Source organism: Bordetella petrii, assembly GCF_017356245.1.
GTDB classification, from domain to species: Bacteria; Pseudomonadota; Gammaproteobacteria; order Burkholderiales; family Burkholderiaceae_B; genus Bordetella_A; species Bordetella_A petrii_D.
On sequence record NZ_JAFMZZ010000001.1, the window covers coordinates 2,959,985 to 3,015,383 of the forward strand.

Below are 55,399 nucleotides of genomic sequence, written 5' to 3' on the forward strand. Positions count from 1 at the left end.
AGGCCCACCACGCCGCGCCGCACGGCCATGCGGGCGTAGACGCCGGCCGCGCCGAAATGATGCGAGTTGCGCACCGCCACGGCGCCCACGCCGTGCTCCAGGGCCTTGTCCACCGCCAGCTGCATGGCCTGCGCCGCCACCGGATAGCCCAGCCCGGCCATGCCGTCGAGCAGCGCGGTCGAGGCCGCGTCGCGCACCACGCGCGGGCGGGCGTCGATGCGCAGCGTGCCCGCGCGCAGCTTGGCCTCGTACGACGGCAGCATGGAAATGCCGTGCGAATCGATGCCCAGCAGGTCGGTCTCGGCCATCAGGCCGGCGGTCGTGGCGGCCAGATCGTCCGCCATGCCCCAGGCCGTCAATACCCGCAGAATCTGTTCGCGTACCTGCCCGGCGGCCGCTCTTGCCGCTTGCACACTACTGCTGCCCTGCACTGCCTGTCTCCTTGGGGCTTGTGCCCGTTTGTTTTCATGATGCGCCCGGCCCGGGCGCCTGCTCAATCCCTTTCGCGGTCGACCAGGCGATGGCGGGCCTGCCCCAGGTGGAACTGCATCGCCACCCGGGCCCGTTCGCCGTCTTGTTCGCGGATCGCGCCCAGGATCGCCGCATGCTCGTCGGCCACGCGCTGCGCGCGCTGGCGCGAACCGGTGCGCGTCAGGCTCAGCGTCAGGCGCATGAAGCCGCTGATGGATTCGTGGATGGATTCCAGCACGCCCAGGTAGTAGTCGTTGCCGGTGGCCTGCGCGATGCTGGCATGGAACGCCAGGTCGGCCTCGGGCGAGACGTGGCCGCGCTCGAGCCCGTCGATGAAGGCGGCATGCGCGTCGGCGATGCTCTGCAGTTCTTCATCGGTGCGCCGCAGCGCCGCCAGGCGGGCCGCATCGCCTTCCAGCGCCATGCGGATTTCCTGCGCCCGCAGATAGGCGCCCACGTTCTGCACGTCGCTGAAGGTTTTAAGGCGCGGCGCCGGCTGCTGGCTGACGAAGGTGCCCAGGCCCTGGTGGGCGGTGACCAGGCCGTCGGCGCGCAGGCGCAGCAGCGCTTCGCGCACCACCGGCCTGGACACGCCGAACCGTTCGCAGATTTCGTGTTCCGAGGGCAGTTTGTCGCCCACGTTCAGGCTGCCGCCGGCGATCTGTTCGAAGATCTGGCCATACAGCTGGTCGGCCAGCCGCACCCGCTGGCCGCGTTCCAGCACCAGCGTGCCGGTGCCGGCTTCCGCCGCCGCGGCGGCCGGCGCTGGCGCGCCAGCCGATTTCTTGCGTTTCAACTCGCTCCCCTTTCCACGTTGCGGGCTGCCGTCGCGTATCGCCGGCCGTTCGCAGATGTCCGGCGCCGCGCCGGCGCCAGACACTTATATACCACTGTCGGGCGCCGGTCGCTCACCCGCCCGCCACCCCCTGGGTGTTGACGTACAGCGCGTAGATGGAATGCGACGAGGCCATGAACAGCCGGTTGCGCTGCGGACCGCCGAAGCACAAGTTGGCGCAGCGTTCGGGCAAATGGATGTGGCCCAGGCGCTTGCCTTGCGGCGACACCACCATCACGCCGTCCTTGCCTTCGCCCATGCCCCAACCGCACCACAGGTTGCCGTCGATATCGCAGCGCATGCCGTCGATGGTGCCGCCCTGCGCATCCAGGAATACCCGGCGGTTGGACAGGCGGGCCCCGCCGTCGGCCACGTCGTAGGCGTGGATCAGGCGGTTCGGCGCGGCACGGCCCTCGACCACATACAGCAGCGAGCGGTCCGGCGAAAAGCACAGCCCGTTGGCGCCTTTCAGGTCGGTGATCATGGCCTCGCCCTTGCCCGTGGCCGCGTCGATGCGGTAGACCGTGTGCGGCAGTTCGGCCCGGGCCTTGCGGCCTTCATAGTTGCCCCCGATGCCGAACGGCGGGTCCGAGAACCAGATCGATCCATCGGTATGGCACACCACGTCATTGGGCGAATTCAGCGGCTTGCCCTGGTAGTTGTCCATCAACACTGTGACCGAGCCGTCGTATTCGGTGCGCGTGACCCGGCGCGTCAGGTGCTCGCAGGTAACCAGCCGGCCCTGGCGGTCGCGCGTATTGCCGTTGGCGTAGTTCGAGGGCTTGCGGAATTCGCTGACGGCGCCGGTTTCCTCTTCCCACTTCATGATGCGGTTGTTGGGAATATCGCTCCACAGCAGGAAGCGGCCGTCGCCGAACCACACCGGCCCCTCGGCCCAGCGCATGCCGGTGGCGATGCGCTCCACGCCGGCATTGAACAGGCGGTAAGGCTCAAAGGCCGGGTCCAGCACTTGCACGGCGGGATCCGGATAGGCCGGCGCGGGCTGCCAGGCCAGCGCCGCGCCCGGCAGCGCGGCCACCGCCGCCGCGCCGGCGCCGGCCAGCAGGCGGCGGCGCGCCGGGTCCGCCGGCGCGCCGCCGGAGGAAAGCATTCCCTGCGAGGCGGCTCGGGGCCGCCGCAAATCGGCATCGTGCATGCAAGTCTCCGTTGTGTGGTCGTGAGGAAAACCTGGCGGGCAATCGGCGCGCGCCGGGGCGCGCGCATCGCGGCGATCTACGCGGCGGCGGGCTCGCGGTCCCATTCGAGCAGGCTGCGAGCCACCGGCGCCACACGCTGGCGCTCGGATTCGGACAGGCCGGTCAAGAGCGGCAGCATCGGCCCCATGTCGGCCACGCCGGACAGCGTCACGGCATCGTGCAGTACGCGGATCGGGCTGATCTGGTCGCGGCAGTCTTCCAGGCCCAGATAGCGCGCGCGCACCTGCTCGGCTTCGTCGAAGCGGCCTTCGTGCAGCAGGCGCAGCAGGCGCATCGAGCCGCGCGGCGCCACGCAAACCGACCCCGACGTGAAGCTCTTCAGCCCGAACTGGCGGAAATGCGCGATGGCCGGGCGTTCGCCCACGCCGCTGACCAGCCAGCGCGAGTCCACCGCCTGCAGCAGCGCGGCCAGGTAGGGATCGTCGGCCGGATCGTCGCGCACCACGGCGTACTTCAGGGCCGCGATGCGCCCCTCGTCGACCAGGCCGGCCACCGTGGCGGGCGCCAGGTAGCCGGACGATTTCAGGTACACCACCACCGGCTTGCCCAGCGCGTCGCTGAAGCGGCGGATGCCGTCGGCCAGGCCGGCGTCGGTGTACGGAAACGACATCGGCAGCAGCATGGCGGTGGGAAACGCGCGCGTGCGCAAGATGGCGGCCTGGTCGATCAGCTTGCCGTAGTCGGGGCCCGCCGAGGGCAGCACCCAGGTGTCGTCGCCCGCGGCCTCTGCCAGGAAATCCACCAGGCGGGCGTATTCGCTGACGCCCACGTTATAGAAATTGGCATTGCCGCCATACATCACGCTGCGCACGCCGCCCTGCTCCAGATGGCGCAGCAGGGCCTGGTTGGCATTCGTGTCCAGCGACAGATCGGCCTTGCGCGCCAGCGGCGGAACGGCAATGACGGAACGCTGCAGGTCGGCGGCGGTGACCGGGGTGGTTTTCATGGCGGTAACTCCTGGAAGCCCTGTTGTCGAAAAGGAAGTCAAAAAAAGTATACTTGGTTGACAAGTAAAAGCTCAATACCTATATTTGTATTACAACAGTTCAGCACCGCGAGCCCACCGCTGCCGGCCCCACCTGGCCGCCGCGCGGGCGCCCCGAAAGAATGCGCGCCAGGCGCACCCCGAGGAGACACCGCAATGCTTGTCAATTTTTCGTTCCGCCCCCTGTTGGCCGGCATGTGCGCGGCGGCCGCGCTGGCGGCCCCGCCCGGCGCGTCCGCGGCCGATTCGTACCCGGACCGCCAGGTCACCATCCTGGTGCCTTTTCCGGCCGGCGGCACCACCGACATCGCGGCCCGCGTGGTGGCGGCCGAACTGGGCAAGGCCTGGAAGCAGCCCGTGGTGGTGGAAAACCGCGCCGGCGCCGGCGGCAACGTGGGCACCGCCGAGGCGGCCCGTGCCAAGCCCGACGGCTACACCCTGCTGATGGGCACGGTCAGCACCCACGCCATCAACCAGTCGGTGTACGCCAAGCTGCCCTACGATCCGGTGCGCGATTTCACGCCGGTGACCCTGGTGATCCCGGTGCCCAACATCCTGGAACTGAACCCCGCGTTCGCCGACCGGCACAAGATCCGCTCGGTGGCCGACCTGATCGCCTACCTGAAGGCCAATCCCGGCAAGGTCAACATGGCCTCTACCGGCAACGGCACCTCTACACACCTGTCCGGCGAACTGTTCCAGGCCATGACCGGCACCAAGATGACCCACGTGCCGTACAAGGGCAGCAGCCCGGCGCTGACCGACGTCATGAGCGGCTCGGCGGACCTCATCTTCGACAACCTGCCGTCGTCGATGGGCTTCCTGAAGGCCGGCAAGCTGCGCCCGCTGGCCGTCACCAGCGCCGAGCGCTCGCCCGCCCTGCCCGATGTGCCCACCATGGCGCAGGCCGGCGTGGCCGGCTACGACGCGTCCAGCTGGTTCGGCCTGCTGGCGCCGGCCGGCACGCCCCCGGCCATCGTCGAGCAGGTGCAGCGCGACGTCGCGAAAATCCTGCAGGATCCGGCCGTGCGCGCGCGCTTCGCCGCGCTGGGCGCGGTGCCGTCGGGCATGGCCCCGGCGCAGTTCAAGCAGTTCATGGCCGCCGAAGCCGCCAAATGGGCCAAGGTGGTCAAGCAATCGGGCGCTCGGGTCGACTGACCCCGCCCCGTTCCCAGGCTGCCGGGGCGCGTGGCCGGCGGCTCATCCAACAACACGCGCACCAGGAGACATTGTGAACAAACTGATCAGCGCTATTGCGACCGCCAGCCTGGCCCTGCTGGGCGGCACCGCCACCCACGCGGCCTCGTTTCCCGACAAACCGGTCACCATCATCGTGCCGTTCGTGCCCGGCGGTTCGTCCGACATCACGGCGCGCTCGGTCATGCCGAGCATGCAGACGCTGCTGGGCCAGAGCTTCGTGGCCGAGAACAAGCCCGGCGCCAACAGCGCCATCGGCGCCCAGGCGCTGGCGCGTTCGCCGGCCGACGGCTACACCATGATGGTGGGCTCGATCGGCACGTTCGCCATCAACGAGGCGCTTTACAAAGAACTGGCCTACAACCCCAGCAAAGACTTCGTGTATCTGACACAGGCCGTGCGCAACCCGAATATCCTGGTGGCGCCGCCCTCGTTCCCGCCCAACACCGTGGCGGAACTGGTTGAATACGCCAAGAAGCACCCCGGCGAAGTCACGTACGCCTCGTCGGGCACGGGCTCGTCGGACCACCTGTCGGCCATCCTGTTCCGCCAGCGCACCGGCACCACGGGCGTCGACGTGCCCTACCGCGGCGGCGCCGCGGCCATCGCCGACCTGCTCGGCGCGCAGGTCAATGTCTCGTTCCAGAACCTGGGCGCGGTGCAAAAGTACGTGCAGGCGGGCAAGCTGAAGGCCCTGGCCATCACCGGCGACGCGCGCGCCGCCGACCTGCCCAAGGTGCCCACCCTGACCGAAGCCGGCATCAAGGACATGGTGGTGTATTCATGGCAGGGCTTTGCGGTGCCCAAGGGCACGCCGGCCCCGGTGGTCAAGACCCTGTCCGACGCCCTGCGCAAGAGCCTGCGCGAGCCCGACGTCACCAAGACCCTGCAGGGGCTGGGTTTCGAAGTCGTGGCCAGTTCGCCGGAAGAGTTCGCCAAATTCCAGCAGGGCGAAGTCAAGCGCTGGAAGCAGGTGATCAAGGAAGGCGGCATCCAGCTGCAATAACCGACGGGCGCGGCGCGGGCAGCCAGTTGCCCGCCCGCGCCTCGAATCAAGTAGCATTTGCGTTTTCCCCTCCTTTACCCCGCGCATACGACATGACCAAGCAACGCATCCTCCAGGTCGGCTCCCTGTCCGGCTCGCCGTCGGCCAATCAGCGGCTGGCCGACGGCTACGACGTCTTCGAACTCTGGAAGCACGGCGACCGCAAGGCCGCGCTGGCCGAGTACGGCCCGGGCATCACGGCCATGGTGACTTCGGCCTCCATGGGCGCCGACGCCGACCTGATCGCCGCCCTGCCCGACCTGAAGGCGATCTGCAGCTGGGGGGTGGGCTATGAAACCATCGATGTGCAGGCCGCCCGCCAGCGCGGCGTGCTGGTCAGCAACACGCCCGACGTGCTCACCGACTGCGTGGCCGACCTGGCCTGGGGCCTGATGATCGCCGGCGCGCGCCGCATGAGCCTGGGCGACCGCTATGTGCGCGCCGGCCGCTGGGGGCAGGTGCACGGCGGCATCCCGCTGGGCACGCGCGTCAGCGGCAAGAAACTGGGCATCATCGGGCTGGGCCGCATCGGCCAGGCCATCGCCCGGCGCGGCGACGGCTTCGACATGGAAGTCCGCTACCACAACCGCCGCCCCCGCAGCGACGTGCCATACACCTACGAAGCATCGCTGGTCGAACTGGCCCGCTGGGCCGATTTCCTGGTCGTGGCCACCGTGGGCGGGCCGGAAACCCGGCACCTGGTCAATCGCGAGGTGCTCGAGGCGCTGGGCCCCAAGGGCGTCGTCGTCAATATCGCGCGCGGCCCCGTCATCGACGAGCAGGCCCTGGCCACGGCGCTGGAAAACGGCAAGCTGGGCTGCGCGGCGCTGGACGTGTTCGAACACGAGCCCAACGTGCCGGACGCTTTGAAAACCAGCGACAACACGGTGCTGCTGCCACATATCGGCAGCGCTTCTTACGAAACCCGCCTGGCCATGGAAGACCTGATGCTGGAAAACCTGCAGTCTTACTTCCAGACAGGCAAGCTGGTTACGCCGGTGCCCTGAACCCGCGCCCCGCCCCGCAAGGCCGGAAAGCCGCGCACGATGCGCGGCTTTTTCTTTGCCCGGCGGCGCCCCGCTTCAGATTTCGCGCTCTTCGGTCTTGAGCTTGTTGTCGTGGGCGAAATCGACCACGAATTTGTAGGCCAGCGGCTCGAGCTCGCGCAGGCGCTGGTCGACCACCACGCCGCGCACCCCGTCGACCATGACGGGCAGCACATAGGGGGAATACGTCAGGTGGCTGCCGGTGGAGCCGGGCGGACGGAACTGGGCCATGACGCCCGCCAGGCGTTCGGCCCAGTCGCTGGGGCGAAACCGGGCGCCGCTTTCGGTGACGCCGTGGATAACGAATTGTTTGACACGAGTTGCCATGAATTTTTCACCGCGGGCTGCGTATGCACGGTCCAGACTGGCCGAGCACCAAAGATGCGGCCCGCGCCGCGAATTGTATATGATTGGTCTTTTGGCTTCGCGTTTCCATCATGACTCCTCCCACGCACCAGACCGGCCCCTTGCGGCACTTCCTGCAGTTCCGGGATTTCTCTTCCGCTGAAATCGCTTATGTGCTCGAACGCGCACGCCTGATCAAAGACAAATTCAAGCGCTACGAGCCCCATATGCCCCTGCACGACCGCACCCTGGCCATGGTGTTCGAGAAAGCCAGCACCCGCACCCGGGTCTCGTTCGAGGCCGGCATGTATCAAATGGGGGGGTCGGTCATCAACCTGACCTCGAACGACTCGCAACTGGGCCGCTCCGAGCCCATCGAGGACACCGCGCGCGTCATCTCGCGCATGGTCGACATCGTCATGATCCGCACCTTCGAGCAAACCCGCATCGAGCGCTTTGCCTCGCATTCGCGCGTGCCGGTCATCAACGGTCTGACCAACGAATACCATCCGTGCCAGATCCTGGCCGATATCTTCACTTACATCGAGCACCGCGGCCCCATCGCCGGCAAGACGGTGGCCTGGATCGGCGACGCCAACAACATGTCGTACACCTGGCTGCAGGCGGCCGAAATGCTGGGCTTCTCGCTGCACGTGTCCACCCCGCGCGGCTACGAGCTCGACCCGGCCCGCGTGGGCGCTCCGCCGGCCGGCGTGCTGCGCCAGTTCGACGACCCCATCGAGGCCTGCCGCGGCGCCCACCTGGTCACCACCGATGTCTGGACCAGCATGGGCTACGAAGCCGAAAACGACGCCCGCCGCACCGCCTTCGCCGACTGGTGCGTCGACGCCGAAATGATGGCCGCCGCCGACGCCCAGGCGGTCTTCATGCACTGCCTGCCCGCCCACCGCGGCGAGGAAGTCACTGGCGAAGTCATCGACGGCCCGCAAAGCGTGGTCTGGGACGAAGCCGAAAACCGCCTGCACGTGCAAAAAGCCCTGATGGAATTCCTGCTGCTGGGCCGCATAGACTGACTGAACCCCACCCCCGCAGCGCTGCGCGCTTCCCCCTCAAGGGGGCGACGCTGGCGGACCGGCAAAGCCGGCTCCGCGCGTCCCCGATCTGGCCGCACCTGTTTTCATTCCGGGCGGCCCCCCAGGGGGCTGGGAATCTCCGGCCCGTACCCCTTGCCCAAACGCGTTAAAATCCCGGGTTCAAGCGCGGCACGCCGCCGCCCCGTAGGCGCTTTAGATCACACAATGACTACTATCCTCCCCAACCTTCCCGTCGGCCAGAAGGTCGGCATCGCCTTTTCGGGCGGCCTGGACACCAGCGCGGCGCTTCTGTGGATGCGCAACAAGGGCGCCATTCCGTACGCCTACACCGCCAACCTGGGCCAGCCCGACGAAGACGACTACGACGCCATTCCGCGCCGCGCCATGGAATACGGCGCCGAGAACGCCCGCCTGATCGACTGCCGGGCGCAGCTGGTGGCCGAAGGCATCGCGGCCCTGCAGGCCGGCGCCTTCCACGTGTCCACCGCCGGCATCACCTACTTCAACACCACGCCCATCGGCCGCGCCGTCACCGGCACCATGCTGGTGGCCGCCATGAAAGAAGACGGCGTCAACATCTGGGGCGACGGCAGCACGTACAAGGGCAACGATATCGAGCGTTTCTACCGCTACGGCCTGCTCACCAATCCCGACCTGAAAATCTACAAGCCCTGGCTCGACCAGCTGTTCATCGACGAACTGGGCGGCCGCGCCGAGATGTCCGAATACATGCGGCAAGCCGGTTTCGACTACAAGATGTCGGCCGAGAAAGCCTATTCCACCGATTCCAACATGCTGGGCGCCACCCACGAAGCCAAGGATCTCGAGCACCTGAACTCGGGCATCCGGATCGTCAAGCCCATCATGGGCGTGGCCTTCTGGCGCGACGACGTTGCGGTCAAGGCCGAAGAAGTCACCGTGCGCTTCGAAGAAGGCCAGCCGGTGGCCCTGAACGGCGTCGAATACGCCGACCCGGTCGAGCTGATGCTGGAAGCCAATCGCATCGGCGGCCGCCACGGCCTGGGCATGAGCGACCAGATCGAGAACCGCATCATCGAAGCCAAGAGCCGCGGCATCTACGAAGCCCCGGGGCTGGCCCTGCTGTTCATCGCCTACGAACGCCTGGTCACCGGCATCCACAACGAAGACACCATCGAGCAATACCGCGAAAGCGGCCGCAAGCTGGGCCGCCTGCTGTACCAGGGCCGCTGGTTCGACCCGCAGGCCATCATGCTGCGCGAAACCGCCCAGCGCTGGGTGGCGCGCGCCGTCACCGGCGAAGTCACGCTTGAACTGCGCCGCGGCAACGACTACTCGCTGCTGAACACCGAATCGCCCAACCTCACCTACGCGCCCGAGCGCCTGTCCATGGAAAAGGTGGAAAACGCCCCCTTCACTCCGGCAGACCGCATCGGCCAGCTGACCATGCGCAATCTCGACATCACCGATACGCGCGACAAGCTGTTCACCTACGTGAAGACGGGGTTGCTGGCTCCGTCGGCCGGGGCGGCACTCCCGCAGTTGAAGGATGCCGCCGGCAAGAAGTAGGTGGTCTTGCCGTTGTTGTTGTTGAGCTATTGAGGCGTCGGTCCGGGCGGCGGGAAAGGGCCCGGGCTTCACGAGACCAGCCTGGCGCCTTCGCGCCAGGCGCCGCGTCGTCAACCTCGTCGGCCTCGCGGCCTCCTACGGTTTCCCTCGCTTGGCCCCGAGGCGCCCGAGCCCTTTCCCGCCGCCCGGACCGACTCGCGATGGCCTCGCCTACCCGCATCGCCGGGACGGCTGGGGTTCTTCGGCTTCGTGGCATTTCCTGTGTAAAGAAAAAAATCGCACAGGGCCGCCCTCGGAAGCCGCCCTGCGCGGCTTCCAAAGGCATTCGGCTGAGCGCATGTGCAGCAATTGCCAGGCGTCGAGGTCCTGGATATAGGTGTCTGGCTCCCGCCAGGGTGCCAGACACCGCACGATTGAGACAGCGACTGCACACATAGCATCGAGGCCCGACACCACCCGAATGCCCTTGGAAGCCGCGCAGGGCGGCTTCCATGGGCGGCCCTGTACGATCTTTTTCTTTACACAGGAAATGCCACGAAGCTGAAGAACTCCAGCCGTGCCGGCGATGGATGAAGTGAACTCAGTGCGAGTCGGGGCGTGGCCGTGGGACGGTGGGGGCGCCTCGGAGGCAAGCGAGGGAAACCGTAGGAGGCCGCCAGGCCGACGAGGTTGACGACGCGGTGCCTGGCGCGAAGGCGCCAGGCTGCCTTCGTGAAGCTCCCACCGCCCCACGGCCACGCCCCGACGGCCAGAAGAACTCTCACATCCACCGCTAACAAAAGCCATCGCCAACAAACGGCGTTTACAACTCCACCTGCATTCCCATTTCCACCACCCGGTTGGGCGGGATCTTGAAGAACTTGGTGCTGCGGGTGCCGTTGCGGGCCATGAAGGCGAAGATGGTGCGGCGCCAGCGCTGCATGGCCGGCCGCTTGGCCGCCACCACCGTCTGGCGCGACAGGTAATACGACGTGCGCATCGGCTCCAGGTCGATCTCGGGATACGCCTCGGCCACCAGCCGGAGCACGGCCGGCACATCCGGGTCTTCCTTGAACCCGTAGTGCACCACCACCTGCCAGCATGACGGGCTGATCTGCTCCACGTCGAAGCGCTCGTCCTGCGACGCATACGGCACATCCGCCACGCGTATGGTCAGGAACAGCACGTGCTCATGCAGCACCTTGTTGTGCTTCAGGTTGTGCAGCAGGGCCGACGGCACCACGCCCGGGTTCATGGTCATGAAAATGGCCGTGCCCGGCACGCGCGCCGGCGGAAATGCTTCCAGCTGCGTCATGAAATCCTTCAGCGGCTGGTGGTCGCGGCGCTGCATCTCGGCCAGCAGGCTGCGGCCGCGGCGCCAGGTCATCATCAGCAGGAACACCACCGTGCCCACCAGCAGCGGCAGCCAGCCGCCCTCGTGGATCTTGAACACATTGGCGCTGAACAGCAGCAGGTCGACCACCAGCAGCACGCCCAGCACGGCCAGCCAGAGCAGCCGGCGCCCGCCGGTGGCGCCGCGCGGCAGCACCGAAAACGCCAGCACCGAGGTCACCAGCATGGTGCCGGTAACCGCGAAGCCGTAGGCGGCCGCCAGGCTTTCCGAATCCTGGAACAGCATCACCAGGATCAGCACGGCCACCAGCAGCAGCGCGTTGACCTGCGGCAGGTAGATCTGGCCCTTCTCGGCGGCCGAGGTGTGCAGGATCTGCATGCGCGGCCAGAAACCCAGCTGCACGGCCTGGCGCGTAACCGAATACGCCCCCGAAATGACCGCCTGCGAGGCCACCACGGTGGCGATGGTGGCCAGCACCACCAGCGGCACCAGCCCCCATTCGGGGGCCATCAGGAAAAAGGGATTGCGGATCGCCTGGGGGTCGCGCAGCAACAGCGCGCCCTGGCCGAAATAACACAGCACCAGCGCCGGCAGCACCATCGAGAACCAGGCGCGCCGGATCGCCGGCCGGCCGAAATGGCCCATGTCGGCGTACAGCGCCTCGGCGCCCGTCAGGGCGAGCACTACCGCGCCCAGCAACAGAAAGCTGCCCAGCGGGAAATCATCGATGAAGCGCACGGCCCATATCGGGTTCAGCGCCTCGAGCACCTGCGGCGCCTGCCAGATCTGCCAGCCGCCCAGCGCCGCCAGGGTGCCGAACCACAGCGCCATCACCGGCCCGAACAGCTTGCCCATGACGCCGGTGCCGCGCGACTGGATGGCGAACAGCAGGATCAGCACCAGCAGCGACATCGGCACGATCCACGAATCCAGCGTGTGCGACACCACGCCTATGCCTTCGATGGCCGACAGCACCGAGATGGCCGGCGTGATCATGCTGTCGCCATAGAACAGCGAGGCGCCGAAAATGCCCAGCACCACCAGCAGCCAGCGCACGCGCCCTTCCCGGCCGCGCACCGCCAGTTCCAGCAGCGCCAGCGTGCCGCCCTCGCCGCGGTTGTCGGCCCGCAGCACCAGGGTGACGTACTTGAACGACACCACCAGCATCAGCAGCCAGAACAGAATCGACAGTACGCCCAGGATGTGGGCGGGTTCGAGGTCGGCGAACCCGACCAGACAGGCGCGCAGCGTATACAGCGGGCTGGTGCCGATGTCGCCATAGACGACGCCCAGCGCGCCCATGATCAGCGCGGCTTTCGACGAGGGGGCCTGCCCATGCGGCGCCAGGGCGCCCGGATGTTGCAATGTCATGATGCGCGGTCGTGGCGGGTCAGTTGGGCGCCCTTGCGGGGGCCGGGAAATACGACGGACAGGCGGGTGCCGGGGTATTCGGGGCGGCTGCTCAGCTTCCACCAGGCGCCATGGGCATGGGCGATTTCGCGCACGATGGCCAGCCCCAGGCCCGAGCCGCCCACGGTGCTGCCCGGCGACCGGTAAAAGGCCTCGAACACCCGCTCATGCTCTTCGGCGGGAATGCCCGGCCCATCGTCCTCGACGGTCAGTGAAGGCGGATTCAGGCCCACGGTCAGCGTGATGCGGCCACCGCCCTTGCCATAGCGCAGGGCGTTGTCGATCAGGTTGCCCAGCAGTTCATCGAGCAGCAGCGGGTCGCCGTCGATCCATACAGACTGGTCCGGCGCCACCAGGTCGATCTCGAAATGCGCGGCGCGCGCGTGCGGAATCCATTCGGCGCCGCTGGCCCTGACCCATTCGCACAGGTCGATGCGCACGAAGCTGTCCTGCGGGCGCGCGTTCGGATCGGAACGCGCCAGCACCAGCAATTGCTGGCCCAGGCGGATCATGCGGTCGCTGACGGCCTTGATGCGCTCGGCGCGCACGCGCACGTCGTCGGGCAAGGGCCGCGCCAGCATCAGTTCGGATTCCATGCGCAGGCCGCTCAGGGGCGTGCGCAGCTGGTGCGCGGCATGGCCGATGAAGCGCCGCTGCGCCGCCAGCGAGGCGTCCAGCCGCAGCAGCAGATCGTTGGTGTGCGTGACCAGCGGCTCGATCTCGACCGGCACGCCCGCCACTTCAAGGGGCTGCATGTCGTCGATGGAGCGCTGCCGGATTTCGTCGGACAGGTGATTGACCGAGCGCAGCCCTGAACGCACCCCCTGCACGATGACGCCGGCGAACACCCCCACCAGAATGGCCTGCCCCAGCACCATCAGCCAGAAGAAGTCTTCCAGCATCCAGCCCGCCATGTCGAACTTGTGGCTGATCACCCAGGTGGCGAGCAGGTCCAGCGCCACCAGCACCAGCATGGGCGGCAGCAGCCGCTTTACCAGGTAGCGCGCCAGCGAACCGCGCGGCATTTGCCAGCGCGCGGCAGAAACAATAGAGGGGGAATCCGGCATGGTGGCGGGCGCCGGCCGGGCGACGGTGCGCGCGGGCCGGTTCGGCATGTTCACGCCGGCTCGGTATCCAGCATGTACCCGAAGCCGCGCACGGTCTGGATGCTGGCGCCCGTGCCTTCCAGGCGCTTGCGCAGGCGGTAGACATAGACTTCGACGGCGTTTTCGCTGAAGTCGGCGTCCCAGGCGGAAAGGGAATTGACGATCTGGCGCTTGGTGACCACCCGGCCGGCGCGGGCCATCAGCATTTCCAGCACCGACAGTTCGCGCACCGACAGCGACAGGCGCTGGCCGTTGGCGCGGACCTCGCGGCCCACGGTGTCGAATGTCAGGGTGCCGGCCTCGATCAGGGGCTGCGCCTGGCCGGCGCGGCGGCGCCCGAAGGCCCGCACCCGCGCGGCCAGCTCGGGCAGGTCGAAGGGCTTGGTGACGTAGTCGTCGGCGCCGGCGTCCAGGCCGGCCACCCGGTCGTCCAGGCCGTCGCGGGCCGTGACGATGAGCACCGGCACCTGGTTGCCGTCCTGGCGCAGCTGGCGCAGTACGTCCAGGCCGCTGCGGCCGGGCAGGTTGAGATCGAGCAACAGCAGGTCGTAGGACTGCCCGGCCAGGGCGCCCAGCACCTTGTCGCCATCGGTCAGCCAATCGACTGCATAGCCTTGGTCGGCCAGGAACTCCTGGAGCGCATGGCCCAGGGTCGTGTCATCTTCGATTACAAGAACTCGCATGCGGCGATTCTAGCGCGAAGATGGCACGGACGGGTAATGGCGCGCGAGCCTGGCGGGTCAATTCGCCGGGGCCGGCGCGGGCGCCGCAGCCGGGGCTGCGGTGGCGGGCGCGGGCGGATTGGCGGCCGCCGCGCCGGGCGCGGCCGGATCGGCCGGCGCCGCGCCATTGGGCTGGGGCGTGGTAATGAAACCGATGCGCGACAGGCCCGAACGCCGCGCCGCCGCCATCACCTTGGCCAGCGTTTCGTAGCGGGTGTTCATGTCGGCGCGGATGCGCAATTCCGGCTGGGGCTTGGTCTGCGCGATCGTCAGGAAACGGTTGGGCAGGTCTTCCATGGCCACCGGTTTTTCGTCCCAGAACAGCGCGCCGGCCGGATCGATGGCCAGATCGACGGTCTTGGGCTCTTCCTGTACCTGCTCGGCGCTGACCTGCGGCATGTTGATGCGGATCGAGTGCGCCATCAGCGGCGCCGTGATGATGAAGATCACCAGCAGCACCAGCATCACGTCGATCAGCGGCACCATGTTGATTTCCGACACGGTGTGGCTGCCCGAGCCTTTGCTGTCGAAGCTGCCGAAAGCCATTATTCGGCTCCCCGGGCGCCGGCGGCGCTGCCCTGGCGGCGCAGCGCGCGCACCTTGCCGTCGGACAACACCACTTGCTGGCCCGTGCTCAGGAAGGCGAACAGATCATGGGCGAAGGCATCCAGGCGCGACAGGAACACGCGGTTGCCGCGCACGAAGGCGTTGTAGGCCAGCACGGCGGGAATGGCGACCGCCAGGCCCAGCCCGGTCATGATCAGGGCCTCGCCCACCGGGCCGGCAATGCGGTTGATGGTGACCCCGTCGGCCAGTCCGATGCCGACCAGCGCGTGGTACACGCCCCACACCGTGCCGAACAGGCCGACGAACGGCGCCGTGGAGCCCACCGAGGCCAGCACGGTCAGGCCGTTTTCGAGCTTGGCCGTTTCTTCATCGATGACCTTGCGCATGGTGCGCGTAACGAACTCGCCATTGGCGCCAGTTTCCTCGAGCTTGGTGGCGCCGAACTTGGAATGATGGGTCTGCGCGTGCATGGCATGGCTGGTCAGGTGCGAGAAAGGATCGCGCGCGCCGTGCGTGACGATTTCGTTCTCGACCTGCTCCAGCGAGCTGGAATTCCAGAACTTGTTCAGGAAATCGGCCGAGCGGCGGCGCATGCGCACGTTGCTGATGAACTTCACCAGGATCAGGTACCAGGTGACCAGCGACATCAGGATCAGAATGGCGAACAGCGTCTTGCCGACGAAATCGCTCTGCGCAACGAAATGCAGGAAACCCATGTCGGGCGGCATGGGCAGCGGCGCCAGCGCCGACGGTGGTGCAGCCGCGGCCGCCTGGTGGACAGTATCGGCGGCTTGCGACAGCGCCGGGGCGGCCTGGTTCAGGGCGTCGGCGGCCTGCTGCGCAGCCGGCAACGCGCCGTTGGCCGCCGGGGCGGCGGCTGCGGCGGCCGGGGCAGCGGCCGCGCCGGGCGCGGCGGGCACGGTACTCGCCTGCGCCACCAGAATGGCGTTATGCATAGCGTTGGACATCTCAGTTCCTCATCACGAAATCGAACGGTAATTTGGCTTTGGCCGGATACGCCACGCCGTTGCGGGTCAGGGGCTTGAAGCGCGCCTTGCGCGCGGCGGTCAGCGCCGACTCGTCCAGCCGGGTATAGCCCGACGACTGGGCGATGGTGGCGCGCTCGACCAGCCCCTGCGTATTGATTTCCACCAGCACCACCACCCGGCCCTCTTCGCGCAGCCGCTTGGAAGTCATGGGATAGACCGGCATCGGGCGGCGTCCCATGTACTCGACGCTGGACACCATGATGGGCTCATCCGGCGGCGGCCCCTGCACCGGGGCCTGCGTCACCTGCGCGCCCTCGGTCGCGCCCGTGGGCGGCTTCTCGACCTTGGGCGGCTCGACCGGCTTCTCGACCTTGGGCTTGGGTTTCGGCTTGGGCTTGGGTTTCGGCTTTGGTTTCGGCTTGGGCGCCGGTTCCGGCACCTTTTCGATCACCGGCGGCTCGGGTTCGGGTTCCGGCTCGATGACGGGCTCGGGTTCGGGCTCGACCACCGGCTCGGGCTCCGGTTCCGGTTCCGGTTCGGGCTCGGGTTCCGGCTCGGGCGGCGTGGGCGGCTCGACCGTGGGTTCCGCCTTGGCGATTTGCGGAACCGGCGCCTCGATCACGCTGACCATCACCGCCTCGGGTTCGAGCAGCTGCGGCGGGCTTTCATCAGGCATCCAGTAGATCGCGGCCACCACCGCCATGTGCGCCGCCAGCACCGTAAGGCCGGCGCCGGCGCGTAAAGCCAGGGAAGACTGCGGACGAGCGGACCAACCGTGTTGAAAACGAGGCATGAATCAGCCGAAAAACATCAATGTCGGCCGGCCGCGCAACCGGCACCACGCCGGGAAACGCCGGGACCGGCAAATTCCAAGTCCGACATATTATATTAAATGCGAATGATTCGCACATACTTTCTGGTTGAAGCGCCGCCGCTCAATCGCCGGGCCTGCCCGCCCGGTCGACATGGCCCAGGTCGCGCCCCGGATCCAGGCGGTCGCGCACGCGCTGCTTGAGAATCCTGGCGTCGGGGAACCCTCCGTCGACTGCGCGGTCCCAGAGCAGGCTGTCGTCATACTGGATGCGGAACACGCCCCCCGTGCCCGGCACCAGCGCCACTGCCCCCAGATCGGTGCCGAAGGTCGACAACAGTTCCTGCGCCATCCAGGCGGCTCGCAGCAGCCACTGGCACTGCGTGCAGTACGTGATGCTGATCCGGGGAAGGTTGGATTCACTCATGAAGCACTCCGAATCTGGCCTGCGGGCGCCGCAACCGGCCGCCCCAGGCGCCAGTATGCTTGCGCCCGCCAATGGCGGGCAACCGGTTTTCGCTGCAGCGCAGCAGCCGGTGCCGATTCGCAATACAATGCCGCTGCACCCCGCCCCGGGGCGCGCGCCTGAAACCGCCCAGCGGAAGGCAGTTGCGGCCGCGGGCGCCACCAGGCGCCCGGCTTCCCGGCCATTGGCCGGCCTGCGCCGGCTCCTCGTTTTCGTTATGCCCGGTAGTTCCTCCAATTCCTTCCTGCGTACCCTGTGCAGCCTGCGCTGGCTGGCCATTGCCGGCCAGGCCGCGACCGTGCTGGTCGCCAGCGGCCTGCTCGGGCTCGAACTGCCGCTGCGGCCGCTCTGGAGCGGCGTGGCGGTGCTGGTGGCCTTCAACATCTACGCCAGCCTGCGGGTGCGCCGCAGCCATGGCGAAATCGAACCGGTCACCGCCTTCGCGCATCTGCTGGTCGACATCGCCGTGCTGTCCTGGATGGTGGGCTGGAGCGGCGGCATCCACAACCCGTTCGGCCTGATGTTCCTCATCCTGATCGCGCTGGCCGCGCTGGCGCTGCCGCGCGGCTGGGCGCTGGCCGCGGCGCTGGCGTGCCTGGTGGGATACGCGGTATCGGCCCTGCTGGGGCGGCCGCTCGAAGGCCACCACAACCCCTATGCCCTGATCCTGTGGGCCATCGCCACCAGTTTCCTGATTTCGGCCATCGTCGTGCTGTACTTCTCGACCCGCCTGGCCGCCGACCTGCGCAGCCGCGAACGCGAGCTGGCGGCGCTGCGCGAGCGCTTCACCCGCAACGAGGGCATCGTCGCGCTAGCCACCCACGCGGCCGCCATGGCGCACGAACTGAACACGCCGCTGGCCACTATGACCCTGCTGGCCGACGAAATCGCCGCCGAAGTCGACACCGACGACCTGCGCGCCGACGTCGCGCTGCTGGGGCAGCTGCTGGCGCTGTGCCGCGAACGCATCCGCAACCTGGCCGTACCCACCGAGGTCGACCTGGTGCGCGTGGTGGGCCAGTGGCGCCTGGTGCGCCCCACCATCGACCTGCACCGCACCGGCGAACTGCCCACCACCCTGCGGGTCGAGCCGGCCATCGCGCATCTGCTGCAGGCCCTGCTGAACAATGCGGCCGATGCCGGCGAGGCCGAAGGCCACGCGCGCGTCGACCTGCACCTTGAATACCGCGCCGGCGCGCTGCGCGGCGAAGTGCGCGACCACGGCCGCGGCTTCGATCCCGACCACTCCCTGCTGCCCGCCACCAGCCTGTTCCACAGCGGCAAGCCCGGCGGACTGGGCGTGGGGCTGGCCCTGTCGCACGCCACCGTAGAACAATTGGGCGGCGAAATGACCATGACCGCGGCCGATGGAGGAGGCGCCCGCATCCGTTTTTACCTGCCGCTGGAGCCCGGCGCTCCGCGCGCTTCCGGAATACAAGCATGAATCCATCCGACGCCGGCCTGCTGATCGACGACGACGAACTCTACGTGCGCACACTGCAGCGCAGCCTGGCCCGCCACGGGCTGGAAACACGCGTGGCCACCAGCATCGCCGAAGCCCTGCGCGTGGCCGAAGAAACCCAGCCGGCTTTCGCCCTGGTCGACCTGCGCCTGGGCGAAGACTCGGGCCTGACCCTGATCCGCCCGCTGCGCGCCCTGCGCACCGATATGCGCATCCTGCTGGTCACCGGCTACGCCAGCGTGGCCACCGCCGTCGAGGCCATCAAGCGCGGCGCCGACGACTACCTGCCCAAGCCCGCCACCGCGCCGATGATCCTGCGCACCCTGGGGCTGGCCAAGGCCGAATCGGTCGCCATCGAATCCACCATGACGCCGCTGCACCGGCTGGAATGGGAACACATCCAGCAGGCACTGCACGAATGCGGCGGCAATGTATCGGCCGCGGCGCGGCTGCTGGGCATGCACCGGCGCTCGCTGCAGCGCAAGCTGGCCAAGAAGCCCGGCCCCGAACGCGACCTGGCCTTCGATTGACCGCCAAGCGGGTGCGACACGTTGTCGCACCCTGTCGGCCGCGCCAAGCGGCGCCCCTCCCGCGGCAGCGGGCCGTTCCCCTGGCATTCCGGGCGCAACTCACGGGCTTGATGCGACTTTTCGTCGCATGTTTGCGCTGCAACAAATCGCTAGCATTGCGGCTTCACCGCATCTTTGCGTCTGCGCAAGGCATGTGATGCGACTCTTGCCGGCCACGGCAATCCACCCTCAAGGCTGTACGTGAAACACCCCTTCTTCGCCACCTTCGGGCGCACGCTCGGTATCGGTGCGCTCATGCTGCTCGGCGGCTGCACGATGGAAGTGCTTTCTCCCAAGGGAGACATCGGCGCCCAGGAAAAAACCCTGATTCTCACCGCCCTGGGGCTGATGCTCCTGGTGGTGGTGCCCGTCATTATCATGACGCTGTATTTCGCCTGGAAGTACCGCGCGTCCAACACTCAGGCGGTGTACATGCCGCGCTGGGCGCATTCGACCCGCATCGAGGTGGTGGTGTGGACCATCCCCTGCATCATCGTCGGCATCCTGGCCGTGCTGACCTGGCGTTCCTCGCATGCCCTGGACCCCTACCGCCCCATCGAATCGGCCGTCAAGCCGGTAAACATCGACGTCGTGTCGATGGACTGGAAGTGGCTGTTCATCTATCCCGACTACGGCATTGCCACCGTCAATGAAATCGCCTTCCCCGTGGACGCGCCGGTGCAGTTCCGCATTACGTCGGCGTCGGTGATGAACTCGTTCTTCATTCCCCAGCTGGGCAGCCAGATCTACTCGATGGCGGGCATGGAAACCAAGCTGCACCTGATCGCCCGCGAAGCCGGCACCTACGCCGGCATTTCCGCCAACTACAGCGGCGGCGGCTTCTCGGGCATGCGCTTCAAGGCCATCGCCACCTCGCAGCAGGGCTTCGAAGACTGGATCAAGCAGGCCAGGGCCGCCAACAACCCGCTCACGCCCGCGGCCTATCAGGCCCTGGCGGCGCCCAGTATCAATGTGGCCGCCACGCGCTACTCCAGCACTCCCACGGGCATGTTCGACTACATCATGCACAACCAGATGAGCAAGATCGCCGGCCTGGATCCGGCGAACTGCACGCCCACGTCGCAGAATTTGATCGCAGGAAACAACTGATGTTCGGCAAACTCACCCTAGAGTCCATTCCGTACCATGAACCTATCGTCATGGTCACGCTGGCGGCGGTGGCCATCATGGGCATGGCGCTGCTGGGCGCCATTACCTACTTCCGCAAATGGAAGTACCTGTGGACCGACTGGCTCACCACGGTCGACCACAAGCGCATCGGCATCATGTACATCATCGTGGCGCTGGTCATGCTGCTGCGCGGCTTTGCCGACGCCATCATGATGCGCACGCAGCTGGCGGTGGCCTCGGCCGACTCGGCCGGCATCCTGCCGCCGCACCACTACGACCAGATCTTCACCGCCCACGGCGTCATCATGATCTTCTTCATGGCGATGCCGTTCATCACGGGCCTGATGAACGTGGTGGTGCCGCTGCAGATCGGCGCGCGCGACGTGGCCTACCCGTTCCTGAACTCGCTGAGCTTCTGGCTGTTCGTCGCCGGCGTAGTGCTGATGATGCTGTCGCTGTTCGTGGGCGAATTCGCCGCCACCGGCTGGCTGGCCTACCCGCCGCTGTCGGGGCTGGACTACAGCCCGGGCGTGGGGGTCGACTATTACCTGTGGGCGCTGCAGATATCCGGGCTGGGCACCACCCTGAGCGGCATCAACTTCATCGTGACCATCCTGCGCATGCGCGCGCCGGGCATGAGCCTGATGAAGATGCCGGTGTTCACCTGGACCGCGCTGGTCACCAACGTCCTGATCGTGGCCGCCTTCCCCGTGCTGGCCGCCACCCTGGCCCTGCTGACCGCCGACCGCTACCTGGGCACGCACTTCTTCACGAACGACATGGGCGGCAACGTCATGATGTACGTGAACCTGATCTGGATCTGGGGCCACCCCGAGGTGTACATCCTGATCCTGCCCTGCTTCGGCGCGTTCTCGGAAATCGTGGCCACGTACTCGAAAAAGCCGCTGTTCGGCTACAAGTCGATGGTCTACGCCACCGCCGCGATCGGCATCCTGTCGTTCCTGGTGTGGCTGCACCACTTCTTCACCATGGGCTCGGGGGCCAACGTCAACGCCTTCTTCGGCATCATGACGATGATCATCTCGGTGCCCACCGGCGTGAAGATATTCAACTGGCTGTTCACCATGTACCGCGGCCGGGTGGAAATGAGCACGCCCATGCTGTGGACCGTCGGGTTCATGGTCACCTTCGTGATCGGCGGCATGACCGGCGTGCTGATGGCGATTCCCGCGGTGTCGTTCGTGCTGCACAACAGCCTGTTCCTGATCGCGCACTTCCACAACGTCATCATCGGCGGCGTGGTGTTCGGCTGCATCGCCGCCATGACCTACTGGTTCCCCAAGGCCTTCGGCTTCAAGCTGAACGAACGCCTGGGCAAGTACTCGTTCTGGTGCTGGCTGGTGGGCTTCTACCTGGCCTTCATGCCGCTGTACATCCTGGGCTTCAAGGGCATGACGCGGCGCCTGAACCACTACGACAACCCCGAGTGGCAGCCCTACCTGATCGTGGCACTGGTCGGCGCCTGCTTCGTGGCGCTGGGCATCTGGTTCATCCTGCAGCAGGTGTTCGTCAGCATCCGCGACCGCAAGCAGAACCTGGACACCACCGGCGATCCCTGGGGCGGCCGCACCCTGGAATGGTCCATCCCGTCGCCGGCGCCGTTCTACAACTTCGCCCACGTGCCGCACGTCGAGCACCTGGACCAGCACTGGGAAAACAAGGAAAACGGCACGGCCTACACCGCGCCCGCCGGCTACGAGGACATCCACATGCCGCGCAATACCGGCGCCGGGGTGTACATCGGCGCCTTCGGGCTGGCCATGTGCTTCGGCCTGATCTGGCACATCTGGTGGCTGGCCATCGTCGGCTTCCTGGGCATGATCGGCTCGTTCCTGGTGCGCGCCTATGACCGCGACACCGACTACTACGTGCCCGCCGCGGAAGTCGAACGCATCGAATCCGCCCATCTCGCCAATATGCAAAAGGCCGCCTGAGCCATGACCCAAGCTGTAACCGCCCTGCCCCACGGGTCCGGCCACGCCGGACACCATGATGACGGATCCAAGACCGTGTTCGGGTTCTGGATCTACCTGATGAGCGATCTGCTGATCTTCTCGGTCCTGTTCGCCACGTTCGCCGTCCTGTCCAAGGCCACCGCCGGCGGCCCCACCGGCGCGGAACTGTTCGACCTGTCGTTCGTGCTGGTCGAGACCATGCTGCTGCTGATCAGCAGCTTCACCTTCGGCATGGCCATGCTGAACCTGCACGCGGGCCGCGCGCGCCGCGTCATCGGCTGGCTGTGCGTCACTTTCCTGTTCGGCGCCGGCTTCATCGGCATGGAAATCTTCGAATTCCACCACCTGATCACCGAAGGCGCCGGGCCGCAGCGCAGCGCCTACCTGTCGGCTTTCTTCACGCTGATCGGCACCCACGGCCTGCACGTCACGTTCGGCCTGGTGTGGATCGTGGTGATGATCGACATGGTGCGCCGCCACGGCCTGGATCCGGTCAATGTCCGCCGCCTGTCGTGCCTGAGCCTGTTCTGGCACTTCCTGGACATCGTCTGGATCTGCGTGTTTACGTTTGTTTATCTTCTGGGAGCGCTCTGATGTCGCACGACACGATCGCCGCGGCGGACCATGGCCACGGCCATGACAGCGCCGCCCACGGCACCCTGAAATCGTACCTGGTGGGCTTCGGCCTTTCCATTCTGCTGACGCTGGCGTCGTTCGGGCTGGTCATGTCCGGCGCGGTGCCCCGCTCGCTGGCCATGCCGGGCATCATCGTGCTGTGCGTGGCGCAGCTGCTGGTGCAGCTGGTGTACTTCCTGCACATGGGCGCCTCGCGCTCGCAGCGCGACAACCTGTCGGCCTTTGTGTTCGCCGTGTTCGTCATCGCCATCATCGTGGGCGGTTCGGCCTGGGTGCTGCACAACATGAACGCTAATATGATGCACCCCATGCCCGCCGGCATGTAGGCCCCGCGGCGCATTTGCCGGGGCCGGGCGGCTCCGGTATACTGCCGTCCGCGTTGCTGCAGGCAGCGGCGCAGGCGGCACCCGGGGGTGCTTAGCTCAGTTGGTAGAGCGGCGCCCTTACAAGGCGTAGGTCACAGGTTCGACCCCTGTAGCACCCACCACCCCCGCACAGCAAGGCACTCGGCATTCCCGGGTGCCTTTTTGTTTGCCCGGCGCCTGCCCCTTGCCCGGGCGGCCGGCGCCAAAAACACAAAAGCCCTTGAAGTTCCGGCGCGGCACGCCGATTCAAGGGCTTTTCGATCGCGGCGCACGCGCGCCGCGCGATGCCGTGGCTTAGTTGACGGCGTCTTTCAGGGCCTTGCCCGGACGGAACTTCGGCACCTTGGCCTTCTTGATCTTGATGGTTTCGCCGGTGCGCGGATTGCGGCCCGTGCGAGCAGCGCGCGCCGAGACGGCGAACGTGCCGAAGCCCACCAGCGTGACCGTACCGCCCTTTTTGAGCGTGGTCTTGACAGCACCGATCAGGGCGTCAAGCGAACGGCCAGCAGCAGCCTTGGAAATATCAGCCTTGCTGGCGATATGATCGATGAGTTCGGTTTTGTTCATTCAGGTTTACCCCTCACAAGGTATTGGTTCTGTCGGGCGCGCGCTGGCGTCGGAGGAAAACCTCGACGCCGGCAAACGGAAGAACGGACGAGTGGAAATGCTTCTGGGCACTACCAGGCGCAACTGCAAAATTGCTGCGTCGCGGAGACTTCACCGCCACGATACCGTGGTGAAGTGTCAGCGACGCAGAGACGTATTAGGCCTTGCGCCGAAGCGGCTGTCAAGAGGAAAGCTTGCCAAAAGCCGCGCCAATACTGGCTTAGAGCATTACGTAATAGGCGCGCTTGCGTTCGCGCATGGGCGCGCCCGCCGGGCCCCGCCGGCGCGGCGTCAGACGTCGGCCCAGCGGCGCAGCAGATTGTGATAGATGCCGGTAAGCTGCACGATGGACGGATGCCCGGCGGCGTCCTGGTTCAACCGCTGGATGGCCACGTCCATGTCCAACAGCAGGCTGCGCTGGCCGTCTTCGCGCACCAGGCTCTGCATCCAGAAAAAAGCGCTGATGCGCGCGCCGCGCGTCACAGGGTTGACCTTGTGCAGGCTGGTGCCCGGATACAGCACCATGTGCCCGGCCGGCAGCTTGACCGAGCGCGGCCCGTAAGTGTCGTCCACCACCAGCTCGCCACCGTCGTAGGTATCGGGGTCGGAAAAGAACAGCGTGGCCGACAGGTCGGTGCGCACGCGCTCGGACGTGCCGGGCACCACCCGCACGGCGTTGTCGACGTGGTAGCCGAAAGCCTCGCCGCCTTCGTAGCGATTGAACAAGGGCGGAAATATTTTGCGCGGCAGCGCCGCCGACATAAACAGGTTGTTGGCCGACAGCCGCTGCAGGATCAGCCCGCCCAGCTCCTGGGCCAGCGGATGCTGCTCGGGCAGCTGGCGGTTGTGCTTGACCTGCGCCGACTGGTGGCCGGCCGTGACCCGGCCGTCAACCCAGTCGGCCTGTTCCAGGCGCTGGCGCATCTGCGCCGCCTCGGCGGCGCTGAAAACATCGGCAATTTGTATAAGCATGGGGGCCCGCGGGAAAACCGGCGTGGGTTACGCCAGACAGGCCTTGAGCGCCTGGTCGAAGTCGTGCAGCAGGTCGGCCTGGTCTTCGATGCCCACCGACACCCGGATCAGGCTGTCGGCAATGCCCATCTGAGCACGGCGCTCGGCGCCCATTTCATAATAGATGGTGTGCGCCGCCGGCAGCGCCAGGCTGCGCGTATCGCCCAGGTGCGTGGCCATCAGCACGATTTTCAGGTGGTTCAGGAAATCGAAACAATCGACGCCCTCGGCCAGCTCGACCCCCAGCAGCCCGCCGTAGCGGCCGCCGAACAGTTCGGTGGCGCGTTCATGCTGAGGGTGGCCGGGCAGCCCGGGGTAATGCACGCGGGCCACGCCTGGATGCGCGTCCAGCATGCGCGCCAGCGCCAAAGCGTTGCCGCAGTGCGCCGCCATGCGCAGCGCCAGGGTTTCGGCGCCCACGGCGATGCGGTGCGCCGAATCGGCTGACAGCGTGCCGCCCATGTCGCGCAGGCCCTTCTTCTTGATCTGCAGCAGCCCCCAGCCGGTGGACGGCCCCTTGCGGTAGCTGTCGTAGATGTTGGCGTAGCCCGACCAGTCGTACAGCCCGGTGTCGGTAATGGAACCGCCCAGCGCGTCGCCATGGCCGCTGATGTACTTGGACAGCGAATTCATCACCAGCGAGGCGCCCACCGCGCGCCCCTGGAACATCCAGGGCGAAGTCAGCGTGTTGTCGATGACATACACCAGATTGTGCTCGCGGCACAGTTCGCCCATGCCGGCCAGGTCGGCCAGCTGGGTGCCGGGGTTGGCGATGGTTTCGGTGAACACCATGCGGGTGTTGGGCCGCAGGGCGGCGCGCACCTGGGCGATGTCGGTGGGATCGACGTAGCTGACCTCGACGCCCAGCTCGGCCAGCGTGCCCAGCAGGCTGTTGGTATTGCCGAATACGTACTGGCTGGACAGCAGGTGGTCGCCCTTGCGCAGCAGGGTCGAGAACACCGCGGCCAGGGCCGCCATGCCGGTGGCGAACGATACCGTGCCCGCGCCCCCTTCCATTTTGCTGATCTTGGCTTCCAGCGCGGCCGTGGTGGGCGTGCCCTGGCGGCCGTAGGTAAAGCCGGCCTTGCCCTGGAACACCGCCGCCAGCTCGCGCGCGTCGGCGTAGGCGAACTCGGACGAGGTATGGATGGGCTTGTGCACGGCGCCATGCTCGACGGACTGCAGGCGGTCGGAATGAAGAATGGTGGTGGTAAAGCCGTTCTGGTGCATGATGATGAAGACTTGTGAGGGGCGGCGATCGCCGCAGCCGGAAAAGTTTACTCCTGCCGCTGGCGCACGGACTCGTACAGGCACACGGCGCTGGCCACGCTGACGTTCAGGCTTTCAACCGAGCCCAGCATCGGGATATTGACCAGCTGGTCGCAGGTTTCGCGCGTCAGGCGGCGCATGCCCTCGCCTTCGGCGCCCATCACCCAGGCCATCGGCTGGCGCGCATCGACGGCGTGCAGGCGGTCGGCGGCCTGGTCATCGGTGCCCACTACCCAGACGCCCCGCTCTTTCAGGCCGCGCAGCGTGCGCGCCAGGTTGGTGACGGTAATGTAGGGCACCGTGTCGGCGGCCCCGCAGGCCACCCGCTGCACCGTGCTGTTGAGCCCCACGGCGCGGTCGCGCGGCGCCACCACCGCATGCACGCCGGCGGCGTCGGCGGTGCGCAGGCAGGCGCCCAGGTTGTGCGGATCGGTCACCCCGTCCAGCACCAGCAGCAGCGCCGGCCCTTCGATGGTGTCCAGCACCTCGTCGACATCGACCGCCAGCAGGCGCTCTTCGGCCAGCGCCACCACGCCCTGGTGGCGGGTGCCGCGCGCCAGGCCGTCCAGCCGTTCGACCGATACCGGATGCACGCGCCGCCCGGCCCGTTCGGCCTGCTCCAGGAACGTCTGCATGCGCTTGTCGCGGCGCGAGGCCTCGACATAAATGTCTTTGATCGACTCGGGCGCGTGCCGCAGACGCGCCACCACCGCGTGAAACCCCGCCAGTACTTGGGCCGACGCCATGAATATTCACCTTATTGTGGGTAACGAAAGGCCGGCCGCCGGCGCGCCAGGGGCGCCCGGCCGGCCACAGCCGCCATGTTACCGCCTGCGGCGCCGCCCGCGCCGCTCCAGGTGTCTGACTCCGCAGGTGTCAGACACCCGAGGGGGCTACCGGCGCGCGGCTTTCTTGGCGGGCGCGCGCTTCTTGGCGGGCGCCGCCGGCTTGGCGGCCTTCTTGGCCTGGGCGCGCCGCTGTTTGGCGGTTTGCCCTTTCAACGCCGCCGGCTTGGGCGCGGCGGCCTTCTTCACCTTGCGCGGCTCGTCGGGATTGCGCGAGGCGGCCTTGCGCAGCGCCTCGAAACTGGTGCCCTTGACCAGGCGGAACTCGATGCGGCGGGCCTCCAGGTCGACGCGCGACACCTGCACCTGCACCTTGTCGGTCAGCCGGTAGCGCATGCCGGTGCGCTCGCCGCGCAGTTCGTGCAGCGCCTCGTTGAACTGGAAGTACTCGCCGCCCAGTTCCGACACGTGCACCAGGCCTTCCACGTGCAGCGTATCCAGCGTAACAAACACGCCGAAGCTGGCCACGCCGGTGACCGTGCCGCTGAAATCCTCGCCCACCCGCTCTTTGACGAACCAGCACTTCAGCCAGGCCTCGACATCGCGCGAGGCCTCGTCGGCGCGCCGCTCGCTGGCCGACAACAGCAGGCCCAGCTTTTCCCAGGTGGCGTGCTCATGCTCTCGCTGCGTGCGGCCGATGACCATCGGCTGGTCTTCCAGGCCCGGCACATAGCGCCGGCCGGCCAGCAGCGCCTTGATCACGCGGTGCGTCAGCAGGTCGGGATAGCGCCGGATCGGCGATGTGAAATGGCTGTAGGCCGGATACGCCAGGCCGAAATGGCCGACATTGTCCGGGCTGTAGATGGCCTGCTGCATCGAGCGCAGGCACATCGTCTGCAGCAGCTGGAAATCGGGCCGGCTGCGCACACTGTCGAGGAATTCGCCGTAGTCCTTGGCGGTGGGCGCATCGCCGCCGCCCAGCGACAGGCCCATGGTGCGCAGGAATTCGCGCAGCGAAGTCAGGCGTTCCGGCGTGGGGCCTTCGTGAATGCGGTACAGGCCGGGATGCTTGCTGCGGCTCATGAAATCGGCCGCGCAGGTATTGGCCGCCAGCATGCATTCTTCGATGAGCTTGTGCGCGTCGTTGCGCACCACGCCCACGATCTGCTCGATGCGGCCCAGCTCGTTGCAGACGATCTTGGTCTCGACCGTGTCGAAATCGATGGCGCCGCGCTTCTTGCGCTGCTGCACCAGCAGTTGGTAGAGCTCGTGCAAGTGGCGCACGTGCGGCATGACCTCGCCCAGCGCATGCGCCACCGGCCCGCCCGGCTGCTGCAGGGCTTCCCAGACCTGGGTGTAGGTCGTGCGCGCATGCGAATGCATGACCGCGTTGTAGAACTGATAGGCCGTGATGGTGCCCGCCTTGGCGCCCGAGGCCGGGATCACCATGTCGCATACCAGCACCAGCCGGTCGACCTGCGGGTTCAGCGAACACAGCCCGTTGGACAGCGATTCGGGCAGCATCGGGATCACCCGGCGCGGGAAATACACGCTGGTGCCGCGCTCGAGCGCGTCGTCGTCCAGGGCGTCATCGGGCGTGACATAGTGGCTGACGTCGGCAATGGCCACCAGCAGGCGCCAGGCCGGCCGCTTGCGCTGGCCGCTGCCCAGTTCCACCGGCTCGCAGTACACCGCGTCGTCGAAGTCGCGCGCGTCTTCGCCGTCGATGGTGATGAGCGGCACGTCGCGCAGGTCGATGCGGTCTTTCAGGTCGGCCTTGCGCACCACATCGGGCAGGCGCGCGGCCTGCTTGGCGGCGGGCTCGGAAAACTCGACCGGCACGTCGAACTTGCGTACCGCGATCTCGATCTCCATGCCGGGGTCGTCGATTTCGCCCAGCACTTCGGAAACCCGGCCCAGCGGCTGAGTGTGGCGGGTCGGCTGTTCCATGATCTGCACCGCCACCACCTGGCCGTGCTGTGCGCCGTTGGTGTCGCCCGGCGGAATCAGGATGTCGTGCTTGATGCGCTGGTCTTCCGGCACCACGATGGACAGGCCGTGCTCGTGCAGAAAGCGGCCCACCAGCTTGTTGGTGCGCCGTTCGATGACCTCGACGATCATGCCTTCGGGCTTGCCGCGGTATTCGCCCGAAGGCTTGACCAATACGCGGTCGCCGTGCAGCACCTTGAGCATTTCGCGCGGCGACAGGAACAGGTCGGGGCCGCCGTCGTCGCGCAGCAGGAAGCCGAAGCCGTCGCGGTGGCCCTGCACCTTGCCCGCCACGAAGTCCAGCTTGGTGGCCAGCAGCAGCACCCCCTTGCGGTTGGGCATCAGCTGGCCATCGCGCTCCATGGCGCCCAGGCGGCGTTCGAAGCCCACCAGCGTGGCGGGCCGCTCGACGCCCATGCGCTCGGCCAGCTCGGCCGGCGACAGCGGCGCCCCGGCCGACCGCAGCGCCTTCAGAATGGCTTCGCGCGAGGGCACATCGGGGTCGAAGTCGGGGGGCGTTTCGGGCAACACGAATCCTGATCTGCCGTTGTTATTGTTATTGGAATCTTTACTCGATCGTTTTGCCAAAGTTGGGAATCCTGTATATAATCTTTTGCTTCTGTGGTCTGCCCAAGGCTGATCACTGCAGCAAGGCCTGTATGGTAATGCATGTAGCACGTTGCTAGGTTGTTTGCAGCGTATCATACAAACCCGCAAGGTTTTGCTCAGTGCCCAGGTGGCGGAATTGGTAGACGCGCATGGTTCAGGTCCATGTGCCGCAAGGTGTGGAGGTTCGAGTCCTCTCCTGGGCACCACGGAATTCAGGCAGTTCGGGGCACCCCCGAATCGCCGCCCGGCCCCCGGCAGCCCTTCAAGGCTCCCGGGGGTTTGTTTTTTGCCCGGCGCGGCGGCCCTCGGCCCGGCTGCCGGCGCGCCGCACATGGTCGCGCTCGTAGCGCGCCTGCCCCATGGCGGCAATCTGCCCTCCCACCAGCTCGTCAAAAGGCCTGAGCAGCGCGGCGAACGATCGCGGCGCCTCCAGCGCGTCCAGCGCCGCGGCCACTGCCTCGATGGTGGCCAGCGCCTGCGGATGCCCGGCATGGCGCACCCGGTAGCGCGACTCCGGCCCGCCCGCCAGGGCCGCCCGCGGCAGCGCCGCCAGATCCGGATGCGCCGCGAGCAGCTGGCGCGCATGACGCCAGGTGCCATCCGGCACCACCAACAGCCGCGGCGGCCCCGCCGGGTGGGCCGGGCCCGCGGGCGCCAGCACCTCGGCCCCTTCGCCCGGAAACAGCAGCCAGGGCTGGTAGCCCGCCACTTGCCACAAGGCGGCATCGAACTGCCGCCCCACGTGCAGGCTGGCATTGCGCAGGCCCAGCACCGCCAGCCGGGCGGTATTCAACGCGTGGCGCGCCTCTTCCGGGTGCTGCAGCACCAGCACGCGGGTGCGGCTGTCCAGCGACGGAATCCACCGGCACAGGCAGTGCGCCAGCGGCCGCCGGCAGCGCGCGCAGGCGGCCCGCCCGCCCGAGTTGCGCCCGGCCTGAAAAGTGTGCATAATGCGCGTCCTCTGATGTTCAAACGCGATTAAACAACACCGCGCCCGAACAACAGCGCCCAGGTGGCGGAATTGGTAGACGCGCATGGTTCAGGTCCATGTGCCGCAAGGTGTGGAGGTTCGAGTCCTCTCCTGGGCACCAATTACTACATCGCGACTTACCTTCGCGATGCGCCGAAAACCCCGATTGCCGCAAGGCATCGGGGTTTTTTATTTGGCTTTTCCCGCCCAGCCGGCGGCCGGGTTGCGCGTCAATCGCCCAGCGCGCGCGTCATGGCGATGTGCTCGATGCCGGCCTCGACGAACGTTTCACCTTGCGCCGCGAATCCGTGGGCTTCGTAAAAGCGGCGGGCATGGGTCTGGGCATGCAGCAACAGCAGGCGGTGGCCGTCGCCATGCCCCTGCGCGATCAGCGCATCCAGCACTTGCCCGCCGACGCCGCTGCCGCGGGCCGCCTTGCGCACGGCCATGCGCCCGATATGGCCATCGGGCAGCAGCCGTCCGGTGGCAACGGGCGTGCCGTCGCCGCCATAGGCCACGGCGTGCACGGCCACCGGGTCGTCGTCGTCGAGCTCGATATCGACCGGCACCGACTGTTCCAGCACGAACACTTCGTGCCGCACGGCGTAGGCATCATCGCGCAGGCGCTCCCAGGTTCCCAGGACAATACGGACAGCGGACGGGGTAGGCATGGCGGGTCTCCTGCAATGGTCGGTAAAGGCTCGGCCTCTGTGGCACACCCGGATTTTCGCAGGCAAAGCGCCCGGCTGGAACCCGCCGGCGCACAGTAGAATGGGCGCACTTCAAATCGCCCCCCCGCCATGCAAGCCGTTGTCACTGCCGCCCTGCCGGTTTTCGCCCTCATCCTGACCGGCTGGCTGGCGGCCCGCTGGCGCGTGCTGGGCCCGGCCGCCACCGATGCGCTGAATCGCTATGTGGTGTATCTGTCGCTGCCGGCGCTGCTGTTTCGCGCCATGGCCCATGCCGACCCCGGCCAGCTGCACTGGGGATTCGTGGCGGCGTTCGCCGGCGGCATCGCCATTACCTTCGCCGCGACCTGCGTGCGGCCGCGGCGCCGCGCCCCGCCCCTCACCGATCTCAGCATCGAAGGGCTGGCGGCGTCTTACACCAACGCCGGCTACATGGGCATCCCGCTGTGCCTGGCCCTGCTCGGCCCGGCCAGCCTGGCGCCGGCGGTCATTACTACCCTGCTCACCGCCTGCGTGCTGTTCGGCGCCGCCATCGCCCTGATCGAATTCGACCAGCACCGCGACCGCAGCCTGGCCGCCACCCTGGCCAAGGTGGCGCGGGCGCTGGTCCGCAATCCGCTGCTGATCGCGCCGCTGCTCGGCCTGGCCTGCACGGGGTCCGGCCTGGCGCTGCCGGCCGGCCTGGACCGCTACGTCGAGTTGCTGGGCGCCTCGGCCAGCCCGTGCGCCCTGGTCACCATCGGCCTGTTCCTGGCCCAGGCCCAGCCCGGCGGCAGCCGCGCCGCCGTGGGCCGGCTGGTGGCCGGCAAGCTGCTGCTGCAGCCCGCCGCCACCGCGGTGCTGGCTTTCCTGGTTTTCCCCATGCCACCGCTGTGGGCCTCGTGCGCGGTGCTCATGGCGGCCCTGCCCATCGGCACCGGGCCCTTCATGCTGGCGCAGATGTACGGCCGCGACGCGCGCGCCACCTCGCGCGCCATCCTGCTGTCGACCATTCTTTCGGTGCCCACCATTACCCTGCTGGTCGCCTGGATCAGCTCCCGGCTTTCCTGAACCTTTGCGCCATGCTGCTGCCCGCCACCATTTTCATCGTCACGCTGACCCTCGTCATCTGGCAGCCCCGCGGCCTGGGCATCGGCTGGAGCGCCACGGCTGGCGCCGCCGTGGCACTGGCCACCGGCGCGGTGCACCTGGCCGACGTGGCCGCGGTGTGGCATATCGTCTGGAACGCCACCGCCACGTTCATCGCGATCATCATCACCAGCATCATCCTGGACGCGGCCGGCTTCTTCGAATGGGCCGCCCTGCACGTGGCCCGCTGGGGCGGCGGCCGCGGCCACTGGCTGTTCGCGCTCATCGTGCTGCTGGGCGCCGCCGTATCGGCCCTGTTCGCCAATGACGGCGCGGCGCTGATCCTGACTCCGATCGTGATGGAGATGCTGCTGGCGCTGGGGTTCGGGCCCGGCGCCACCCTGGCCTTCGTGATGGCGGCCGGCTTCATCGCCGACACGGCCAGCACGCCGCTGGTGGTATCGAACCTGGTCAATATCGTGTCGGCCGACTTTTTCGGCATCGGTTTCGGGCGCTACGCGTCGGTCATGGTGCCCGTCAATGTCGCCGCCGTGGCCGCCACCCTGGCGGTGCTGTTCCTGTACTTCCGCAGGCACATCCCGGCCCGCTACGACGTGGCGCAATTGCGGACGCCGCACTCGGCGGTGCGCGACCCGGTCACCTTCCGCACCGGCGTGGCGGTGCTGGCGCTATTGCTGGCGGGTTTTTTCGTTCTGGAACCCCTGGGCATCCCGGTCAGCGCCATTGCCGCGGCCGGCGCCCTGGCCCTGCTGCTGGTGGCGGGCCGCCAGCATATCGTGGGCACGCGCCGGGTCATGCGCGAAGCCCCCTGGCATATCGTGGTGTTCTCGCTGGGCATGTACCTGGTGGTGTACGGGCTGCGCAACGCCGGCCTGACGGCTCACCTGGCCAGCCTGTTCGACGCGTTCGCCCGCCATGGCGTGTGGGGCGCGGCCATGGGAACGGGCCTGGTCACGGCTTTCCTGGCCTCGGTGATGAACAACTTGCCGGCCGTGCTGGTGGGCGCGCTGGCCATCGCCGACACCAGCGCAACCGGCGCCGTGCGCGACGCGATGATCTACGCCAACGTCATCGGCACCGACCTGGGCCCGAAGATCACGCCCATCGGCAGCCTGGCCACTCTGCTGTGGCTGCACGTGCTGGCGCGCAAGGGCCTGCGCATCACTTGGGGCTATTACTTCCGGGTCGGCATCGTGCTGACCCTGCCGGTGCTGCTGGCCACCCTGGCGGCGCTGGCGCTGCGGCTGAGCGTTTGCCCATAGTTCTAAGAAGGCCGTATCTAGTGGTATGGTTGCCGTCATCCGCAATCGGGAGACTCGCATGACCTGGATGGTTGGCCGCTACACAACCTTTGTCGTGGTGCTGCTGGGCGCCGCCATTACTGCCGTGCTGGCGGCGACGGCATCCGTCCACTGGCTATGGGCGGCGGTGCCGCTGGCGCTGCTGGCGCTGCTGGGCATCTACGACCTGATCCAGGAACGCCACGCCATCCGCCGCAATTATCCGGTGCTGGGCAACCTGCGTTTCCTGTTCGAATTCATCCGCCCCGAGATCCGCCAGTACTTTCTGGAAGACGACACGCACGCCGCGCCGTTCTCGCGCGCGCAGCGCTCCATCGTGTACCAGCGCGCCAAGCTCGAAATCGACAAGCGCCCGTTCGGCACCCAGGAAGACGTCTACGGCGACCGCTACGAATGGATCAACCATTCGCTGGTGCCGGCGCACGTCGCCGATGCCGATTTCCGCGTGACCGTCGGCGGCGCCGAATGCACCCAGCCGTACTCGATGTCGGCATTCAACATTTCGGCCATGAGCTTCGGCGCCCTGTCGGCCAATGCCGTCATGGCGCTGAACGAAGGCGCGCGCCAGGGCAACTTCGCGCACGACACCGGCGAGGGCGGCGTCAGCCGCTACCACCGCAAGGCCGGCGGCGCGCTGGTATGGAACATCGGCTCGGGCTATTTCGGCTGCCGCGACGAAAGCGGCGCGTTTTCCGAAGCCGCCTTTGTGCGCAACGCCTGTACCCCCCAGGTGAAAATGATCGAGATCAAGCTGTCGCAGGGCGCCAAGCCCGGCCACGGCGGCATTCTGCCGGGCGCCAAGGTGACGCCCGAAATCGCCGAGGCGCGCGGCGTCGCGGCCTGGCAAGACTGCAACTCGCCATCCAGCCACAGCGCGTTCGATTCGCCGATCGGTCTGCTGCATTTCGTGGCGCGCCTGCGTAAACTGTCCGAAGGCAAGCCGGTGGGCTTCAAGATGTGCGTGGGCCACCCCTGGGAATGGTTCGCCATCGTGAAGGCCATGCTCGAAACCGGCATCACGCCCGACTTCATCGTGGTCGACGGCGCCGAAGGCGGCACCGGCGCCGCGCCGGTCGAATTCGTCGACCACGTCGGCACCCCGCTGCGCGAAGGCCTGCGCCTGGTGCATAACACCCTGATCGGCGTGAACCTGCGCGACCGCATCCGGCTGGGCGCATCCGGCAAGATCATCACGGCCTTCGACATGGCGCGCGCCATGGCCATGGGCGCCGACTGGTGCAACGCCGCCCGCGGCTTCATGTTCGCGATCGGCTGCATCCAGGCGCAGGCCTGCCATACCGGCAAGTGCCCCACCGGCGTCACCACCCAGGACCCGCTGCGCCAACGCGCGCTGGTGGTGCCCGACAAGGCGCAGCGCGTGGCCCACTTCCATCGCAACACGCTGCATGCCCTGGCCGAGCTGCTGCAGGCCGCCGGCCTGACGCATCCCGGCCAGCTGCGCCCGCATCACATTGCGCGGCGCATCTCGTCCAGCGAAGTGCGCCTGCTGTCGGCCCTGTTCCCAGAACTGGAACCAGGCGAATTGCTGCGCGGCGAGTTCCGGCACACCCTGTTCAAGGTGGGCTGGTCGATGGCGCGGCCCGACTCGTTCCAGCCTGCGCACGATGTCACCGTGGCCCTGGCCGCCATCCATCGCGCACAGGTGGCCACCACGCCCTGAACGCCGGCGCGGGCGCTACAGCCAGCGCTCGAACAGGCGCGAGAAAAACTCCATGAACCGGTTGCCGGCGCCGCGGTCGTGCCAGTCCTGCAGGGTAACCTGCTGGGCCGCGGCCACGTCGCTGTCGAACAGGGCTTCCATCTGGGCGCCGAACCGGCCGCCCAGAATTACCGCGTTGATTTCATAGTTCAGCGCGAAGCTGCGCCAATCCATGTTGCTGGACCCGACGGTGGACCACACCCCGTCGACCACGGCGGTCTTGGCGTGCAACAGCGCATCGCGGCGCTCGTATATCTTCACGCCGGCCTCGAGCAGATTTTCGTAGTGCGAGCGCCCGGCATGGAACACCAGCGACGAATCGCTGAATCCCGGCAGCACCAGCACCACGTCCACGCCGCGCCGCGCGGCATCCTGCAGCACTTCGACAAAGGCCGGGTCGGGCACGAAGTACGCCATGGTGATGTGGATGGATTTCTGCGCGCTTTCGAAAGCCGACATCAGCGTCAGGTACACCGTGTAGCCGTCGCTGCGATCCGGCTGGTTGGCCAGGATGCGCACCGTCAGGTCGCCCTGCTCGACAGCGCGGGGAAAGAAATCGCCGTGCGCCAGCGGCGGCCCTTTCTGCGATTTCCAGCCCGCCAGGATCACGCGCTCGAGCTCGGCCACGGCGGGGCCGGCGATGCGTATATGGGTATCGCGCCAGGGCTGCGCCTCGCGGCCCGAACTGGCCGGACGCGAGCCGGATGAGTACACGCTGCTGACGTTGATGCCGCCCAGATAGCCGACCTTGCCGTCCACCACCAGCAGCTTGCGGTGGTTGCGCTGATTGGGCGACCATCCGCCGCGCGCCGAGGCCGGATTGACCGGGTTGAAGACGGCGACCTGCACGCCCGCCTCGCGCATGCGGTCGAACAGGGTATCGGGCGTCTGCAGTGTGCCCACCGCGTCGATCATGACGGCGACTGAAGCGCCGCGGCGCTGCGCGGCGATCAGCGCGTCGGCAAAGCGCCGGCCCGCTTCGTCATCGTCAAAAATATAGGTTTCCATGTGCACGTAATGCCGTGCCTGGCCAATGGATTCCAGCATGGCGCGGTACGTGGCCGGCCCGTCGGCCAGCAGCCGCACATCGTTGCCCGGCACCAGCGGCGCGCCGCTGATGGCGGCTTCGATGGCCTGGTGGCGGGCCCGGAAGTCCTGCTCGCGCGCCGTGCCCGCACGCTTCACGATGTCCCTGCCCTGTTGATAGCTGGACCAGCCGGTGTCGGCCGACTGGCCCGCCTGTTCTTTACGCGCCTGGCGTTCCTGGGCGTCGGGCACCGTGGCGCAAGCCGCCAGCGATGCCATCAGCGCCAGCCACACCAGGCACCTTACCGCGCGTCTCGGATCGCGGGCTGGCATGGCTGCATCCCCGGCTCAGGGCTGCCACTGGGTGCGATGCGAGATGGTCGTGCGGCGCGGCGCACCGCGCCGCGCCGGCTCGCGATCCGTCCAGCGGCCGCCGCGCCAGCGGCCGTGCTCGCGGTCGACCTGGAAGCCGCCCGCGTCGCGCAGCAGCGCCATCACCGCCTCTTCCTCATCGGGCTCGACGTGCACCGCCAGCAACACGGCCTGTTCGGCGGCGGGCAGGCTGTGCAGGCGGGCATTGCGCAGGGCCACCAGGCGCCGCCCGGCCCAAAGGGCGCCGGCAGCCGACCCCGCGCAGGCGCCCAGCACGGCCCCGCCCACGACGGCGATGTCGCCGCGGGCCAGGAAAATGGCGGCCACCGTGCCCAGCAGCGCGCCGGCCGCGGCCAGCGCCGCGGCGCGCCAGGCCATGCCGTAGCGCGCGTGCCCGGCCTGGGTCTCCGGGTCTTCATCCCAGGACTGGACCCGCCCGGTGCGGCGCCCGCCCCGGAACAGGCTGACCGCCTCTTCGCGGAAACCTTCGGCAAACAGCGCATGCGCCGCGCTCTTGGCCGACGGGACACTATCAAAACGTGCAACGATCATCGACGACATACGCAGTCTCTTGGCATATTGACTCTTGACTTTATTCTGCTCGCCCGGCCGGGGCCTGTCCTGTGGTTTCGCAACCAGCAGTAATGCGGTATTTCGGCGCCCCGCGCCCAGACACACTTTTTCGCCAGCGCCCCGCCCTGCTTGCGTTTCGTTAAAAAGCATTGCAATCGGCCCGTGGGGCTTGCGGCGCGGCGGAATCGCCGGTGACAATAAGTGTCGCGCCAACTGCAAGGAAGCAACCGCATGGTCCAGCCCCGCAGCATGTTCGCCGCCGCGCCCCCCGCCTTTCTGGAACCCTCGCCCGACGATACCGCGCAGGCCCTCCAGGAACTGCAGGCCGGCCTGCTCGCCCGCCCGGCGCGCATCGATCCCAAATACCTGTACGACCGCCTCGGCTCCAGCCTGTTCACTGCCATCACGCAACTGCCCGAGTACTATCCCACGCGCTGCGAAGCCGAGATCCTGCGCGACCACGCCGCCGACATCGCCCGTCACGTAGGCGCGATCGATTCGCTGGTCGATCTGGGCGCCGGCGATTGCGTCAAGGCAGAACGCCTGTTCGCCAGCCTGCGCCCGCGGCGCTATGTGCCCATCGATATCTCGGCGGATTACCTGCGCGCGGCAGTCCAGCGCCTGGAACACGCCCATCCGGGGCTCGAGATCATCGCGCTGGGCCAGGACTTCCATCATGCGCTCGATCTGCCCGACACCATTCCGGACGCCGGGCGGCTGTTCTTCTATCCCGGTTCCAGCATCGGCAACCTGGACCCGGCCGAAGCGCTGGCCATGCTGGCGCGCATACGCGCCGCCTGTGCCGGCGGCGGCCTGCTGGTCGGCATCGACCGCGTCAAGCCGCGCCGCATTCTCGAACCCGCGTACGACGACGCGCTGCACCTGACCGCCGCGTTCAACCTGAACCTGCTGCGGCACGTCAACCACCTGCTGGGCAGCGATTTCAACGTGCACGACTGGAGCCACGTGGCCCACTACGACGAGCCCCACTCGCGCATGCAGATGTACCTGCAGGCGCTGGGCGATGTCAGCGTCGGCTGGCCGGGCGCGCAGCGGCGCTTCGGCAGCGGCGAACGCATCCACACGGAAAACTCGTACAAGTACACGGTGGACGGCTTTCGCGATCTGCTTGCGCGGGCCGGCTACACCCGCATCGAGCACTGGTCGGACGCACGCGACTGGTTTTCTGTTTTCAGCGCGCGGGCCTGAACCGCGCCATCCCACCCATGCTCTCCGACACCGCCATGGCTCCCGCCTGCCTGCTGACCCACTCTGCCCCGCCGCGCGATGCCGCCGCCGGCCTGGCGCAGCGCTATGAACGCGTGCGCGGCCAGACCCGCGCGCTGGCCGAGCCGCTCAGCCCCGAAGACTGCCAGATCCAGTCCATGCCCGACTGCAGCCCGGTCAAATGGCACCTGGCCCATACGACCTGGTTTTTCGAAACCTTCATCCTGGCGCGCTTCCTGCCCGGGCATCCGCCGTTCCATCCGCAATACCGGATGCTGTTCAATTCGTACTACAACGCCATCGGCGACCGCCATCCGCGCCCGCAGCGCGGCATGCTGTCGCGCCCGCCGCTGGCCGACGTGCTGCGCTACCGCGACGCGGTCGACACTGCCATGGCCGGCCTGCTGGCCCGCCCCGAAGACGCCGGCCCCGACTTCGAGCAGTTGGTCGAACTGGGCCTGCACCATGAGCAGCAGCACCAGGAACTCATCCTGACCGACATCAAGCATGCCCTGTCGCTGAACCCGCTCAAGCCCGCCTACGCGCCGGCGCGGCAGGGCGGACTGCCCGCGGCCACCCCGGCGGGCTGGAGCCGCTATCCAGGCGGCTGCGTGCGCATCGGCCACCAGCCGCCCGGGTTCGCCTTCGACAACGAAGGGCCGGCGCACGACGTGCTGCTGCGCCCGTTCCACCTGGCCAATCGCCTGGTGACTCAGGGCGAATATCTGGAATTCATGCGTGACGGCGGCTACCGGCGCCCCGAACTATGGCTGTCGCTCGGATGGGACCGGGTCTGCGCCGAGCAATGGCGCGCCCCGCTGTACTGGGAAGGCCGGAAAGACGACTGGCGGATCTTCACGCTGCACGGCATGCAGCCGCTGGACCCCCACGCGCCGGTCGCCCACGTCAGCTATTACGAGGCCGATGCCTACGCCCGCTGGGCCCGCGTGCGGCTGCCGCGCGAAGCCGAGTGGGAACACGCGGCCCGCGCCAGCCAGGCGCCGGGGCATGCCAACCTGCTCGACCACGGCCACCTGCACCCCCGCGCCGCGGCCCAGTGCCCGCCCGCCGGCGGGCCGGTGCAACTGTATGGCGATGTATGGGAATGGACCAGCAGCGCCTACGACGCCTATCCGGGCTACGCGCCGCCCGCCGGCGCCGTGGGCGAATACAACGGCAAATTCATGTGCAACCAGTACGTGCTGCGCGGCGGCTCGTGCGCCACCCCGGCCGATCACATCCGGGCCACTTACCGCAACTTCTTCCCGCCCGAGGCGCGCTGGCAGTTCTCGGGCATCCGCCTGGCGCGCGACGCCTGACAGGTTTGCGCCGAAATAAAAGGTCATGCTAGAATTTCGTTCTTGCCCAGGCACGCGTTACTTTGTTACCTGGGCCAGGCAGCATCAGTGTGCATTGCAGTTTGTTTGTGCACACATTGCTTGGCGCATTAGCTCAGCCGGTTAGAGCGACGGAATCATAATCCGCAGGTCCCCTGTTCGAATCAGGGATGCGCCACCAAGATTTCTGCAGGGCGCCCATGCCACATGGGCGCCCTTTGTTTTTGGTTTTGGCTTTTGGCCGCCAGCTCAAGCCGCCACGCGCAGGTGCCGCCGCGACTGGCCGCCCCTGATGGGCCGCAGCAGGCTGCTGGGCACGTCCTCGACCAACGCCGGTTCGCACCGCACGCTGACCTGCCCCGGCAGGATCCAGCTCTTGCCGTGGCGGCATTCGGTGGCGCGCAATTCCTGCGCCAGGCGCAGCGCGTCGAGCTCGGCGCGATCGCGGCCGGAACGCACCATGTCGCAGAACCGGGCAAAGCTGAAGGTGTGCGCGCCCTCGCGCCCTATTACATCGACGCAGCCGCGAAACTCGCCGAAGCCGACCTCATGCACGCGCGGCCGGATGGAATAGCTCACCTTGGAAGCAAAAGCAGAAAACGTATCCATGATTTGATCTCCCTGATGAAGCACTACGGTTTCAGGGTAGAGCAAAAATATGGCAAGCCCGCGCCGCCTTTGCAATCTTTGAAGAGGATTACCCGGCCGTTACAAAATCCATAATTCACTACATCCGTTGCAAGAATCGCTCCCGGAATCAGGGCTGGGCGGGCGGGTCGTCGCGATCGGCAACCTCGGCAAAATCAGAGGTGAAGAGGTCCCAGCAGGCAATGAACAGCGCCGCGATCAACGGCCCGATCACGAAACCGTTCAGGCCGAACAGCGCCATGCCACCCAGCGTGGAGATCAGCACCACATAATCGGGCAGCTTGGTGTCCTTGCCGACCAGCAGCGGGCGCAGCACGTTGTCGACCATGCCGATCACCAGCACGCCGTACAGGATCAGCGCCACGCCCTGCCATATGGCGCCGGTAACCAGGAAGTACACGGCCACCGGCACCCAGATCAGGCCCGCGCCGATGGCGGGCAGCAGCGACAGGAAGGCCATCACCACCCCCCACAGCACCGGCCCCTGGATGCCCAGAACGTAGAAAATCACGCCGCCCAGCGCGCCCTGCGCCGCGGCCACCGCGATGTTGCCCTTGACGGTGGCGCGGATCACGGTGGTGAACTTGCGCAGCAGGTGCGTCTTGCGGCCGCCGCTGAGGGGGATCGCGGCGCGCAGGCGCGCCGACAGCAGCGACCCGTCGCGCAGCAGGAAAAACAGCAGGTACAGCATGATGCCGAAACTGATCAGGAACTGGAATGTGTCCTGCCCGATATTGAACGCCTGGGTGGCCAGGTACTGGCTGCCCTGCATCGCGCCCGCGGTGAGCTTGTCTTGCAGGCTGGTGATGTCGGCCATGCCGAAGCGCGTCAGCAGGCTGTGCAGCGATGCCGGCAGCGCGTCGATCACCTGCTGGAAATAAACGCCGAAGTTCAGATTGCCCGACTTGACGCGCTGGTAAAGATTGGCGCCTTCCTGGACCAGCGAGCCCGTGATGAACGTGACAGGCACGATCACCACCAGCAGCACCAGCAGCAGCGTGGCCAGCGCGGCCAGATTGCGCCGCTTGCCCAGCTTGGCGGCGATGCGGCGATGCACCGGCGCGAAAATGATCGCCAGGATCGCCCCCCAGAACACCGCGCCATAGAAAGGCCACAGCACCCAGCCGAAAGCGATGGAGACGAGCACCAGCAACAACAGGAAAAAGCGGTTATGCAGGCTAGAGCCGTTCATATTTGATCCCATGCGCGGCGGTTGCCGCGTGAGGCGCAATTGTACAAATCCGGCGTGACGGCGCGCATCAGGCCGGCGCCAGGGCCCGCAGGCTGCGCTGCGCCTGGCTGACCGCCTCGGCATGGCCGTTGAGCGCATCGAGCAGGCGGTTCAGCTCTTGTTGTATGGATGGGTCGCGCACCGATGCCGAGTCGGCATCGATGACGATCTGTTCGCGGTGGCGGGCCACGAACTCGGCCACCCGCACGGCATCGTCGAGCGCCGCGGAGGCCACCGCCAGCAAGGGATCCAGGCGGGCCGCGCTACGGGTCACCGCGCGCTGGTAAGCCTGCGCGTAGACGGCCTGCAGGTCGGCCGGCTGCTCCAGCGCGGCGCGTTCGGTGCGCGCCTGTTCCAGCGCCTTGCCCAGGTCGGCGCGCGCCTCGGACAACGCCTGCCGGTCGGACAGCAAGGCATCCTGGCGCGCCTGCAATTGCGCCAGCGTATGCAGCTCTTCGTCTTCCAGCGCGTTTGCCAGGCGCTCGACCACCGACGCGGCCACCGCATTGAAATCGGCCAGCACCTGGTAATGCTCGACATAATCGCCGAAGGCGTCGCGCTGGGCTTCGTCCAGCGCCGGCACGGCCGTGCCCGGCGCATCGGCGACCTTGGCCTGCAGCCAGGCCATGAACGCGGCGCGCTGCTCCGGCTCTTTGTTGACGCAGCCGGCCAACGCCAGGCTGGCGGCCAGCAGCCATATGAAACGAAACGCTATGCGCATGCTTCCCCCATTTGCGGCGGCCGGCGCCGGGCCGCCGGCCGGATCGAACATTAACCCAACTGCAGCCGCCCATACAGCGCTTAGAGGATTTGTTGCCTCGGAATCGATATGTGACACGGCCCCGCGGGCCGGCGGCGACCCCTGCCCTACAATTGCCTCATTCTCTCTTTTGCACCGCGTTGCCCGCCATGACCACATCCGATGCCTCCTTCACCGCCCCGCAAGAGCCCTGGGGCTACACGCACCCCGACTGCCGGGGCTCGACGGCATTCCTGTTCTTCACCTCGGACCTGGCCCGCACCGTGAACGAGCAACTGGCCCACGGGCCGCTCGATGCCGCCGCCCTGGAATGCGCCCAGCAGGCCGTGGACGCCCTGGTACAGCGCTACATCGACATCCAGGCCGCGCCGGCGGCGTTTGCCGGGCAGCGCATCCGGCTCAGGCTCGAGGCCGGCCAGGGTGCCGCCCCGCAGGTGGCGCTGGAAATGTCGCCCGAACTGGAAGACCAGATCATCGAAGCGCAACGCCTGGCCCACCAGCAGGCGGCCACCCGGCATTGACCCTCGTTCGCCAAAAGCCTTGACAAAACAATGATTTATTCGTAGAATTCAAGGTTAAGCAGTAAAACAGCAAACGCGCCGGCGCAAAACCATCCCAAGTCAGCCAGCCGTTCTGCCGTTCGTGGCTTTGCCACTTTCCGTTTCCGGCCGCCCAGTCGCACCGGCCTGCGCGAACAACCCGCAGGCAGCCTTCCGGCCTTGAACCCCACCCCGGCCCGGCCCTGACGCCGGCCAGCAGCAAGCAGGCCCCACACGGGCCTGATGCACCCGCCTGCGCCCTGTCGCCGCGCGCGCTCGCCAGATCCCGACTGGCAGCGCCCATCGACGCACCTGCGCGTAGCGGGTGCCGCTATTCCATAACCAGAACTCGAAACAGAGGAACACCATGAATCGATCCATCCACCCTATCACGGCTGCGCAACTCCTGCCCCGCCGCGCGCACAGCAAGCTCGACCACACCCCCATCCATGTGGGCGACGTCGTGCACCTGAAGCCGGCCAGCGGCCCGGACATCCGCGCCACGGTGATCTACAACGCGCCGATCAACGGCACGGTCACCTACACCACCGACGTGGTCCGTCCATGCGGCCAGTCCGGCGGCCCCGGCGTGCGCATCCGCTTCCGCCACGAGCACGTGCACCGCATCGAACCGCTGCGCCGCAACGCCGCCCCGGCAGCCTGAAGACCAGGGCGCGGCTGGCTGCATGGCGCCGCCAGGCGCCATGCTACAGTCGGCCTCACCCCCCTGCGCCGCGCCCGTTCACCCATGCAGCACACACGCTCGTCCATACGTATCTGGGACCTTCCCACCCGCCTGTGCCACTGGGCCCTGGCCGCCTGCGTCATTGGCGCCTACATCAGCGTCAAGCTGGGCGGGCTGTATATGGACTGGCACGTGCGCTTCGGCCTGGCCACGCTCGGGCTGGTCGTCTTCCGCCTGGCATGGGGCCTGGCCGGGCCGCGCTACGCGCGGTTCGCCACCTTCGTGCGCGGCCCCGGCGCCATCAGGCGCTACCTGCAGGGCGCGGCGGCGCCGGCCGGGCACAATCCGCTGGGCGCGCTGTCCGTCATCGCCATGCTGGCCGTGCTGGGCTTCCAGGCGGCCAGCGGCCTGTTCACCAGCGACGACATCATGACGCAGGGCCCGTTGTATGCGCGCGTGGACGAATCGCTGGCCGAGTGGTTCGGCCGCTGGCATCACACAAACGAGTGGCTCATCATCGGCCTGGTCGCGCTGCACCTGCTGGCGGTGTTCTGGTATGCCGCCGTGCGGCGCAAGCGCCTGGTGCGGCCCATGATCACCGGCGACGCCCTGCCGCAGGATCTTCCTGCCGGCACCCCGCCCGCCCAAGACGGCCCGGCCGTCTGGCTGCGCGCCGCGCTGTTGGCCGGCGCGGCGGCGGCGCTGGTGCTGTGGATCCGCTCGCTGGAAATCGTGGCCGATTTTTCTTTTTCGTAGCGCGCGGCGCATGCCACGTACAAAAAAACCCGGCTTGCCGGGTTTTTTTGTTGCTGCCACAGGCCGCGCGGGCCTATTTTTTCTTGCGGTATGAATCGTGGCAGGCCTTGCAGCTTGCGCCCACGTCGCCAAAGGCCGCGCGCAGCGTGTTCAGGTCGCCCGAATCGGCGGCGGCCGTCAGCTTGGCCAGGTTTTCTTTCAGGCGCTCCTGCTTTTGCCGGAAGCCCGCGGCGTCGCTCCAGACCTCGGGCCGCGCCTCGCCCCCTTCGGTGCCCGGGCCGAACGCGGCCCACGGCAATCCGGCCAGCACGTTCAGGATCCGGACATTGGCCTTGATCCGGGCCGCGTCATACGGCGCCTGCCCCTTCACGACGGGCTGCATGCGGCCGAAGTGCGACCCCATCAGGGTCAGGGCCGACTGCCGGTACTTGATGGCGTCGGCCGGCTTGGCGAATTGCGACAGCGCGGGCGTGGACCACAGCGACATGATGCTGAAACAGGCCGCGGCGGCCAGCAGGGGGACTTGCTTCATGGACGATCTCCCGGTAGGTGCGACGATGCCGGCCGGGCCGGCACTGCCGACTATACCGCCCGGGCCAGACCGGCAGCCAGCCCGACGTAGGCGCGCGGGGTCAGGGCCAGCAGACGCGCCTTGGGCTCATCGGGAAGCTCGAGGCCGCTGACGAACTCGCGCAGCGCGGCTTCGGTGATGCCCTTGCCGCGCGTCAGGGCCTTGAGCTGCTCGTACGGCTGCGGCAGGCCGTAGCGGCGCATGACGGTCTGCACCGGCTCGGCCAGCACTTCCCAGCAGGCGTCGATGTCGGCATCGATGGCGGCGGTATTGACTTCCAGCTTGCCCAGGCCGCGCAGGCACGAATCCCAGGCCACCAGGCTGTAGCCCAGGCCCACGCCCAGGTTGCGCAGCACGGTGGAGTCGGTCAGGTCGCGCTGCCAGCGCGACACCGGCAGCTTTTCGGACAGATGGTGCAGCACGGCATTGGCCAGGCCCAGATTGCCTTCGGAGTTTTCGAAGTCGATGGGGTTGACCTTGTGCGGCATGGTGGACGAGCCCACTTCGCCTTCTTTCAGGCGCTGCTTGAAGTAACCCAGCGCCACGTAGCCCCAGATGTCGCGGTCCAGGTCCAGCACGATGACGTTGGCGCGCGCCACGGCGTCGAACAGCGCGGCCATCCAGTCGTGCGGCTCGATCTGGATGGTATGGCGGTTCTGGGTCAGGCCCAGGCCGCCCAGCACGCCGGCGCTGAAGGCCGGCCAGTCGATCTCGGGATAGGCCGACAGGTGGGCGTTGTAGTTGCCGGTGGCGCCGTTGAGCTTGGCCAGCGGCTCGACCGCCTCGATGGCGGCGATGGCGCGCTGCAGGCGCGCCGCCACGTTGGCGAATTCCTTGCCCAGGGTGGTGGGGCTGGCCGGCTGGCCATGGGTGCGCGACAGCATGGGCTGGTCGGCATACTGGCGCGCCATGCCGGCCAGCATGTCGGCGATCTGGCGCAGGCGCGGCACGACGACCTCGGCGCGGGCGCGGCTGAGCATCAGCGCATGCGAGGTGTTGTTGATGTCTTCGGAGGTGCAGGCAAAGTGGATGAACTCGGCCGCGCGGGCCAGTTCGGCATCGCCGGCCACCTGCTCTTTCAGCCAGTATTCCACTGCCTTGACATCGTGGTTGGTGGTGCGCTCGATGTCCTTGATGCGGGCCGCGTCGGCTTCGGAGAAGTCGCGCACCAGCTGCGCCAGGCGGGCGCGGGCCGCCGCGCTGAAGCTGGGCAGCTCGGGCAGCCCGGCATCGGACAGCGCCACCAGCCATGCCACTTCGACCTCGACCCGGTGCGCCATGAAGCCGGCTTCGGACAACAGCCCGCGCAGCGCGTCGCCCCGCGTCGCGTAGCGGCCGTCCAGCGGGGACAGAGCGTTGAGGTGGCTGATCTGGTCGGCAATCTGCATGGCGGGGAAAGAAAAGGAAAGTAGTCGAATGGCGGGTGCCGATTTTATCACCCGCGCCAATGTAACAATGCCGCAAAAAGCGTTGCGCAATGGGAACTTCGCATTTTTGACGCTATCCCTCCTGCTATACTGCGGCCGCTTTCCGACTTCGCTTGTGGCCTCCATGAAACTGATCGGCTCGCTTACCAGTCCCTATGTCCGCAAAGTGCGGGTCGTCATGGCCGAGAAGAAGCTGGACTACCAGCTCGAACTCGAAAACGTCTGGTCCCCCGAAACCCGGATCCAGGCCTACAACCCGCTGGGCAAGGTACCCTGCCTGGTCATGGAAGACGGCGGCGCGCTGTTCGATTCGCGCGTCATTGTCGAATACCTGGATACCCTGTCGCCGGTAGCCCGCCTGATCCCGCAGCCGGGCCGCGAACGCGCGGCGGTCAAATGCTGGGAAGCCATCGCCGACGGCGTGCTCGACGCCTGCGTCGTCATCGTCAAAGAAAACCAGCGCCCCGAGGCCCAGCGCAGCGCCGACTGGATCGAACGCCAGCACAGCAAGATACAGGCAGGCCTGGAAGCCATGAACACCAGCCTGGGCGAACAGGCCCACTGCATGGGCGTGAACTACAGCCTGGCCGACATCGCCGTGGGCTGCGCGCTGGGCTACCTGGACCTGCGGTTCGCCTCGCTGGACTGGCGCGCCGCCCATGCCAACCTGGCGCGCCACTACGAAAAGCTGTCGGCCCGGCAGTCTTTCATCGACAGCGCCCCGCCGGCCGCCTGAGCGGCCGGCAACCCCCGGATCAGGCGCCGAAGGCCTGCCAGGCCTTCATCAGCATGTACGCCGCCAGGGCGAACAGCAGGCCCGCGAACACCCGTTTCAACGTACCCACCGGCAGGCGGTGCGCCATGCGCGCGCCGGCCGGTGCCGTGAGCACGCTGGTGGCCACCAGGGCCAGCAGCGCCGGCCAATAGATGTAGCCCAGCATGCCCGGCTGGCTGGTGTTTTCGTTCAGGCCCGACACGACATAGCCGATGCTGTTGGCCAGCGCGATGGGAAAGCCCAGCGCCGCCGATGTCGAGACGGCGGAGTGCAGCGCCACGTTGCACCACACCATGAAGGGCACCGACAGGAAGCCGCCGCCGGCGCCGACCAGGCCGGACAGGAAGCCGATGCCGGCCCCTGCCGCCGTGGTGCCGACAATACCCGGCATCTGGCGCGAGGGCTTGGGCTTTTTGTTGCGCAGCATGCTCCAAGCCGAATAGCCCACAAACAGCGCGAAGAACAGCGACAGCCATGCGGTGCTGAGCGCCGCGAACACGGCGCCGCCCGAGAACAGCCCTCCGAGGATGATGCCGGGCGCCATGGCGAACACGATCTTCCACTGGATGGTGCCCTTGCGCTGGTGGGCGCGCACACTGGAAATGGACGTGAACAGGATGGACGTCATCGAGGTGGCGATGGCGGCGTGCACGATCAGATCCTGTGGCATGCCCTGCCAGGTGAACAGCATGGTCAGGAACGGCACCAGCAGCATCCCGCCGCCGATGCCCAGCAGCCCCGCCGCGAACCCGACCACCGCGCCCAGCGCCAGCAGGCAAACCAACATCGCTACATCCACTTCGACCTCCTAATCATGAACACGAAACCTGGCGCCGCCCCCAGCGGGCGGCGCTCAGGCGATGATGCCGCCGCCCAGGCAGACGTCGCCGTCATACAGCACGGCCGACTGGCCGGGCGTGACGGCCCACTGGGACTGGCTGAACGACAATTCGAAGGCGCCCTGGCCGGCCGACTCGAGCGCGCAGGCCGCGTCGGCCTGCCGGTAGCGGGTCTTGGCGCCGTAGCCGCCCGCCTGCGGCGCGCGGCCGGCCACCCAGCTGGCGTCCAGCGCCTGCAGGCGGCCCGACAGCAGCCAGGGGTGGTCGTGGCCCTGCACGACATAAAGAATGTTGCGCTGCAGGTCTTTGCGCGCCACGTACCAGGCATCGGCGGTGCCGTCGTCGCGCTGGCTGCCCTTGACCCCGCCCACGCCCAGGCCCTTGCGCTGGCCCAGGGTGTAGAACGACAGGCCATGGTGCCGCCCCACCTTCTGGCCCTGCGGCGTCAGGATGTCGCCCGGCTCGGTCGGCAGGTAGCGGTTCAGGAATTCGCGAAACGGCCGTTCGCCGATGAAGCAGATGCCGGTGGAGTCTTTCTTGGCGGCATTGTGCAGGCCGATGTCGTGGGCGATGCGCCGCACCTCGGTCTTGTGGATTTCGCCCAGCGGGAACAAGGTGCGCGACAGCTGCGCCTGGTTCAGGCGATGCAGGAAGTAGCTCTGGTCTTTGGTGGCGTCCAGCGCCTTGAGCAGCTGGTATTCGCGCCCATGCGGCCCGGCGATGGCGCGCACCCGCGCATAGTGGCCGGTGGCGATGTGTTCGGCGCCCAGGGTCATGGCGTGGTCGAGAAACGCCTTGAACTTGATTTCGGCGTTGCACAGCACGTCGGGATTAGGCGTGCGGCCGGCGGAATATTCGCGCAGGAACTCGGCGAAGACCCGGTCTTTGTATTCGGCGGCGAAATTGACGTATTCGAAGTCCACGCCCACCAGGTCGGCCACGCTGGCGGCATCGAGCAGGTCCTGGCGGGTGGAGCAGTATTCGGAATCGTCGTCGTCTTCCCAGTTCTTCATGAACAGGCCGATGACCTCGTAGCCCTGCTGCTTCAGCAACCATGCCGTGACAGACGAGTCGACGCCGCCGGACATGCCGACCACCACGCGGCGGCCTTTGCCGGAAGATGAGCTGAACGATGCAAGAGACATGATGGCGATATTTTAGAGGGCGGCGGGCTCGCCGGCCGGGCGCGGCTCGGCCGCCAGCGAGGCTTCCATCAGCCAGGCCCGGAACGCCTGCAGGATGGGCAGATTGGCCTTCTGTTCGGGGTAGCACAGGTAATAGCCCTGACGCGCGCGGATCGGCAGCCGCAGGGCCACGGCCAGCCTGCCGTCGCGCAGCTCGTCTTCGATCAGGCAGCGCGGGATCAGGGCGATGCCGAAACCCGCCGCCGCGGCCTGTGACAGCAGCGAATACTGGTCGAAGCGTGCCCCTTCGAGCGCGCGCCGCGTATCGCAGCCAGCTTGCTCGAACCAGTCGCGCCAGCCTTCCAGCGCCGACGTATGGTGCAGCAGCGGATAGCGCAGCAGCTCGTCGGCGCTTTGGCAGCCGTCGCCCAGCAGGCGCGGGCTGCATACCGGCACGATGTCGCGCCCGACGATGTAGTCGGCGCCGCTGCCCGGCCAGATGCCGTCGCCGAAGCGCACGGCCGCGTCCAGTTCGGGGGTGGAAAAATCGTAGCCCTGGCGGTGCGGCAGGAACTCGACGTGGATGTCGGGCCGCACCCGCATGAAGGCGGCCAGCCGCGGGATCAGCCAGCGCGCGCCGAAAGTGGGCATGCAGGTCAGGTGCAGCGTGCCGCCCCGGCCCTGGTGCGCAATGAGCTCGACCGTGGCCGCCTCGATCTGCCCCAGGCCGGCCTGGATCTTCTTCAGGTAGCTCTGCCCCGCTTCGGTCAATACCAGGCCTTGCCTGATCCGCAGGAATAGCTCTACCCCCAGGAAGTCCTCGAGATGTTTCACTTGTTTACTGACGGCGCCCTGGGTCACGCAGAGTTCCTGGGCGGCGCGCGTAAAGCTGCTATGCCTGGCAGCCACTTCAAAGGCTTGAAGATCAGTTAAAGACGGGCAGAATCGGCGCATGGCGGGCGCGGAGGTTTGTAACTAATTACAACTTCCGGCATGAAAAAAAGGAATAGCTTACGGAGAATCTTTCGTTTGCGCAAACCCGGCGCGGCGCACAGAATCTTCAGGTTTGCGAATCGCAACGATCCAATATCTTCCTACAGGGGAATCCATGCAACGTCGCCATGTCATCCTGGGCCTGTCCCTCACCGCCGCGGCGCTGGCCGCGCCGCTGACCGCCGGTATCGCCCACGCACAAGACGCCTATCCCACCAAGCCCATCCGCCTGGTCGTGCCCTTCCCGCCCGGCGGCACCACCGACATCGTCGGCCGCCTGTTCGCCGACAAGCTCAGCCAGGCGCTGGGCCAGACCGTCGTGGTGGAAAACAAGGCCGGCGCCGGCGGCTCGATCGGCAGCGCCCAAGTGGCCAGCGCCGAGCCCGACGGCTACACGCTGGGCATCGCCACCGTCAGCACGCACGGCATCAACCCCGCCATCTACCACAACCTGCCGTTCGACGCCGAAAAAGACTTCACGCCGATCTCGAACCTGGCCTCCGTGCCCAACATCATGGTGATCAATCCCAAGGTGCCGGCCAAGAACATCAGCGAGTTCATCGCCCTGGCCAAGAAAGAGCCGGGCAAGTTCGCGTACGCCTCGGCCGGCAACGGCTCGGTGTCGCACATGATGGGCGAACTGTTCAAGATGGCGTCGGGCACCGACCTGATGCACGTGCCGTACCGCGGCGTGGGCCCGGCCCTGAACGACACGCTGGCCGGCCAGGTCGACGTGCTGTATGACAACCTGCCTTCGTCGCTGCCGCACGTGCAGGCCGGCAAGCTGGTGGCGCTGGCCGTGGCCTCGCCCAAGCGCGTGGCCGCCCTGCCCAACGTGCCCACGTTCGCCGAAGCCGGCCTGGCGGCGGTCAATGATTCGTCGTGGTTCGGCCTGATCGGCCCGGCCAAGCTGCCCAAGCCCGTGCTCGACAAGCTGCATGCCGCCGTGGTGAAGGTCAGCGCCGACCCGGCCGTGGTGCAGCGCCTGGAAAGCCTGGGCGCCGAGCCAGTGGCCAACACGCCGGAAGAATACGCCAAGCAGATCTCGGCTGAAATCGCCAAGAACAAGCGTATTGCCAAAGAAGCCAATGTAAAGATCGACTGATCGATCTGCGGCCCCCGCTGCGGCGGGGGCCGTTTCCTGTCTTGATGCCGTATCGATTCCCCATGCTGATCAACGAACCCCTGTCTTATCGCCTGGCCTTGCCGGCCGGCTACCCGGAAACCTCGGCCGCGCTGGTGCTGGATTCTCCGCACAGCGGCACGACCTACCCTCCGGATTTCGCGCCGTCGGTGCCGTTTGCCGCGCTGCGCACCGCCGAAGACACCTGGGTCGACGACCTGTGGGGCGATGCGGTCGAAATGGGCGTGCCGCTTATTGCCGCCGCCTTTCCGCGCGCCTATATCGACGCCAATCGCTCGCTGGAAGAAATCGACCCGCAGCTGCTCGACCAGCCGTGGCCCGAACCGCTGCCCGAGTCGCCCAAGGTAAAGCTGGGCAAGGGCCTGATCTGGCGCATGCTCGACGACGGCACGCCGCTGTACGACCGCAAGCTCGGCCTGGCCGAAGTGCGCCACCGCATCGATGCCTGCTGGAAGCCGTACCACGCCCAGGTGGCGCGCCTGATCGACCAGGCCCACGCCCGCCACGGCAAGGTGTGGCACATCAACTGCCATTCGATGCCCAGCGTAGCCGGCATCTACGCCACCGACAAGCCCGGCCTGGTGCACCCCGATTTCGTGCTGGGCGACCGCGATGGCTCCACCAGCGACCCGGCCTTCCGCGAATTCGTCGCCGCCTGGCTGCGCGAGCGCGGCTATGACGTCACCGTGAACGATCCCTACAAGGGCGTGGAACTGGTGCGCGCCTTCGGCCGCCCGGCCGACGGCCGCCACAGCCTGCAGATCGAGATCAACCGCAAGCTGTACATGGACGAAACCACGCTGCGGCCGTCGGCCGGCTACGGCAAGCTGAAGGCCGACCTGCGCGGCCTGACCGCCGCCCTGCTCGACTGGATGCAAGCGCAAACGGCCTGACGCCGGACGTTTGCGCGCATGCGGCCGGCCCACGCGCCGGCCACCCTGGACGCCCTGGCAATGTCAGGGCGTTTTTTTTTGGCTGTTCTCCTGCCTGGCCCTTCCTGACCGCTCGCCCGCGATTCGTGTATAACTACGCGAACCCAGGAGGAGAAGCGATGCAGATAGGGATACCGCGCGAGACCCGGGAGGGCGAGACTCGCGTCGCAGCAACGCCGGAGACCATTAAAAAATACCTCGGCGCCAAACATGCCGTCGTCGTCGAGCGCGGCGCGGGCCAGGCGGCCCGCTACCCCGACGAGGCCTATGCCGCGGCCGGCGCCACGCTGGGCAGCGCGCAAGACGCGCTGGGCAGCGAACTGGTGCTGAAGGTGCGCGCGCCCTCGGCCGACGAGCTGGCGCACATGAAGGCCGGCGCGGTGCTGGCCGGCATGCTCGACCCCTTCGACGCCGAGGGCCTGGACGCGCTGGCGGCCGCCGGCCTGACCGCCTTCGCGCTCGAAGCCGCGCCGCGCATCACCCGCGCCCAAAGCCTGGACGTGCTGTCGTCGCAGGCCAACCTGGCCGGCTACAAGGCCGTGCTGCTGGCCGCGCACTACTACGGACGCCTGTTTCCCATGATGATGACCGCCGCCGGCACGCTGAAGGCGGCGCGCGCCGTGGTGCTGGGCGCCGGCGTGGCGGGCCTGCAGGCCATCGCCACGGCCAAGCGCCTGGGCGCCGTGGTCGAGGCCTCGGACGTGCGCCCCGCGGCCAAGGAACAGATCGAATCGCTGGGCGCCAAGTTCATCGACGTGCCTTTCGAAACCGACGAAGAGCGCGAAATCGCCCAGGGCGCCGGCGGCTACGCGCGCGCCATGCCGCCGGCCTGGATGGCGCGGCAGGCGGCGCTGGTGTCCGAACGCTGCAAGCAGGCCGACATCGTCATCACCACCGCCCTGATCCCGGGCCGCCCGGCACCCACCCTGCTGGCGGCCGAAACCGTGCAGGCCATGAAACCCGGCTCGGTGGTGGTGGATCTGGCGGTCGAACGCGGCGGCAACTGCCCCCTTTCCGAAAAAGGCCAGGTCGTGGAAAAACACGGCGTCACGCTGGTGGGCCTGACCAACCTGCCGGGGCTGGTGCCCACCGACGCGTCGGCGCTCTATGCGCGCAACCTGCTCGATTTCCTGAAACTCATCACCGACGCCGACGGCGCGCTGGCCATCCGGCGCGACGATGAAATCGTCGCCGCCTGCCTGATGTGCGAAGGCGGCCATGTCATCCAGAAAAAGGGCTAGGCCATGGAAGCAATCAACCCCACGCTGGTCAACCTGATCATCTTCGTGCTGGCCATCTACGTGGGCTACCACGTGGTGTGGAACGTCACCCCCGCCCTGCACACGCCGCTGATGGCGGTCACCAATGCCATCTCGGCCATCATCATCGTCGGCGCCATGCTGGCGGCCGCGCTGACCGAAGGCGGGCTGGCCCGCGGCATGGGCGTGTTCGCGGTGGCGCTGGCCGCCGTCAATGTGTTCGGCGGGTTCCTGGTCACGCGCCGCATGCTCGAGATGTTCAAGAAGAAAGACAAGAAGCCCGCGGAGGCCCGCCAATGATCTCGCTGAACCTGGTGACCCTGCTGTACCTGGTGGCCTCGGTCTGCTTCATCCAGGCCCTCAAGGGGCTGTCGCACCCCACCACCTCGCGGCTGGGCAATGCGTTCGGCATGGCGGGCATGGCCATCGCCGTGCTGACCACCGCCGCGCTCATCGTGCAGCTGGCGCGCGCCGGCCATGCCGGTATCGGACTGGGCTGGGTAGTGCTGGGCCTGCTGGTGGGCGGCTCGATCGGCACCCTGATGGCCAAGCGCGTCGAGATGACCAAGATGCCCGAGCTGGTGGCGTTCATGCACAGCATGATCGGCCTGGCGGCCGTGGCCATCGCCGTGGCGGTGGTGGCCGAGCCGCACGCCTTCGGCATCGCGGCGCCGGGCTCGCCGCTGCCGGTGGGCAACCGCCTTGAGCTGTTCATCGGCACCTTCGTGGGCGCCATTACGTTCTCGGGTTCGGTCATCGCCTTCGGCAAACTGTCGGGCAAGTACAAGTTCCGCCTGTTCCAGGGCGCGCCGGTGGTGTTCGGCGGCCAGCACATGCTGAACCTGCTGCTGGCCCTGGCGATGCTGGCCTGCGGCTTCTGGTTCATGGCCACCCAGTCCTGGACGCCGTTCATCATCATGACGGCCATCGCCTTCGTGCTGGGCGTGCTGATCATCATCCCCATCGGCGGGGCCGACATGCCGGTGGTGGTGTCGATGCTCAACAGCTATTCGGGCTGGGCGGCGGCGGGCATCGGCTTCTCGCTGAACAATCCCATGCTGATCATCGCCGGTTCGCTGGTGGGCTCGTCGGGCGCGATCCTGTCGTACATCATGTGCAAGGCGATGAACCGCTCGTTCTTCAACGTGATCCTGGGCGGCTTCGGCGGCCAGGGCGCGGCGGCTGCCGCGGCCGGCGACGGCCAGCAGCGCAGCGTGAAGTCCGGCAGCGCCGATGACGCGGCGTTCCTGATGACCAACGCCGAGACTGTCACGATCGTGCCCGGCTACGGGCTGGCCGTGGCGCGCGCCCAGCACGCCCTGAAAGAACTGGCCGAGAAACTGGGCGAGAAAGGCGTGACGGTGAAATACGCCATCCACCCCGTGGCCGGCCGCATGCCGGGCCACATGAACGTGCTGCTGGCCGAGGCCGAAGTGCCCTACGACCAGGTGTTCGAAATGGAAGACATCAACGGCGAATTCGGCCAGACCGACGTGGTGCTGGTGCTGGGCGCCAACGACGTGGTCAACCCCGCCGCCAAGAACGATCCGTCCTCGCCGATTGCCGGCATGCCCATCCTGGAAGCCTACAAGGCGCGCACCGTGATCGTGAACAAGCGCTCGATGGCGGCCGGCTATGCCGGCCTGGACAACGAGCTGTTCTACATGGACCGCACCATGATGGTGTTCGGCGACGCCAAGAAAGTGCTGGAAGACATGGTCAAGGCCGTGGAATAGGCCGCCCGCGGTACTTCAATACCCGCCGATGCCCGGCGTCCCCGGGCATCGGCTAGCCCTTCAACCGTTCGTCGACCACCTCGATCCAGTGCCGCACCGGCGTATCGGTGCCGCTTTGCA

55 protein-coding genes and 4 tRNA genes (2 of these 59 cut by a window edge) are annotated in these 55,399 nt (G+C 67.4%); 29 read left to right on the forward strand and 30 right to left on the reverse strand.

The window, feature by feature from the left end; all coding sequences use genetic code 11:
- The 4 genes from J2P76_RS14255 to J2P76_RS14270 form a co-directional block, all read right to left on the reverse strand.
- On the reverse strand, nt 1-431 hold the 5' end (the start) of the coding sequence (locus J2P76_RS14255; RefSeq protein ID WP_207408353.1) for an Ldh family oxidoreductase. The gene continues 682 nt to the left of window position 1, outside the view; 431 of the gene's 1,113 nt are visible here — the first part of the coding sequence; the start codon lies at nt 429-431; the stop codon falls past the left edge of the window.
- A 62-nt stretch (nt 432-493) separates the two neighbouring features.
- Nucleotides 494-1,198 (reverse strand): FadR/GntR family transcriptional regulator, encoded by a 705-nt coding sequence (locus J2P76_RS14260; RefSeq protein ID WP_431603421.1) that lies wholly within the window; start codon nt 1,196-1,198, stop codon nt 494-496.
- A gap of 181 nt (nt 1,199-1,379) precedes the next feature.
- Complete coding sequence (locus J2P76_RS14265; RefSeq protein WP_207408355.1) at nt 1,380-2,462, reverse strand: SMP-30/gluconolactonase/LRE family protein; 1,083 nt, start codon at nt 2,460-2,462, stop codon at nt 1,380-1,382.
- A gap of 77 nt (nt 2,463-2,539) precedes the next feature.
- Nucleotides 2,540-3,469 (reverse strand): dihydrodipicolinate synthase family protein, encoded by a 930-nt coding sequence (locus J2P76_RS14270; protein ID WP_207408356.1) that lies wholly within the window; start codon nt 3,467-3,469, stop codon nt 2,540-2,542.
- A gap of 195 nt (nt 3,470-3,664) precedes the next feature.
- Between J2P76_RS14270 and J2P76_RS14275 the strand changes: the two genes are divergently transcribed.
- The 3 genes from J2P76_RS14275 (at nt 3,665) to J2P76_RS14285 (ending at nt 6,757) form a co-directional block, all read left to right on the forward strand.
- Nucleotides 3,665-4,666: a tripartite tricarboxylate transporter substrate binding protein gene (locus J2P76_RS14275; protein ID WP_207408357.1), complete on the forward strand. Its 1,002-nt coding sequence runs from the start codon at nt 3,665-3,667 to the stop codon at nt 4,664-4,666.
- 73 nt (nt 4,667-4,739) lie between these two features.
- Nucleotides 4,740-5,711: a tripartite tricarboxylate transporter substrate-binding protein gene (locus J2P76_RS14280; protein ID WP_207408358.1), complete on the forward strand. Its 972-nt coding sequence runs from the start codon at nt 4,740-4,742 to the stop codon at nt 5,709-5,711.
- A 92-nt stretch (nt 5,712-5,803) separates the two neighbouring features.
- Entirely contained in the window at nt 5,804-6,757 is a 954-nt protein-coding gene (locus J2P76_RS14285) for a 2-hydroxyacid dehydrogenase (RefSeq protein ID WP_207408359.1), read from the forward strand.
- A gap of 75 nt (nt 6,758-6,832) precedes the next feature.
- Here the strand turns inward: J2P76_RS14285 and J2P76_RS14290 are convergent, their stop codons facing one another.
- Nucleotides 6,833-7,123, reverse strand: a complete 291-nt coding sequence (locus J2P76_RS14290; RefSeq protein ID WP_207408360.1) for a DUF3579 domain-containing protein — start codon at nt 7,121-7,123, stop codon at nt 6,833-6,835.
- Nucleotides 7,124-7,233: 110 nt separating this feature from the next.
- Between J2P76_RS14290 and argF the strand changes: the two genes are divergently transcribed.
- Both argF and argG read left to right on the forward strand, forming a co-directional pair.
- Nucleotides 7,234-8,175, forward strand: a complete 942-nt coding sequence (argF, locus tag J2P76_RS14295; protein WP_207408361.1) for an ornithine carbamoyltransferase — start codon at nt 7,234-7,236, stop codon at nt 8,173-8,175.
- Between the two features lie 225 nt (nt 8,176-8,400).
- Nucleotides 8,401-9,744, forward strand: coding sequence for an argininosuccinate synthase (gene argG, locus J2P76_RS14300; protein WP_207408362.1), 1,344 nt, complete (start codon nt 8,401-8,403; stop codon nt 9,742-9,744).
- A gap of 802 nt (nt 9,745-10,546) precedes the next feature.
- Here the strand turns inward: argG and J2P76_RS14305 are convergent.
- From J2P76_RS14305 to J2P76_RS14335, 7 genes are all read right to left on the reverse strand, one after another.
- The gene (locus J2P76_RS14305; RefSeq protein ID WP_207408363.1) at nt 10,547-12,448 is read right to left on the reverse strand and encodes a potassium transporter Kup; all 1,902 of its coding nucleotides are present in this window, start codon (nt 12,446-12,448) and stop codon (nt 10,547-10,549) included.
- Nucleotides 12,445-13,554: a sensor histidine kinase gene (locus J2P76_RS14310; RefSeq protein ID WP_207409211.1), complete on the reverse strand. Its 1,110-nt coding sequence runs from the start codon at nt 13,552-13,554 to the stop codon at nt 12,445-12,447. The genes J2P76_RS14305 and J2P76_RS14310 overlap by 4 nt, the downstream gene beginning before the upstream one ends.
- 50 nt (nt 13,555-13,604) lie before the next feature.
- Nucleotides 13,605-14,276 carry a response regulator transcription factor gene (locus tag J2P76_RS14315; protein WP_207408364.1) on the reverse strand — a complete coding sequence of 224 codons (672 nt, stop codon included), beginning with the start codon at nt 14,274-14,276 and terminating at the stop codon, nt 13,605-13,607.
- A 57-nt stretch (nt 14,277-14,333) separates the two neighbouring features.
- Nucleotides 14,334-14,861 (reverse strand): ExbD/TolR family protein, encoded by a 528-nt coding sequence (locus J2P76_RS14320; protein ID WP_207408365.1) that lies wholly within the window; start codon nt 14,859-14,861, stop codon nt 14,334-14,336.
- Nucleotides 14,861-15,850, reverse strand: coding sequence for a MotA/TolQ/ExbB proton channel family protein (locus J2P76_RS14325; protein ID WP_207408366.1), 990 nt, complete (start codon nt 15,848-15,850; stop codon nt 14,861-14,863). The genes J2P76_RS14320 and J2P76_RS14325 overlap by 1 nt, the downstream gene beginning before the upstream one ends.
- Nucleotide 15,851: 1 nt before the next feature.
- Nucleotides 15,852-16,664, reverse strand: a complete 813-nt coding sequence (locus J2P76_RS14330; protein ID WP_207408367.1) for an energy transducer TonB — start codon at nt 16,662-16,664, stop codon at nt 15,852-15,854.
- A gap of 142 nt (nt 16,665-16,806) precedes the next feature.
- Nucleotides 16,807-17,109 carry a SelT/SelW/SelH family protein gene (locus J2P76_RS14335; protein ID WP_207408368.1) on the reverse strand — a complete coding sequence of 101 codons (303 nt, stop codon included), beginning with the start codon at nt 17,107-17,109 and terminating at the stop codon, nt 16,807-16,809.
- A gap of 256 nt (nt 17,110-17,365) precedes the next feature.
- Here J2P76_RS14335 and J2P76_RS14340 point away from each other — a divergent pair, with 256 nt between their 5' ends.
- The 7 genes from J2P76_RS14340 (at nt 17,366) to J2P76_RS14370 (ending at nt 23,409) form a co-directional block, all read left to right on the forward strand.
- Nucleotides 17,366-18,592 carry an ATP-binding protein gene (locus J2P76_RS14340; RefSeq protein WP_207408369.1) on the forward strand — a complete coding sequence of 409 codons (1,227 nt, stop codon included), beginning with the start codon at nt 17,366-17,368 and terminating at the stop codon, nt 18,590-18,592.
- Nucleotides 18,589-19,140 (forward strand): response regulator transcription factor, encoded by a 552-nt coding sequence (locus J2P76_RS14345; RefSeq protein WP_207408370.1) that lies wholly within the window; start codon nt 18,589-18,591, stop codon nt 19,138-19,140. Before J2P76_RS14340 ends, J2P76_RS14345 begins: the two co-directional genes overlap by 4 nt.
- Before the next feature lie 240 nt (nt 19,141-19,380).
- On the forward strand, nt 19,381-20,289 hold the full coding sequence (cyoA, locus tag J2P76_RS14350; protein ID WP_207408371.1) for a ubiquinol oxidase subunit II: 909 nt from the start codon (nt 19,381-19,383) through the stop codon (nt 20,287-20,289).
- Nucleotides 20,289-22,265 carry a cytochrome o ubiquinol oxidase subunit I gene (cyoB, locus tag J2P76_RS14355; RefSeq protein WP_207408372.1) on the forward strand — a complete coding sequence of 659 codons (1,977 nt, stop codon included), beginning with the start codon at nt 20,289-20,291 and terminating at the stop codon, nt 22,263-22,265. Before cyoA ends, cyoB begins: the two co-directional genes overlap by 1 nt.
- 3 nt (nt 22,266-22,268) lie before the next feature.
- Nucleotides 22,269-22,880, forward strand: coding sequence for a cytochrome o ubiquinol oxidase subunit III (gene cyoC / locus J2P76_RS14360; protein WP_207408373.1), 612 nt, complete (start codon nt 22,269-22,271; stop codon nt 22,878-22,880).
- Complete coding sequence (gene cyoD, locus J2P76_RS14365) at nt 22,880-23,248, forward strand: cytochrome o ubiquinol oxidase subunit IV (protein ID WP_207408374.1); 369 nt, start codon at nt 22,880-22,882, stop codon at nt 23,246-23,248. The genes cyoC and cyoD overlap by 1 nt, the downstream gene beginning before the upstream one ends.
- 85 nt (nt 23,249-23,333) lie before the next feature.
- Nucleotides 23,334-23,409, forward strand: a tRNA-Val gene (locus J2P76_RS14370).
- Between the two features lie 172 nt (nt 23,410-23,581).
- On the opposite strand, the gene J2P76_RS14375 is transcribed toward J2P76_RS14370, so the two are convergent.
- The 5 genes from J2P76_RS14375 to rnr form a co-directional block, all read right to left on the reverse strand.
- Nucleotides 23,582-23,854, reverse strand: a complete 273-nt coding sequence (locus J2P76_RS14375; protein ID WP_003812968.1) for an HU family DNA-binding protein — start codon at nt 23,852-23,854, stop codon at nt 23,582-23,584.
- A 330-nt stretch (nt 23,855-24,184) separates the two neighbouring features.
- On the reverse strand, nt 24,185-24,865 hold the full coding sequence (locus J2P76_RS14380; protein ID WP_207408375.1) for a Fe2+-dependent dioxygenase: 681 nt from the start codon (nt 24,863-24,865) through the stop codon (nt 24,185-24,187).
- A 27-nt stretch (nt 24,866-24,892) separates the two neighbouring features.
- Nucleotides 24,893-26,134: a cystathionine gamma-synthase family protein gene (locus tag J2P76_RS14385; protein ID WP_207408376.1), complete on the reverse strand. Its 1,242-nt coding sequence runs from the start codon at nt 26,132-26,134 to the stop codon at nt 24,893-24,895.
- Between the two features lie 47 nt (nt 26,135-26,181).
- Nucleotides 26,182-26,919, reverse strand: a complete 738-nt coding sequence (gene rlmB, locus J2P76_RS14390) for a 23S rRNA (guanosine(2251)-2'-O)-methyltransferase RlmB (RefSeq protein ID WP_207408377.1) — start codon at nt 26,917-26,919, stop codon at nt 26,182-26,184.
- A gap of 147 nt (nt 26,920-27,066) precedes the next feature.
- Nucleotides 27,067-29,535 carry a ribonuclease R gene (rnr, locus tag J2P76_RS14395; RefSeq protein WP_207408378.1) on the reverse strand — a complete coding sequence of 823 codons (2,469 nt, stop codon included), beginning with the start codon at nt 29,533-29,535 and terminating at the stop codon, nt 27,067-27,069.
- A gap of 142 nt (nt 29,536-29,677) precedes the next feature.
- Between rnr and J2P76_RS14400 the strand changes: the two genes are divergently transcribed.
- Nucleotides 29,678-29,762: transfer RNA gene (locus tag J2P76_RS14400), tRNA-Leu, on the forward strand.
- Between the two features lie 56 nt (nt 29,763-29,818).
- On the opposite strand, the gene J2P76_RS14405 is transcribed toward J2P76_RS14400, so the two are convergent.
- Nucleotides 29,819-30,505, reverse strand: coding sequence for a tRNA-uridine aminocarboxypropyltransferase (locus tag J2P76_RS14405; protein ID WP_207408379.1), 687 nt, complete (start codon nt 30,503-30,505; stop codon nt 29,819-29,821).
- 57 nt (nt 30,506-30,562) lie between these two features.
- Here J2P76_RS14405 and J2P76_RS14410 point away from each other — a divergent pair.
- Nucleotides 30,563-30,647: transfer RNA gene (locus J2P76_RS14410), tRNA-Leu, on the forward strand.
- A 109-nt stretch (nt 30,648-30,756) separates the two neighbouring features.
- Here the strand turns inward: J2P76_RS14410 and J2P76_RS14415 are convergent.
- Nucleotides 30,757-31,197 (reverse strand): GNAT family N-acetyltransferase, encoded by a 441-nt coding sequence (locus J2P76_RS14415; RefSeq protein WP_207408380.1) that lies wholly within the window; start codon nt 31,195-31,197, stop codon nt 30,757-30,759.
- 129 nt (nt 31,198-31,326) lie between these two features.
- On the opposite strand from J2P76_RS14415, the gene J2P76_RS14420 reads away from it, so the two are divergent.
- From J2P76_RS14420 to J2P76_RS14430, 3 genes are read left to right on the forward strand one after another with little or no spacing between them, the layout of a single operon-like run.
- Nucleotides 31,327-32,265: an AEC family transporter gene (locus J2P76_RS14420; protein WP_207408381.1), complete on the forward strand. Its 939-nt coding sequence runs from the start codon at nt 31,327-31,329 to the stop codon at nt 32,263-32,265.
- Nucleotides 32,266-32,276: 11 nt separating this feature from the next.
- The gene (locus J2P76_RS14425) at nt 32,277-33,566 is read left to right on the forward strand and encodes an arsenic transporter (RefSeq protein ID WP_207408382.1); all 1,290 of its coding nucleotides are present in this window, start codon (nt 32,277-32,279) and stop codon (nt 33,564-33,566) included.
- Nucleotides 33,567-33,624: 58 nt separating this feature from the next.
- Entirely contained in the window at nt 33,625-35,286 is a 1,662-nt protein-coding gene (locus tag J2P76_RS14430; protein WP_207408383.1) for an FMN-binding glutamate synthase family protein, read from the forward strand.
- 15 nt (nt 35,287-35,301) lie between these two features.
- On the opposite strand, the gene cls is transcribed toward J2P76_RS14430, so the two are convergent.
- Nucleotides 35,302-36,684, reverse strand: a complete 1,383-nt coding sequence (gene cls / locus J2P76_RS14435; RefSeq protein ID WP_207408384.1) for a cardiolipin synthase — start codon at nt 36,682-36,684, stop codon at nt 35,302-35,304.
- Nucleotides 36,685-36,699: 15 nt separating this feature from the next.
- Nucleotides 36,700-37,284 (reverse strand): hypothetical protein, encoded by a 585-nt coding sequence (locus J2P76_RS14440; RefSeq protein ID WP_207408385.1) that lies wholly within the window; start codon nt 37,282-37,284, stop codon nt 36,700-36,702.
- Between the two features lie 243 nt (nt 37,285-37,527).
- On the opposite strand from J2P76_RS14440, the gene egtD reads away from it, so the two are divergent.
- The 3 genes from egtD (at nt 37,528) to J2P76_RS14455 (ending at nt 40,041) form a co-directional block, all read left to right on the forward strand.
- Nucleotides 37,528-38,505, forward strand: coding sequence for an L-histidine N(alpha)-methyltransferase (egtD, locus tag J2P76_RS14445; RefSeq protein WP_207408386.1), 978 nt, complete (start codon nt 37,528-37,530; stop codon nt 38,503-38,505).
- A gap of 35 nt (nt 38,506-38,540) precedes the next feature.
- Nucleotides 38,541-39,842: an ergothioneine biosynthesis protein EgtB gene (egtB, locus tag J2P76_RS14450; protein WP_207409212.1), complete on the forward strand. Its 1,302-nt coding sequence runs from the start codon at nt 38,541-38,543 to the stop codon at nt 39,840-39,842.
- A gap of 122 nt (nt 39,843-39,964) precedes the next feature.
- A tRNA-Met gene (locus J2P76_RS14455) sits at nt 39,965-40,041 on the forward strand.
- Nucleotides 40,042-40,109: 68 nt separating this feature from the next.
- Here the strand turns inward: J2P76_RS14455 and J2P76_RS14460 are convergent.
- From J2P76_RS14460 to J2P76_RS14470, 3 genes are all read right to left on the reverse strand, one after another.
- Nucleotides 40,110-40,469, reverse strand: coding sequence for a hypothetical protein (locus J2P76_RS14460; RefSeq protein ID WP_207408387.1), 360 nt, complete (start codon nt 40,467-40,469; stop codon nt 40,110-40,112).
- 148 nt (nt 40,470-40,617) lie between these two features.
- Nucleotides 40,618-41,700, reverse strand: coding sequence for an AI-2E family transporter (locus J2P76_RS14465; protein WP_207408388.1), 1,083 nt, complete (start codon nt 41,698-41,700; stop codon nt 40,618-40,620).
- 67 nt (nt 41,701-41,767) lie between these two features.
- Complete coding sequence (locus tag J2P76_RS14470; RefSeq protein ID WP_207408389.1) at nt 41,768-42,460, reverse strand: DUF3053 domain-containing protein; 693 nt, start codon at nt 42,458-42,460, stop codon at nt 41,768-41,770.
- A 188-nt stretch (nt 42,461-42,648) separates the two neighbouring features.
- On the opposite strand from J2P76_RS14470, the gene J2P76_RS14475 reads away from it, so the two are divergent.
- From J2P76_RS14475 to J2P76_RS14485, 3 genes are all read left to right on the forward strand, one after another.
- On the forward strand, nt 42,649-43,020 hold the full coding sequence (locus tag J2P76_RS14475) for a hypothetical protein (RefSeq protein ID WP_207408390.1): 372 nt from the start codon (nt 42,649-42,651) through the stop codon (nt 43,018-43,020).
- A 385-nt stretch (nt 43,021-43,405) separates the two neighbouring features.
- The gene (locus J2P76_RS14480; protein ID WP_207408391.1) at nt 43,406-43,702 is read left to right on the forward strand and encodes a hypothetical protein; all 297 of its coding nucleotides are present in this window, start codon (nt 43,406-43,408) and stop codon (nt 43,700-43,702) included.
- Between the two features lie 84 nt (nt 43,703-43,786).
- Nucleotides 43,787-44,479 (forward strand): cytochrome b/b6 domain-containing protein, encoded by a 693-nt coding sequence (locus J2P76_RS14485; RefSeq protein ID WP_207408392.1) that lies wholly within the window; start codon nt 43,787-43,789, stop codon nt 44,477-44,479.
- 73 nt (nt 44,480-44,552) lie between these two features.
- Here the strand turns inward: J2P76_RS14485 and J2P76_RS14490 are convergent, their stop codons facing one another.
- A complete protein-coding gene (locus tag J2P76_RS14490) occupies nt 44,553-45,011 on the reverse strand; it encodes a c-type cytochrome (protein WP_207408393.1) in 459 nt (152 codons plus the stop codon).
- Between the two features lie 50 nt (nt 45,012-45,061).
- Nucleotides 45,062-46,438, reverse strand: a complete 1,377-nt coding sequence (gene purB / locus J2P76_RS14495; protein ID WP_207408394.1) for an adenylosuccinate lyase — start codon at nt 46,436-46,438, stop codon at nt 45,062-45,064.
- Nucleotides 46,439-46,601: 163 nt separating this feature from the next.
- Between purB and J2P76_RS14500 the strand changes: the two genes are divergently transcribed.
- Nucleotides 46,602-47,213, forward strand: coding sequence for a glutathione S-transferase (locus tag J2P76_RS14500; protein ID WP_207408395.1), 612 nt, complete (start codon nt 46,602-46,604; stop codon nt 47,211-47,213).
- A 19-nt stretch (nt 47,214-47,232) separates the two neighbouring features.
- Here the strand turns inward: J2P76_RS14500 and J2P76_RS14505 are convergent, their stop codons facing one another.
- Genes J2P76_RS14505 through gcvA form a run of 3 tightly spaced genes read right to left on the reverse strand, consistent with a single transcriptional unit; the run spans nt 47,233 to nt 50,169 of the window.
- Complete coding sequence (locus tag J2P76_RS14505) at nt 47,233-48,051, reverse strand: TSUP family transporter (RefSeq protein WP_207408396.1); 819 nt, start codon at nt 48,049-48,051, stop codon at nt 47,233-47,235.
- 54 nt (nt 48,052-48,105) lie between these two features.
- Nucleotides 48,106-49,236, reverse strand: coding sequence for a tRNA 2-thiouridine(34) synthase MnmA (gene mnmA, locus J2P76_RS14510; RefSeq protein ID WP_207408397.1), 1,131 nt, complete (start codon nt 49,234-49,236; stop codon nt 48,106-48,108).
- 12 nt (nt 49,237-49,248) lie between these two features.
- Entirely contained in the window at nt 49,249-50,169 is a 921-nt protein-coding gene (gcvA, locus tag J2P76_RS14515) for a transcriptional regulator GcvA (RefSeq protein ID WP_207408398.1), read from the reverse strand.
- A gap of 154 nt (nt 50,170-50,323) precedes the next feature.
- Here gcvA and J2P76_RS14520 point away from each other — a divergent pair, with 154 nt between their 5' ends.
- From J2P76_RS14520 to J2P76_RS14540, 5 genes are all read left to right on the forward strand, one after another.
- Nucleotides 50,324-51,313, forward strand: a complete 990-nt coding sequence (locus tag J2P76_RS14520) for a Bug family tripartite tricarboxylate transporter substrate binding protein (RefSeq protein WP_207408399.1) — start codon at nt 50,324-50,326, stop codon at nt 51,311-51,313.
- Between the two features lie 62 nt (nt 51,314-51,375).
- Complete coding sequence (locus J2P76_RS14525; RefSeq protein WP_207408400.1) at nt 51,376-52,245, forward strand: N-formylglutamate amidohydrolase; 870 nt, start codon at nt 51,376-51,378, stop codon at nt 52,243-52,245.
- Between the two features lie 158 nt (nt 52,246-52,403).
- Nucleotides 52,404-53,525, forward strand: coding sequence for a Re/Si-specific NAD(P)(+) transhydrogenase subunit alpha (locus tag J2P76_RS14530; RefSeq protein WP_207408401.1), 1,122 nt, complete (start codon nt 52,404-52,406; stop codon nt 53,523-53,525).
- Nucleotides 53,526-53,528: 3 nt separating this feature from the next.
- Complete coding sequence (locus J2P76_RS14535) at nt 53,529-53,843, forward strand: NAD(P) transhydrogenase subunit alpha (protein WP_207408402.1); 315 nt, start codon at nt 53,529-53,531, stop codon at nt 53,841-53,843.
- Nucleotides 53,840-55,279, forward strand: coding sequence for an NAD(P)(+) transhydrogenase (Re/Si-specific) subunit beta (locus tag J2P76_RS14540; RefSeq protein WP_207408403.1), 1,440 nt, complete (start codon nt 53,840-53,842; stop codon nt 55,277-55,279). Before J2P76_RS14535 ends, J2P76_RS14540 begins: the two co-directional genes overlap by 4 nt.
- Before the next feature lie 52 nt (nt 55,280-55,331).
- On the opposite strand, the gene glcF is transcribed toward J2P76_RS14540, so the two are convergent.
- Nucleotides 55,332-55,399 carry the 3' portion of a glycolate oxidase subunit GlcF gene (glcF, locus tag J2P76_RS14545; protein WP_207408404.1) on the reverse strand. Its footprint extends 1,156 nt past the window's final position, so the window shows 68 of its 1,224 coding nt (coding positions 1,157-1,224); its start codon lies beyond the right edge, outside the window; it ends in the stop codon at nt 55,332-55,334.

Coding starts and splice junctions, on each gene's coding strand:
- J2P76_RS14265 (WP_207408355.1), bottom strand. CDS start 2,462: ATGCACGATGCCGATTTGCGGCGGCCCCGAGCCGCCTCGCAGGGAATG.
- J2P76_RS14270 (WP_207408356.1), bottom strand. CDS start 3,469: ATGAAAACCACCCCGGTCACCGCCGCCGACCTGCAGCGTTCCGTCATT.
- J2P76_RS14275 (WP_207408357.1), top strand. CDS start 3,665: ATGCTTGTCAATTTTTCGTTCCGCCCCCTGTTGGCCGGCATGTGCGCG.
- J2P76_RS14285 (WP_207408359.1), top strand. CDS start 5,804: ATGACCAAGCAACGCATCCTCCAGGTCGGCTCCCTGTCCGGCTCGCCG.
- J2P76_RS14290 (WP_207408360.1), bottom strand. CDS start 7,123: ATGGCAACTCGTGTCAAACAATTCGTTATCCACGGCGTCACCGAAAGC.
- argF (WP_207408361.1), top strand. CDS start 7,234: ATGACTCCTCCCACGCACCAGACCGGCCCCTTGCGGCACTTCCTGCAG.
- argG (WP_207408362.1), top strand. CDS start 8,401: ATGACTACTATCCTCCCCAACCTTCCCGTCGGCCAGAAGGTCGGCATC.
- J2P76_RS14305 (WP_207408363.1), bottom strand. CDS start 12,448: ATGACATTGCAACATCCGGGCGCCCTGGCGCCGCATGGGCAGGCCCCC.
- J2P76_RS14310 (WP_207409211.1), bottom strand. CDS start 13,554: ATGCCGGATTCCCCCTCTATTGTTTCTGCCGCGCGCTGGCAAATGCCG.
- J2P76_RS14315 (WP_207408364.1), bottom strand. CDS start 14,276: ATGCGAGTTCTTGTAATCGAAGATGACACGACCCTGGGCCATGCGCTC.
- J2P76_RS14320 (WP_207408365.1), bottom strand. CDS start 14,861: ATGGCTTTCGGCAGCTTCGACAGCAAAGGCTCGGGCAGCCACACCGTG.
- J2P76_RS14325 (WP_207408366.1), bottom strand. CDS start 15,850: ATGTCCAACGCTATGCATAACGCCATTCTGGTGGCGCAGGCGAGTACC.
- J2P76_RS14330 (WP_207408367.1), bottom strand. CDS start 16,664: ATGCCTCGTTTTCAACACGGTTGGTCCGCTCGTCCGCAGTCTTCCCTG.
- J2P76_RS14335 (WP_207408368.1), bottom strand. CDS start 17,109: ATGAGTGAATCCAACCTTCCCCGGATCAGCATCACGTACTGCACGCAG.
- J2P76_RS14340 (WP_207408369.1), top strand. CDS start 17,366: ATGCCCGGTAGTTCCTCCAATTCCTTCCTGCGTACCCTGTGCAGCCTG.
- J2P76_RS14345 (WP_207408370.1), top strand. CDS start 18,589: ATGAATCCATCCGACGCCGGCCTGCTGATCGACGACGACGAACTCTAC.
- cyoB (WP_207408372.1), top strand. CDS start 20,289: ATGTTCGGCAAACTCACCCTAGAGTCCATTCCGTACCATGAACCTATC.
- cyoC (WP_207408373.1), top strand. CDS start 22,269: ATGACCCAAGCTGTAACCGCCCTGCCCCACGGGTCCGGCCACGCCGGA.
- cyoD (WP_207408374.1), top strand. CDS start 22,880: ATGTCGCACGACACGATCGCCGCGGCGGACCATGGCCACGGCCATGAC.
- J2P76_RS14375 (WP_003812968.1), bottom strand. CDS start 23,854: ATGAACAAAACCGAACTCATCGATCATATCGCCAGCAAGGCTGATATT.
- J2P76_RS14380 (WP_207408375.1), bottom strand. CDS start 24,865: ATGCTTATACAAATTGCCGATGTTTTCAGCGCCGCCGAGGCGGCGCAG.
- J2P76_RS14385 (WP_207408376.1), bottom strand. CDS start 26,134: ATGCACCAGAACGGCTTTACCACCACCATTCTTCATTCCGACCGCCTG.
- rlmB (WP_207408377.1), bottom strand. CDS start 26,919: ATGGCGTCGGCCCAAGTACTGGCGGGGTTTCACGCGGTGGTGGCGCGT.
- J2P76_RS14405 (WP_207408379.1), bottom strand. CDS start 30,505: ATGCACACTTTTCAGGCCGGGCGCAACTCGGGCGGGCGGGCCGCCTGC.
- J2P76_RS14415 (WP_207408380.1), bottom strand. CDS start 31,197: ATGCCTACCCCGTCCGCTGTCCGTATTGTCCTGGGAACCTGGGAGCGC.
- J2P76_RS14420 (WP_207408381.1), top strand. CDS start 31,327: ATGCAAGCCGTTGTCACTGCCGCCCTGCCGGTTTTCGCCCTCATCCTG.
- J2P76_RS14425 (WP_207408382.1), top strand. CDS start 32,277: ATGCTGCTGCCCGCCACCATTTTCATCGTCACGCTGACCCTCGTCATC.
- J2P76_RS14430 (WP_207408383.1), top strand. CDS start 33,625: ATGACCTGGATGGTTGGCCGCTACACAACCTTTGTCGTGGTGCTGCTG.
- cls (WP_207408384.1), bottom strand. CDS start 36,684: ATGCCAGCCCGCGATCCGAGACGCGCGGTAAGGTGCCTGGTGTGGCTG.
- J2P76_RS14440 (WP_207408385.1), bottom strand. CDS start 37,284: ATGTCGTCGATGATCGTTGCACGTTTTGATAGTGTCCCGTCGGCCAAG.
- egtD (WP_207408386.1), top strand. CDS start 37,528: ATGGTCCAGCCCCGCAGCATGTTCGCCGCCGCGCCCCCCGCCTTTCTG.
- egtB (WP_207409212.1), top strand. CDS start 38,541: ATGGCTCCCGCCTGCCTGCTGACCCACTCTGCCCCGCCGCGCGATGCC.
- J2P76_RS14460 (WP_207408387.1), bottom strand. CDS start 40,469: ATGGATACGTTTTCTGCTTTTGCTTCCAAGGTGAGCTATTCCATCCGG.
- J2P76_RS14465 (WP_207408388.1), bottom strand. CDS start 41,700: ATGAACGGCTCTAGCCTGCATAACCGCTTTTTCCTGTTGTTGCTGGTG.
- J2P76_RS14470 (WP_207408389.1), bottom strand. CDS start 42,460: ATGCGCATAGCGTTTCGTTTCATATGGCTGCTGGCCGCCAGCCTGGCG.
- J2P76_RS14475 (WP_207408390.1), top strand. CDS start 42,649: ATGACCACATCCGATGCCTCCTTCACCGCCCCGCAAGAGCCCTGGGGC.
- J2P76_RS14480 (WP_207408391.1), top strand. CDS start 43,406: ATGAATCGATCCATCCACCCTATCACGGCTGCGCAACTCCTGCCCCGC.
- J2P76_RS14485 (WP_207408392.1), top strand. CDS start 43,787: ATGCAGCACACACGCTCGTCCATACGTATCTGGGACCTTCCCACCCGC.
- J2P76_RS14490 (WP_207408393.1), bottom strand. CDS start 45,011: ATGAAGCAAGTCCCCCTGCTGGCCGCCGCGGCCTGTTTCAGCATCATG.
- purB (WP_207408394.1), bottom strand. CDS start 46,438: ATGCAGATTGCCGACCAGATCAGCCACCTCAACGCTCTGTCCCCGCTG.
- J2P76_RS14500 (WP_207408395.1), top strand. CDS start 46,602: ATGAAACTGATCGGCTCGCTTACCAGTCCCTATGTCCGCAAAGTGCGG.
- mnmA (WP_207408397.1), bottom strand. CDS start 49,236: ATGTCTCTTGCATCGTTCAGCTCATCTTCCGGCAAAGGCCGCCGCGTG.
- gcvA (WP_207408398.1), bottom strand. CDS start 50,169: ATGCGCCGATTCTGCCCGTCTTTAACTGATCTTCAAGCCTTTGAAGTG.
- J2P76_RS14520 (WP_207408399.1), top strand. CDS start 50,324: ATGCAACGTCGCCATGTCATCCTGGGCCTGTCCCTCACCGCCGCGGCG.
- J2P76_RS14525 (WP_207408400.1), top strand. CDS start 51,376: ATGCTGATCAACGAACCCCTGTCTTATCGCCTGGCCTTGCCGGCCGGC.
- J2P76_RS14530 (WP_207408401.1), top strand. CDS start 52,404: ATGCAGATAGGGATACCGCGCGAGACCCGGGAGGGCGAGACTCGCGTC.
- J2P76_RS14535 (WP_207408402.1), top strand. CDS start 53,529: ATGGAAGCAATCAACCCCACGCTGGTCAACCTGATCATCTTCGTGCTG.
- J2P76_RS14540 (WP_207408403.1), top strand. CDS start 53,840: ATGATCTCGCTGAACCTGGTGACCCTGCTGTACCTGGTGGCCTCGGTC.